This is a genomic window from Anaerocolumna aminovalerica, from assembly GCF_900115365.1.
In the GTDB taxonomy this organism is placed as follows: domain Bacteria; phylum Bacillota; class Clostridia; order Lachnospirales; family Lachnospiraceae; genus Anaerocolumna; species Anaerocolumna aminovalerica.
The window spans coordinates 1-57,671 of the sequence record NZ_FOWD01000012.1; the positions used below are offsets into that span (position 1 = coordinate 1).

The window sequence follows — 57,671 nt, forward strand, 5'->3', positions numbered from 1 at the left end:
TGTACATGTTACCGCAGGAAGGGCAGAAACGGCTTTTGCAAGTATAAGGAACAAACCTAAGTTTACCACACTCAGGGCAGCCCCAAAAAGCACCGCCGTGAGCAGAATCACCACAGTTAAGCATACGATTAATGTTATCAATGACTGTATCACGAGGGTGTAAAATATATAGCGTTTCTTCATAATGGTCTCTCAAAATATCTTTTAATATACTCATAAGACTATTATGAAGCAAAGTAACAAAAAAGAAAACCCCTTCCCCTCATGAATGAGGGGTCAGGGGAGTTGAGAGTGTCGAAGACACTTTGTTCTATGTCATTCAATGTGAATTTAAGGATATTAAAATTACAAGTTTTTATTGAAATAAAATTACATGTGTGAAAAAATAAAAGGAAATAAAATTACAATTTCTCTTGACATTGTATTGTATGTTGGATAAAATAAATTTAAAGATATTAGAATATATTACTAAAACATGCATTACATGGAAGGCTGATTTACAAATAATTTAATGTAATGTCATTTGGAAATGTGGGATTATTATGAATGAGTATTTATCAAACCTAATAACTGAAAAGGTAAATCAAAATACAAAGAATATTGATGAATGCAGCACCCGTGAAATTTTGGAATTGATTAATGAGGAAGATTGCGGTGTTCCTTATGCTGTAAAAGAGGAGATACCCAACATCATCAAGGCCGTGGATATTCTTTATGAATCACTAAAGAATGGAGGAAAGATGGTTTATATGGGAGCTGGTACTTCCGGAAGATTAGGGGTATTAGATGCATCAGAATGTCCTCCCACTTTTGGTACAGACCCTGAATTGGTGCAGGGATACATTGCTGGAGGGGATGTGGCTTTAAGAACAGCCGTTGAAGGTTGTGAAGATAATGAAGACCTGGGAAGGCAACAGATAATTGAGTGTAATATTAAAGAGGGTGATGTGGTAATTGGTATCACAGCCAGCGGAAGTGCCCCTTATGTAATTGGCGGTATGAAGCAAGGGAAAGAATCAGGGGCAAAAACTATCGCAGTTGTGAACAATAAAGATAGTAAATTGAAACCAATATGTGACATATGTATCGCTCCCGTTGTGGGACCGGAAGTTATAATCGGATCCACAAGAATGAAAGCAGGTACGGCTCAAAAACTTGTACTGAACATGTTGACCACCTCTACCATGATTAAACTTGGAAAAGTATACGGCAATATGATGGTTGATTTAAAAGCAACCAATAATAAACTTAATGAAAGGGCATTAAGAATTATTAAAACCACCACCGGAGTAGATGATGAGACAGCCAAAGAATATTTGGTTAAGGCCAATAAGAATACAAAAACTGCAATATTAATGATTTTATCCGGTTATTCATTAGAAGAAGCTGAACAATTATTGCAGGAGAACGAAGGATATTTAAAAAGGGCACTAATGCAATTAGATATTAAAATAGAAGATGATTTTTAGAAGGTACATATAGAAAGATAAATTTTAAGACTGGTTTTCATTTGATTAAAGATATAGGGATTCACTAAAAGCAGCAAAAACAGGTATTATTATTTTAGTTCTACATTATGATTAATAACTGCGTATAATTCCGGTTAGCCAAAAGAAAGACCAATAATAAATGAATTCTTAAGCCGGAAAGAAAGAGGTATTTATGTTGGAGCATATCAGGTCAAAAAAAACAAGAAGAGTGGTAGGGCTTATGTCAGGCACCTCTGTGGATGGAATTGACAGTGCGCTGGTTGAAATTACCGGAGATCCCATGGATGGGAATGTAAAGTTAATTGCTTTTGAAAACAATCCTTTTCCGGAAGAGGTTAAGGATATGATAATCTCTTTGTTTGATACCAAACATGCTAATGTGGAGCAATTGGGATATATGAATGTACTTTTGGGAGAACTTTATGCTAAGGCAGTGTTCTCAGTAGTACATAAAGCTGGACTTATGATAGGGGATGTGGACTTCGTAGGTTCTCACGGTCAAACAGTCTATCATCATCCGGAAATTTGTACCTTTCCTTTAGAGTTAAAAGAGTACCCGTCCGATTCTCAGAGAGACTCCTATTCTTTTGGCTACACCATGCAGATTGGAGAAGGTGCAGTCATTGCTGCAAGAACCGGTATTCCATGTGTTTCTGACTTTAGGGTTGCTGATATGGCAGTAGGGGGACAAGGGGCTCCTTTAGTGCCATTTACCGAATATCTGTTATACAGAAAAAAAGATAAAACGGTTCTGCTACAGAATATTGGAGGTATTGGTAATATTACGGTTCTACCAAAGAGTTGCTCTCAGGAAGAAGTATATGCTTTTGATACGGGACCTGGTAATATGATCATGGATGGTTTAATTCATCTATTTACCAATGGAGAGAAAAGTTATGATATAGGCGGAGAGGTGGCAGCCAGGGGACAGGTGAACAAAGGGTTATTGGATACTATGTGCAGGAACATCTATTTTGCAATGAAACCCCCTAAATCAACAGGAAGAGAATTGTTTGGGAAAGAGTATTATACAAATTTGTTCCATAAGATGCGGGAACAAAACATTAGTATGGAGGATGCTCTAGCTACAGCAACAGAATTTACCGCCTGGTCCATAGAAGATTCTTATAGACAATTTATCATGGAGAAAGAGATTAAAAGGAGTAGTGCTTCTCAGCTTATTATTGGGGGTGGAGGCAGCTACAATCACACCTTAATAGGGAAAATAAAACTGCGTATGGAACCATTTGGTATAGAGGTTCTTACACAGGAAGATGTTGGATTTAACAGTGATGCAAAAGAAGCAGTAGCCTTTGCTATGTTAGCGGATTGCGCCATTGCCGGTAAATATAATAATATGCAGTTGGTTACCGGTGCCTGTAAGCCAGTAGTCATGGGCAAAATATCTTTGTAGAGCCTATCAGAAACAACTGTTTGAACTGCAGTAAGGAGGAAGCACTGTGTCGGAATATATAATAGGAATGGATGGCGGAGGAACAAAGACAAAAGTATTAATTGCAGATAGGAACCAAACTATTCTGGAAGAACTTACAGCAGGTGCCATTAACTATAATGGTGCAAAGAAGGAGGAAGTTGATCAGAATATTCAAGGTATCTTTCATACTCTGGAGGATAAGGGATATAAAAAAGACCATTGCAGGGGAATATGTATTGGTACCGCCGGAATCAGCAATCCACTTGTAACTGAATATATGAAAGAAAATATTAACCATTTTGGATACACATGTTCCGCAGACATTGTTGGTGATCATGAAACTGCACTGGCAGGTGCTCTTATGCAAACAGAAGGTATAATAGTAATTGCCGGCACCGGTTCTATTTGCTATGGTAAAGACCAGTGTGGAAATACCTATCGTACCGGAGGCTTTGGTCATCTTATTGATGACGAAGGAAGTGGCTATGCCATAGGAAGAGATATACTTTCTGCGGTAGTCAGGGCACATGATAAAAGAGCAGAAGATACGGTTCTTACAAAATTGGTATTTGAATATTTGCATATACGATCCATAGAAGAATTAATCCGTTATGTTTATAATCCAAAGCATAGTAAAAAAGAGATAGCAAAGCTTTCCATCCTTATAGATGAAGCATACCGATTACAGGACACAGTTTCTGTTGCTATTATGGACAAATGTGTAAGAGGATTGGTGGATTTAACCAGACCGATCCTTAACCATATGAATGAAAATTGTCTTGTTGCGGCAGCAGGAAGTGTTCTATTAAATAATGAAAATATACTGGAAAAATTCACTGCCGGAATGAAAAGGGAATATCCTGATATATCTATAATAAAGCCCAAGAAAGATGCTGCTTATGGTGCAGTTATTTTAGCAGCCAAGTTGTTAGGAGAGGATTGAATAGCAATAAAAAGAGGCTAAAACGCCGGAATCGAGGTTAGTATGAAACTGGGAATAGACCAAATTGATAAATATATGTACTTATTTGAAGGAAAAAAGGTTGGACTGATTACTAATCCAACGGGAGTCAATAGTGAATTAGAAAGTACCATTGATATTTTACATAAAAAAGTGAATTTAGTACGGTTATTTTCTCCCGAGCATGGAGTAAGAGGGGATATACAAGCTGGAGAGGCTGTGGAGAATTATGTGGATGAAAGTACTTCTTTACCTGTTATTACCTTATATGGCAAGAATAAAAGACCATCTAAGGAGATGCTTGAAGATATAGATATATTAGCAATGGATATTCAGGATGTAGGTTCCAGGCTATATACCTATCTATATACTATGTCTTATTGTATGCAGGGCTGTGCCCAGTTTGGAAAAACCTTTGTTCTTTTTGACCGGCCCAATCCTATTGGGGGAGAGAGTGTGGAAGGCAATATCATTCAGGAAGGTTTTACTTCCTTTGTGGGATTACACCCCATTACTTATCGATATGGATTAACCATAGGTGAAATGGCAGAGTTCTTTAATAAGGAATTTCATATTCAATGTGATTTAAAGGTAATTCCCATGGAAGGGTGGACCAGAAGTATGTTCTATGAAGATACTAATTTGGCTTGGATTCTGCCTTCTCCTAATATGCCTACGGTAGATACTGCATTTGTCTACAACGCTGCTTGTATTTTTGAAGGAACGAATATCTCAGAGGGCAGAGGCACAACAAAACCTTTTGAGTTCGTAGGTGCTCCCTGGCTTAATGCTGGTAAATTAGCCGATATTATGAATGGTTTGAAGCTGGAGGGAGTTGTATTTCGACCTGTATATTTTACTCCAACCTTTTCAAAACATGCCAATGAACTATGCAAAGGAGTACAGCTTCATGTAACTAATCGAAGCACTTTCTGTGCAGTAAAAACCGGATTGCATTTGCTGGAAGTAGTCAAAAGGATGTCAAAAGAAAAGTTTCAGTACTTACCGGCCTTTTCTGAAAGAGGAAAGCCTATGATTGATTACAATACAGGAAGTGATTACATTAGAACCCACGATTTTTCTGCAAAAGAGGTATACCAAATGTGGAAGAAAGATGAAGAAGAGTTTAAACAAAAAAAAGAAAAATATCATATTTACAAATAATAACGTCTAATTCAAACATTAGAAGATTGAGATTTGCAAATGAAAACGCGGAGTATACTGATTTTTAACCGGTATATTCTGCGTTTATGCTTATATATGGAATTATCTGTCATCACAAAAGTTTTATTAACATCATTCAGCAAACTGCTCACTTGTTGTGTTTTCCAATGGGGATTTTTGTTAAAAAGTAAAACAGATAGGGGCCAAGCATTGCTGGAATTACATACAGCCAACTAATGCGTCCAGATTCATAAATATTACTAATAGTGATGTAATAACTGTAAACATAGATACAGGCAGATATAGAAATAGGTTTACTATGCTAATGAACCAAAATACTGCATTATCTGTTCTAACGCTAAGACAATAACAGATAGACCACCAGTAGTGTGGCGGATTTAAATCCTCCTGTACTTAATACGGAATGAATTTTTATTGTATGCTGGGTATTAAATAATATTGTGATTATAAAGCATCTAAAATCCATATCACATAATTTTAATCCGTTAAACGGTGGGAACTGCAAGACTCATAACTGACTTCCAGCAATTCCTCAACATTCTCATAATCTCTATTAGCAATTGCGGTAAACAATATATCATTCAAAATCAATTGGGCAATACGGGAACTCATAGCACCGCTTCTTTTGTAGATTTCCGGTGAACTGGTATATAGGACTAAATCCGAATTCATTGCTAAATGACTTTTTCCAAACTTAGTGATAGCTAATGTAGTGGCCTTATTTTTTTGTGCAATTTCCAATATTTCGATAATTTCCTTCGTTTCCCCGGAGTTAGAGAATAAGATGGCAATATCTTCTTCTGTAAGTGTGGAGGCATAGGTTAAACTAACGTGAGTATCCTGACAAAAAGTCACATTATAGCCAATGCGGAGTAACTTATGAAATAAATCACTGGCTACTAATCCTGACGCACCTACACCGAATAAACGTATTGTCCTGGCATGAATAATATGTAGGAATTTTATTTACAGTTTTTTTCAACATTTCTTCGTCGAATAATTTGAGAGTAGCTTCAATTGCTTGAATACTGCTATAACAAACATTCTCAGCCATAGAGCTAAATGTAGAATGTTCTTTAATATCTGTAAATTGTAGCAGAGGAGCAGATGTACCACTTTCCGTAATGGTATCATTCATTTCTACAAAAAGGGACTTTTTTAAATCCTTCATACCATCAAAACCGATGGATTTACAAAAACGAACCCAAGCTCCCTGACTGGTACCGGATTGTTCTGCAAGTTTAGCAAGTGGATAACGAAAGATGTTTTCTCTATTTTTTAAAATGTAATCTGCCACTAATTTCTCTGAATTACTCAATTGGGAATACATTGTTTGTGTACGAATTTCAACAGTAGTCATTTAGCTCACCTCGTATTTTCATAATACTACCATTATATAACAAAAATTTGATATAGGCAATATGAAGAAGTTGTAAATAGAACTAAATTCTATGATTTTACTTATGGCTTGATATAAAATGACAGAATCTGTGGAAAACTATGTTCCCTGAAAAAAGGTAATATTCTCGTGAACACTACCAGTGAGCTGAACGGACTACTTTTCCAGATGCCCGGTATCATTAAAACTCATAATTACCGGATAAGGACTGTCTTTAAAGACTAAATGAGTAACAGCCGTATTGTTTAAATTTAAACTTTGGTACATATTCATTCTCCAATTGAAAAGACCAATTAAACCAGCTTTTATAATCCCTCCGTGGGCAACAACAACAATTTTACTTCCTTGATATTTATCCACCAGGTCATAAATAGCATTCTTTGCCCGGATGGAGGCGTTTCTTGTACTTAATTCACCGCCGGTAAAAGGACCGTTTATTTCATCGGTTCTCCAGGCATGAAGATCTTCCGGATATGTTTCTTTAATATCTTTCAAAGTCAATCCTTCCCATGCCCCAAAATTAATTTCAGCAATTTCATCAACTATAACAGGCTTCATATCAATATCTTCACAAATTATAGATGCAGTATGAAAGGCTCTTTTTAAAGGGCTGGAGAAAATATAATCAAAGTCACCTTGAAACCGATCTTTTAAACATTGTGCCTGCCGGATACCTTCTTCTGATAATTCTAAATCTGTACTGCCTTGGAATTTACCAAGCTTATTCCATTCCGTTTCTCCGTGTCTTACTAAATATACTTCTGTTTTCATTTGACTTTCCAGCAGACTTATATTTCTGCCGTTCCTTTCGCTATTATATGATATGCTTATTATAGCATTTGAAAATGATAAATCAATGTATATGAATGAATATAGAATTTTGAAATTTATCCTAAGAAGTGTAAAAGTAATTTTTTATTTTGCATTCTAGACCTCCACATTAATAATTTCAGGATATAAACTTATAGATATTATACATCAAATGCTATAAAGTATCTAACAATTTCTATTTTTCACTGAAAACTGTGCTTGGGTTATGGGAATTTTAACATATAATAATTTATTATTGATACTCAAATTCCCACTCTAATAGTGTCATTAGGTGTTTAATTTTAATTTGCCTCATATAATTTATTAATATATTTCATTATGAGGTTACACATATTGAAGTTATTGGTTGTTAATAAGAAAAAAGTTTATATTTACCTTATAACTTTTTTAATAATTTTAGCAGTATTAAAGGTTTTCTATGAATTTCTCCATATTGATACTGCTGAAATGGTAATGGGGGGTAAGCTGTTTATTCAAACCTTTGAAGTTGAGGAAAATATGGACCCAGATCAGAATGAAGATGTTGAAAAATATTTTAGACCGTCTAAGCTACCTGTACTCAATGATAGAAATTTTAATGGGAGGTTTTTTGATCCTTACTTTCAGAAAGATGTATCTGAAATAATTTTACCGGAATATTTGACAAAGTCACCGGAGGATACCATCATTAATTATTTTAGTATTTTACGGGAGGCGGCTAATGTTCAGAAAGGTAAGTTTGCGGGTTGTGGCACTTTAGGGAACCAATTATTGCCTTATCCTATAGCATATCAATTTTTGTCATCCGCTTATAAAAAAAATACATCCTATAAAGAATATCTTAAAACTTTTTTAAATATCTTACATATCAATTTAATTAAATATAGGCAGGTACCTGTATATAATAATACCAATGATATAATAAGATATTTTGTAGAGATTGAGACTATTGAAGGTTCTGAGAAAAATGCGGCAAATTTTGCTTACTACTATGGTTTCGTTGATATTGTAAAAGAGAAGAATAATTATAAAATATCGAATTTAGAATTCCATAGAGAAGATTATCTTTGTGCACCATATCATGGTTGGTCTCATGCTGCTGAAGCTGTTGTTGATATAAAATATGGCGGATGGTGTAAACTGGTGAAGGAAAGATATCCAACTAAACAGGAAGGTTATATAAAGAAGATTCCCTTTAAAGGGACTGATGGAAATGATTATCTTATAGAATTCTATCAGTTAACAAATGATACCGATATAGAGATAGCACAATATATAAAAGACAAATCCGGCAACTGGAGACTTATAAAACTTGAGCCTGAAAAATGTTTAGAAGATAAATAAGGGGGGTTACAAAAGAGGAATGGTAATATCAGAGAATAGGTGGAATAACAATTCTATTCTTAATTTCTGGAAATATCATCTATTTTGCAAATCCCTATTTAACATTACTTTACCTATTAACACTTGATATGTGCTAAATTACTCCCAAGGTTAATAGGTAAAGTATACTTATGTTAATTATATATTGTATAATTACTCAGCTGCAATACGGTAAATTTCTTCCGCATCTTTACTGGTAAGTTTTACAAAGTTACCAGTAGTACCATTTTCCCCAAGTCCAAGTTTATCAACTAAAACTGTAATATCCTTTGCATCGGCTCCCAGTTCTTTAAAGTTAACCGGCAATCCTATAGATGAGAGGAAATTCTTAAAGCGTTCTATACCTTCTGCAGCAGTTACCTCAGGATGGGCAAAGTCCATATTACAACCCCATACTCTGACAGATGCCTGAGCGAAACGGTTGATGTCCTGGTGCATAACATATTTCATCCAGGCAGGGAAGATTACAGCTAATCCGGCTCCGTGGGCACAGTCATATACTGCAGACAATTCATGTTCTATACTATGGCTTGCCCAATCCTGTTCACGTCCCACCCCTACAATATTATTATGGGCAACCATTCCTGCCCACATAATGTTGGCTCTTGCTTGGTAATCATCTGGATTTTTTATGGCTTTTGGAACTTCCTTTATCATAGTTAACAGGATAGCTTCACACAAACGGTCAGTTACCTCAACATCCTGTGTATTGGTAAAATATCGCTCAAATACATGAGCCATTATGTCAGCAGCACCGCATGCAGTTTGATATGCAGGAAGAGTTTGGGTTAATTCCGGATTAAGAATGGAGAATACCGGGCGATAATATTCACTGCTGGCACCTCTTTTTATCATACCTTCTTCTTTAGTAATAACAGAATCTCCGGAACCTTCACTGCCGGCAGCGGCAATCGTAAGTATAGTTCCAACTTTTAAAGCATCCTTAATTGGGGTATCAACGTAAAAATCCCAGAAGTCCCCCTCATATTTTGCTCCTGCGGCAATGGCTTTTGCAGAATCAATGGCACTTCCGCCTCCGATAGCAAGTATAAAGTCAACATTATTTTTCTTGCAAAGTTCAATTCCTTCATATACCAGCCCACTTCTTGGATTTGGTTTTACTCCTCCTAATTCCAAAAAGGAAAGGCCTTCTTTTTCCAGGGATTTCTTTACTCTGTCCAGTAATCCCGAACGGATTACTGAACCGCTCCCATAATGAAGCAATACTTTAGTACCTCCAAAGCGTTTTACATAATGGCCGGCATCATCTTCTTTTCCTTTGCCAAATACAAAATAAGTTGGACTATAAAATGTGAAATTGTTCATATACTGCACCTCCTGAGCTTTTATCATTTTATTATAAAATGAGACTTCATGCATATTTTATATATTTGTACAGCTAAAATATTCTTTATTAAAAATGGAAAATGAATCAATATTTTGGCATGAATTTTCTCATAATATATTATAACATATTTTGAAAATTATTGAAATAGCAAACATACTTGTATATATCTATAGGTACAATATATTGTGAAAATGCAAAAATTATTACTATATGTAGTAGACATTTCCTGAAAATATGATATAATACAAACGGAGTGAAAGGTTTGCAAGCTTGCTTGCAAACCTAGAGCGTAGTGCCAAGATCATGAACACGCTTTACGTTCATGATATAATACAAACGGAGTGAAAGATTTGCAAGCCTGCTTGCAAACCTAGAGCGTAGTGCCAAGATCATGAACACGTTTATGTGCAAACCTTGGCGCAGTGATCATGAACTGCTTTTGTGTTTATGATATTACGCAAATGGATTAAGGAATATGCAAGCTTGCTTACATATGGTTAAAATCCGCTTGGGAATAAGGATTACCTTAAGAATTTTATAGAGAAAGGCAAGGGGTAGATGAATGAAGAAAGAGATCATCAAAAGAAACGGAAAGAAGACAACCTTTGATAGAAGCAGAATTGCCAACGCAATAATGAAAGCAATGATTTCAGTGGGTCTTGAAAATAAAGAAATTGCAGAAAAAATTGCAGCTAAAATTGAAGAAAACCATGTAGATGGCATGCGTGTAGAAGATGTTGAACGACAAGTGGTAAAAGAACTGTTTCTAGAAGATATGGATGAAGTTGCTGATTCCTATGCAGAATACAAAGCGCAGCGTAAACTGTTTAGAAGCCGTGAAAATAAAGAGACCGGTAAATTCTTATCCAGTGAATTTATTGCAAAATATAAGCATAAGCCAGATCCTTTCCCAACAGAACTTGGAAAATTTGTGTATTACCGTACATATAGCAGACCGATTCCAGAGGAGAGACGCAGAGAATATTGGTGGGAAACCTGTTACAGGGTTGTGGAATTCAATGTGGGCTTACAATTGGATGCTATGAGAAGACAAGGTATCTATGTGACGGAAAAGCTAATGCATAGTCTCACAAAAGAAGCAGAGGAAATTTATGATTTAATGTATCATTTAAAACTATTCCCATCCGGAAGGTCTCTTTGGGTAGCAGGTAGCAAAGCTTCCTATTTGTATCCTTTAAGTAACTTTAACTGCAGCTTTGTTACAATAGACAGCCTGAAGAAATTCTCAGAAATCTTTTTCGTATTGATGCTTGGAACCGGAGTTGGCTTATCCGTACAAAGAGAATATGTATCAAAACTGCCTAAGATAAACAGTAAAATTGAGATTATTCATAAATCCTACGATGCAGTGCCAGTAAAACAGCGCAAAGAGTATACAGAATTAAAATTAATCAATAACAATGCCATTGAACTTGAAATCGGCGACAGCAAGTTTGGATGGTCCAGTGCCATTGACATGTTCTTTGACATATTATCCTCAAAACAATATGTTGGAGTAGAATATATTTTTATAAATTACAATAATGTAAGACCTGAAGGGGAAAGATTGAAAACATTTGGCGGATATGCATCCGGTCACAATAATATTAAACAAATGTTTATTAAGATAGATCGTTTATTTAAAGAAAAGAGAAAGTCAAATCAACAGCAATGGCAGTCAATTAAACCTATTGATTGTCTGGATATAGCAACCATTATTGCTGAAAATGTTGTATCCGGCGGTGTCAGACGTAGTGCAGAAATCATTCTTTGTGACCATGACGAGGAAGAAGTATTAAATGCAAAGGCCAATCTTTACTATCAGGATGATAATGGTAACTGGATTGAAAATAAGCAGATTCTAAATCGGTCTCTTTCCAATAATACCGTTATTTATAACAAAAAACCAACAAGGGAAGAACTGCATCAGCATTTTAATAAACTAAAAATCTCCGGTGAACCTGCTTTTGCAAACTTTGAAGAAATGAGGAGGAGACGTCCGGATGTGCAAGGCGGAAATCCATGCTTTGAAATCCTGTTAAGAGACAGAGGAGTGTGTAATTTAACAGAAGTTAACCTGATGGGATTTGTTAATCCGGATGGGACTTATGATAAGCAGGGCTTATTAAAAGCACAAAGATATTCTGCCCATATTGGATACCGCATGGCAAGCATTGAACTTGAACTTCATGAGTGGAACCTTGTAAATGAAGAAGATAGATTAACAGGCTGCTCCATTACCGGTGTTATGGATTTTAGAAATGCCACTAATATGTCAGACGAAGAGTTTGTAGACTTATTAAAAGAATTAAGACGAACTGCCAGAGAATCCGCATTCGAATTAGCAGATTTCCTGATGATGAACCGTCCAAAATTAGTAACTACCGTTAAACCTTCCGGTACCATCAGTCAGCTGCCAACAGTATCAAGCGGTGTACATTTTTCCCATGCTCCATATTATATCAGACGTGTGAGAGTAAATGCGAAGGATCCTCTGGCTCAGGCACTTGCGGAAGCAGGATTTCCATGGAATCCTGAAGTGGGACAGACAGTAGAGGAGCATAAGACAAAGGTATTTGAATTCCCTGTAAAGTCTCCTGAGGGAAGAACGAAATACGATGTATCTGCAATTGAACAATTAGAATTGTACAAAATGATTATGAAGAATTATGTAGACCATAATGCTTCTAATACCATTCATGTAAGACCAAAAGAATGGGAAGAAGTAGAACAATGGGTATATGATAACTGGGATGACATAGTAGGTGTTACGTTCCTTTCCTTAGATGAAAGCTTCTATCAATTGTTACCATACGAAGCAGTGGATAAAGAAACATATCAGGAATTATATGCAAAACAACCTAAATTTAACCCATCCATTCTAAATCAATATGAAACCTTTGAAGAAGAATTTGATATATTAGATGCCGATTGCGATAGTGGTCACTGTCCGGTTCGTTAAACGGTTGATGAAAATATTAAACTCAATTAAATATATCTAAAAAATGTTTCTAAATAAATAAGTGGAGAGTATCATAATAATGATTTCATCCATCAATTAAAACGAACCCCTTTCATTGAATAGTAGATTACATATTCAAGAATGGGGTTCATTTGAATTAATGGGGAGATCAATGAGGTCATTCTCAATAGTAATCTCTTTTTAGGATAGTAATATGGCAGAAAACTTTAAGATAATACTAGATTTTTTGGAATATAAAGGTATAATGGGGATATAACTATATCATTATAGAATGTACGTGTGAAAATAGATTAAAAAGAGAAAAGGAGAAGCATATGTCAATAGAATTAAATAATAATATTAATAATAAAGGAAAAAGAACCTTAGTAAAATGTGATGTGTGCGGAGAAATATTTGATTCATCCCTTGAAAAATGCCCTGTATGTGGAGTGGGCAAAGAACATTTCATGCCATATGAAGAAATACAGTCAGAATACCGGAAGGCCACAGAAGAAGTATACATAATACTTGGAAATGGTGCAGCCGGTGTTAATGCGGCAGAAGCCATTCGGGGACGAAATGAAAATTGTGAGATTATTATAATTTCCAACGAACCTGTTTTAGGCTATAACAGACCTATGTTAACGAAAGCCTTAAGTAAAAAGATGGATCCTGCAAAAATTGCCATATACAAAGAAGATTGGTATACAAAAAATAGAATCACCAATAAGCTTGGTGTTACCGCCCAAAAGATAAACCCGGAAGAAAAAACAGTCCTATTATCCGATGGAGAATCCATAAAATATGATAAGTGCATTTATGCCTTAGGCGGGGAATGTTTTATACCGCCAATTGCCGGCAGTAATAAACCGGAAGTAATAGCAATCCGCCGTATCTCTGATGTTGAAAAAATCCATGAACTCCTTCCAAAAGTTAAGAATGTAGTAGTTATCGGAGGGGGAGTTTTAGGTCTAGAAGCCGCCTGGGAAATGAAGAAAACCGGATGCCATGTAACTGTATTAGAGATTGCAGATAAATTAATGGTTCGTCAACTGGATACAGAAGCAGGAGAGCTGTTAGGTGAAATTATAAAAGAAGCAGATATTGAATTCCAGTTGAATGCACATATCAGTGAAATTACAGGTGATACTTCCGTAACCGGTGTTAAACTGGAGGATGGCAAAGTTTACCCGGCAGAACTGGTGATTGTATCCAGCGGTGTTCGCCCTAATGTATCCATTGCACAGGAAGCAGGAATGGCAGTGGACCGCTTTATCGTGGTGAATGAAAAGATGGAAACCAACATTCCGGATATATATGCCTGTGGAGATTGTGCTGCTTATAAAGGAGTAAACTTCAGCTTATGGGCAGAAGCATCAAAAATGGGTAAAGTAGCGGGAGCTAACGCAGCAGGGGATGCCCTGACTTACCAAATCCAACCTACAGGATTAACTTTCTATGGAATTAATACATCATTATTTGCCATAGGTGACAATGGTAAGAATGATTCATTAACCTACGAAACAAAAGAAATCAGAGACAGAGAGAAAAAGATTTATAAGAAATATTATTTTGTAGATAAAAGATTAGTTGGTGTTATCCTAATTGGTGATACTTCAACCTTATCCGATATGAGGAAAGCCATTGATGAACAAAGAGCATATTCTGATATGTTTAATGATTAGTTTATTTAGGATAAGCAAAATAAAAAATTAATTTAGAAGCCGCTAAGAATGTAATTAGTAAATAAAACATTTTTAGCGGCTTTTTTAATTAATAGGAAATTCCTCAAATCGTAAAAATAGTTATAATAGAATAGAAATAAAAATGGCATTACAAAAGAGCGAAGGGGGTTACTTCGGGATGACTTTGTTTTATGAAGTTTTTTTGTTCGAATTGCACTATCTGACATTTGAGGAAGAATCATGGAAAGTGGATTTATCCATAACCCATAGACTTTCGATATTGTTCAAATAGTGCAGTTTTTTTATTGAGTTAGAAGAAAATAAACCTTATAACTGAAAAACTTCTTATACTAACCCCAATTATAAAACCTACATAAATCTTGCGGAATAGGAAGGTGTATTTGCACCTCTTTGAATAAGAATATAGTTTATAACAGCTTTTTCTGGCAGAAAAAGTGCATTAACATTAGCTGATAAAACAGTTATATTGACAATTTGGTATATTAATAATTTTATTTAACAAGTTAAACTATATAAAAAATATATAAAATATTTATTATTATTGACATATATTACAAATATGTTATAATCTAATTGTTAAACAATTAGATTATATAAACAACAATGGAGGTTACTTCATGAAAAACATAAAAATACTTGCACCATGCGGTATTCTTGGCTATGGATATCCAAAATCCTCTTTTTTAAATGGTATGGCATTAAAACCGGATGCCATTGTAGTTGATGCCGGAAGTACCGATGCAGGACCACACAAATTAGGTGCGGGTGTTGCAATAGTTAGCCAACGTTCCTATAAAAAAGATTTAGAAATTATGATGGTAGAAGGAGCTAAGGCAGGGATTCCTATAATTATTGGATCTGCAGGGGGCAGTGGGGGAAAGGTTCATGTTGAATGGTCTTTAAAAATTATAAAAGAGATTATTCATGAGCAATCTCTTCATCATTTAAAGATAGCAGTGATCTGGGCAGATATACCAAAGAACATCATCCAGGACAGGTTACATAGTAATAAAGTAAATCCGCTAGGATTAACAGTAAAAGAACTGACAAAAAATCGATTGGAGGAAACGTCCTCAGTTGTAGCCCAGATGGGGCATGAACCAATAGTCAAGGCACTGGAAGAAGGAGCTGACTTAATTATCTGCGGCAGAGCCTACGATCCCTCCCCTTTTGCAGCAGTTGCGGCATATCATGGTCTTCCGCTTTCTTATGGCTATCATGCAGGAAAAATATTAGAATGTGCGGCATTATGTGCAGTTCCCGGAACCACGAAAGACTGTATGCTTGGAATTATTACTCAGGAGGGATTTACCATAACACCTTTATCCGATGATAGAGTGTGTACTCCATTATCAGTTGCAGCTCACACCTTCTATGAAAAGGATCACCCTTATCTTCTTCATGGTCCGGGTTATGTCTTGAATTTAGAGGACTGTAAATTTACCCAGTTGGATGAAAAGAGTGTATATGTAACAGGAAGTAAAATAGAGAAAACAGATCCATACACCATTAAGTTAGAAGGAGCTATTAAAGTAGGTTATAGAACTTTTGTAGTAGCCGGTGTAAGAGATGCTATTATGATATCGAAACTGGAAGAAATAGAACAGCTTGCTAAAGAGCAGGTTAAAAATTACTATTCAGACATTCCCTGTGAAGATTATCAGATTCACTTTATGAACTACGGATTGAATGCGGTTATAGGGGAACTTGAAACCAACAAAGGCTTACCTCACGAAGTGGGGATTGTTTTTGAGGTCCTTGCAAAAACACAAGAACTTGCCAATACGGTATGTGGTACTCTTCGCTCCACCTTATTGCATTATGGCTATGATGGACGAAAATCAACTGCCGGCAACCTTGCCTTTCCTTTTTCTCCAAGTGACATACCTTTTGGGCCGGTTTATGAGTTCTCCGTATATCATCTTATGGAAGTAAAAGATGGTTATGAGATGTTTCCTATAGAATATTTAACATTGTAACTATAGACGGAAGCAAAAGTGATTAGATAACAGTTTGATTTGAAGGTAATATATTACAGAGAGTTATAACAGGCAAATCAAACTGCATTATATAGGGAAAGGAAGGTTATGATGACTCAATATAAATTATACGATCTGGCCAAAGTAATCCGGTCAAAAAACAGCGGCCCCTTTGCTATTACATTAGATGTATTATTTGATAACCCTGATATTTACTACAAAATAAAGAATAATGGTTTGATAGATAAGAAATTAATCTCCAGGCTGTATCACATTCCTCAGGAAATGATTTCGCAAATTGTTTTTTATGATCCTGCATTGGGCTTTAAAATAACATTTGCCAGAAAAATATCTTCAGGAACCAGCTTTGATACAGATGTTTATGGTGCTCAGCAGCATGCGCCTTTAGGTGAATTGGTGATAGAGATATAGGGAAGGAGTGAGAGAATTGGCCAATGGACAGAGTAAGACTGTAAGAAGTACATTAAAGAGAATAAAACGTGACAGAACCTTGTATTTAATATTATTGCCCACCTTAATCTACTTTGTTATCTTTCATGTGATACCTATTATGGGAATGAAGTTAGCTTTTTATGATTATCGAATTATGGGAGACAGTATATTTATAGGTTTTAAAAATTTTCAAAAGCTATTTTCCACACCTAATTTTACAAGAATATTGGAGAATACTTTAATCATTAGTGCAATGAAGATATTTTTGTTTTTTCCATTGCCGGTTATATTTGCCCTTATGTTAAATGAATTTAAGCCCGGTCCTTTTCGAAAAACCATACAAGTTATATCATATCTGCCCCATTTTCTCTCATGGGTAGTTATTGCCGGAATCTGGTTTGAATTCCTATCCCCTTCCTCCGGTGTGTTTAATATGATTCTGAATTCGTTAGGGTTTGACAGTGTGGATCTACTTACCAGTAAAGGTGCTATCCGGTGGATATTACTAGCTTCTGAGTCATGGCGTTCCATTGGATGGGATTCCATCGTGTTTTTCTCAGCAATTATGGGAATTGACACTACCCTTTATGAAGCTGCAAAAATCGACGGAGCAGGACGGTTACAGATTATAGGATACATTATAATACCTGCCTTATTACCCACTATGATTACAGTACTGATTTTAAATATCGGATTCTTTATGAATGCAGGTCTTGATCAGATACTTAATTTCACTAATATTGCGGTGAATTCAAAGATAGACATTATTGATACATATGTTTACCGTATTGGTTTACAAAATTCTCAATATTCCTTTGCAACTGCTGCCAATCTGTTTAAAGGTGTGGTAGGAACTGTTTTAATCGTTTCCACTCATCTGTTTTCCAAAAAGCTAACAGGTAAAGGTGCATGGTGAGAGGAGGAACAGTATGAAAAGAGTAAAGAAAATATCCCTGGGTACAACAATATGCGCTGTAATCATGATACTTATTGCGTTGGTTATGATTGTTCCTTTATTGAATATATTGGCTAAGTCAATATCCCATCCTGATATGGTTTCCAAATTAAAAGGCTATAATATATTACCAAAGGGATTCTCCATGGTAAACTATCAGGTAATTATGAATAATCCCATAGTTCTTCGAAGTATTTTTAACTCTTTGGTGGTTACTGTTGGGGGAGTGGCTATTAACATTATTCTTACCGCAAGTGCAGCTTATGTTCTGACCCGCCCTAATTTAGTAGGAAAGAAATTATTCATGTATTTTTTCATAATCATGATGATATTCGAACCGGGACTTGTTCAGGAATACCTATTGATGAAAGACATTCATTTGCTGGATAATCTATTATCCATGGTTTTATATAAAAGCGTGAATGTGTACTACTTAATTATACTTATGAGGTTTATGGAGGAGGTACCCATCTCTTTAGTAGAAGCAGCCGGAATCGATGGGGCAGGACATGTAAAAATACTCTTTAAGATAATTATTCCTTTATGTAAGGTTCCTTTATTAACGGTAGGTATGTTTTATGCTGTATTCCGCTGGAATGAATTTTTTAAGTCCAGCATATTCCTGACCAGTAAAAACAATACCGTATTACAGGTACTATTACGGCAATTTGTTGTAAATTCTGATTCGGAAGTAATTGTCGGTGCTGCCAATATACTAGCCAATAATCATATTGCTCAATTAGATAATGGCTCATTAAAAGCGGCAACTATCGTAGTGGCAGTAATACCGATTTTATTATTATATCCTATCATTTTAAAATACTATACCAGTGGTGTGTTGTCAGGAGGTGTGAAAGAGTAGACTTACCATAGCATTACGAATCCGGTGCATAAGTATGCCAGAGGGGATTAGTATAAGTAGTAGTTTAAACAAACTAATATAATGAAAATGGAGGTATGTTATGAAAAAAATAATTCAAGTTGTATTAGCCTTATGTATGGCAATGGTTCTTTTTACCGGCTGTAATTCAAAAAAAGAGGAGAAGGATACAGTTAATACCGGTAAGCAAACAGAAACTGCAGATAAGAATCAAAATGAGAAAACAGATGATAAGACATCACCGGTTATCATCAAAACGGTTATAAAAGATATGTCTTCAGATGATGAAGTATCTGTAAAATTCCTGGAAAAAGTCAGTGAAGGTGTATCAAAACAGCTTGGTAGAGAAGTTAAAATTGAACTTGCCCCTATATCAGAGGGTACTTATTCAGAAAGTTTAGGTTTATTAATCCAAAGCGGTGTGATTCCAGACTTAATGTATTTCCAGGGCGGAGATTATCAATTTGCAATTACACAAGGAATACTAGAGGATTTAAGACCTTATATTGAAGAATCTACATATGTAAAATCTTTGATTCAACCATACAACAAAGCGAGACTTGAGAATTATCCCTATCTTTTATGGCTGGCGCCGGACAGAATTAAGGTACCTGTTGTAAGACAGGACTGGTTAGATGGTTCTGAAACAGGTAAAGCATTATTAGAGAATCCTACTCCTGAAAATTACAAGGAATTCTTTAAAGAGTTAGTAAAACAACACAATCTTTTATCAGCATATACCGTTCCTGGTGATATTACGGAATTGGATACCGTATTTAATTTAGCTTTTGGTGTAACCCAAACGTGGGTAATGGAAGGAGATTCTTATGTTTATAGCAAAGTATCTCAAGCTACAAAGGATAAATTGGGATTCTACGCAGAATTATATAAAGAAGGCTTATTAGATAAAGAATGGATTTCAAAGAAATGGGATACCAAAGAGAGTGCTTTCTACAATGGTGAAGTTGGGGTAGTAGCCGGTACACAAGGCAGTGTAGTTAATGTATATAACAACAAGATGACAGGCCAAAACGGAGAAAGTGCCAAACTTGCAGTTCTTCCTCCTGCAAAAGGGGTAGCACAAGGTTATACTCCTAGTGATGTAAGTAAAGAATCACGTGGTTGGGCTATTAACGCCTATTCAGAGAATAAAGATGTGGCATTTGCAATACTGGAATATATGGCAAGTCCGGAAGGACAGGTACTGGATAAACTTGGATATGAAGATGAACATTATACAAAAGAGGGAGAGCAATACAAATTAACAGATAAGATTGGTGAGTGGTGGCCACGTTTTCACGAATCCATTTATCAATTTGAAGCTAATTTTGCGCCTGAAACACCTTATTATAGTCAAGCAGCTGAAAAGGCTTTAGATATGGTAGTTCAATATTCTTCTTTTGATAACAGTTTTGTTATACCAGATGATTATGCAACCAATTGGGATGCACAGGAAGCATTATATGCTGAATTTGCAGCAGAGGTCATTAATGGTAACCGTTCTATAGATGAATTTGATACTTATGTAAAAGAATGGTATGCACTTGGAGGAACTGAGATTACTGAGTATGCAAATGAAGTTTTAAACAAATAGCTTAGAAAGGACAGATTATGCTAACTAGAGACTATCTCATACAAAACAAAGAAATTGCATCAGATAAAGCAAAGGGATCCTTATGCGGGCTGGCTATCGGAGATTCTTTTGGAGATGCTGCAAGAGGACAGGATAACCAGAGAGATTTTGGGATTACTACAGATTTTAACAGAGGCTCTACATGGAGTACCGATGATACAGAATTCGCTCTTTTAACGGCTGAAAATCTAATTCTCACTAATGGAGAATTTACTTCTGAGGATGTGGTAAACATGTGGTTAAACCATGTTGCTACTGAAGATGAATTAAAACGGGGAGGAGTAAGCGAAGTAGAAGCCTGCAACAATTTACGCAGAGGCCTTCGCCCTCCTGAAACCGGAATGTATAATGCATACTATATGAGTGACGGAGCGGCTATGAGAAGTGGCCCAATTGGTATAGTATGTGCAGGAGATCCGAAAAGGGCAGCAGAACTTGCTGAGGTAGATGCCTCCATCAGTCATTACCGGGATGGTATATGGGGAGCACAGGCAGTAGCAGTGGCTGTCAGTCTGGCTATGGTGGATGCCACTATGGAGGAAATATTTGATGGAGTATTAGAAGTAGCTCCTAAAGATTCTTGGTTTCGTCATAATTTATTACGGGCATATGAGATTGTAAAAGATGCAAACTGGGATATAGCAGATGCTTGGATGCCTCTTCATTATGAATTGTTTTCAACTCATCGTTCAACAGTAGCTGAAGCACTGCCGGAAGTATTCGGATCACTCTTGTTAGAACATAGCAGTTTTAAATCCGGGTTGATTCTTGCAGGAAACTTTGGAAGAGATGCAGATACTATTGGTGCTGTGGCAGGGGCTATTTTAGGCGCGAAATACGGAGCAAAGAATATTCCTGAATCCTGGCTGCAAAAAACCAGGTACCCTTCCGGAACTTGTTTGAGATTTACAAAAGGAATAGATATATTTGAGAAGGCAGAAAGACTTGCAGCATTAATAAAGTAAGAGAAATCTATTGCCTATAAAAGCTTAGCAATTGATCTTCAAAACTTATTTTGTATGTTAGTAATAATAGCCTCCAGTAAGAAGTCTAACCGAAGAAACTTCGAAAAATGCCTTACATGAAAGCCTTTTCCGAAGTTTTTTCGAAGACTTCTAAATGGAAATTAGCAGAAGAATAATCTATGAGGAACTGAAAAATCTCTAATCTTATGGGATTCTTCTCATTGAAAACTCTGAAAGCAACTAATCCCAATGATGACAGTAGAACGAGGAGGTAGTATATGATACCGGAACAATACTTAGAAAAAGTCTATGCCGGTTTTTTAGGTATGAACATAGGAATCCGTTTAGGAGCTCCTGTTGAACCAACATTATGGACCTATGACAGAATAAGAAATACCTATGGGGAAATTACCGGATATATAAAAGAATATAAAAATTTTGGTGCCGATGATGATGTAAATGGACCGGTTTATTTTTTACGTGCTTTGTATGATGATGCAAAAAATGGTCTGCTAAAACCCCAGGACGTAGCCCGAGCCTGGCTAAATTATGCAAGAGAAGGTATAGGTATGTTTTGGTGGGGAGGATATGGAATTAGTACAGAACATACTGCATATCTGAATTTAAAACATGGAATATCTGCTCCTCAATCAGGTTCCATGTTACAAAATGGTCAAATATTAGCCGAACAGATTGGAGGACAAATCTTTATTGATACATGGGGACTTGTGAATCCTTGTAATCCAACAAAGGCAGCAGACTTTGGAGAGGCAGCGGCAAGTGTTTCCCATGATGGTGAAGGATTATATGGTGCAAGATTCTTTTGCGCCTGTATAGCAAAGGCTTTTGCATGCAATGATATAATGGAAATCATTCAAACCGGACTATCGGAAATACCGGAAGCTTCCACCTATGCTAAGGTAGTTCATGCTGTTCTAGAATTTCATAAAGAACACGAAAATTGGCGTGATTGCTATGATATGCTGGTTCGCGACTGGGGTTATGATAAATATGGTGGGGTATGCCATATAATACCCAATGCAGGAGTATGTGCTTTAGCTATGATCTATGGTAATGGTGATTTTGCAAGAACCATAGAGATTGCAACTATGTGCGGCTGGGATACGGATTGTAATGCCGGTAATGTAGGTACCATACTTGGTGTGATGTGCGGTATAGAGGCTTTACCGAAGCATTATAGGGAACCCATTAATGATGGAATAATCTTGTCCGGAATATCCGGTTATTTAAATATATTAGATGTACCAACCTATGCAAAGGAAATAGCGTTACTGGGTTATCAACTAGTAGGTGAGGAACCACCTTCTGAAGTAGTAAGTTCCTATAAACCCGGAGAGGTGTACTTTGATTTTGAACTCCCTGGCTCTACTCATAATATGCGTTTATCAGATTCCTTTTTCTGCACTGCAAGTTATACAACAGAGAGAGCTTATGAAGGAAAGGGATCCTTAAAAATATTGGTAGACAGAATGACACGTGGAAATCAATGTAAGTTATACTATAAACCATTTTATAGAAGAGATGAATTCTCTGATGAACGTTATATGCCGGTACTTACGCCTACCGTTTATTCCGGACAAAAGGTTTCCATGAAGCTCTTTTTAGAACAATGGAATGGTTGGGAAACACTTGGAATAGCACCTTATATTAGGACTATGAGTGATAAAAAGGAGCATTTGCAAGGGTATATAAAACTGGTAGAGGATCAATGGATTGATGTCGATTTTACAATCCCTGATACGGATGGAGATTTGATTGATGAGGTTGGCATAGTGATGGAAGGATATTCCATTGCAAAGGCAAAGACCTTAGGATTTATATATCTGGATCAGTTTATAATCTCCGGTAAAAGTAAATATTCCATAGCAATTGAGAAGCAACGGAAAGAGTTTGGTACCATTACTCCTTTTTCCGTGGATCATGGTGCATGGGCAAAAGAAGGAGGTCAATTAAGCCTAATGAGATGTGAGCCTGCCTTTGCATATGCAGGAAACTATCATAGTAAAAATTATAAAATAAAGACTTTTGTAACTCCTGTTCACGGAGAAAGTCACATGCTAATGATTAGGGCTCAGGGAGCTATGCGAGGTTACATTGCCGGATTTGATAAGGAAAATAAAATAGCAATTTATAAAAATAATTTTGGGTATAAAAAAATGGCGGAAATTGGTTATATATGGTCTTTCGGTACAACTTATGAGTTGACTTTAGAGGCAGTAGATAGTAACATTACACTATATATAGATAGGAAAAAGGTTTTAGAAATATCAGATAATGATTTTGTTTATGGAATGTATGGCTGTGGTTCCTTACAAATGGGAAGAACATTATTTGGTGATTTTATAATTGAAGAGTATTAATTTATGAATCAGGTAGATTCAATTTCATATAAGGAGCGAAGTTTATGAGATTTTCCCCTATTACCAATGAAAAATTGTCCGATAAGATTGTAAGAACAATCATGGATAAAATAAAAGACGGTACCCTAAAGCCAGGAGAAAAGTTGCCAAATGAGATAGAATTGGCAGAAGAATTCTCTGTCAGTAGGGGGATATTAAGAGAAGCCCTCATAATATTGCAAGCCAGAAATTACATTTATCGAAAGCCAAAAGAGGGAACCTTTGTTAATCCTGAAGTTATGACGCTTTTAAACAATTCCAAGGGAATTAGCTTAAAAAAAGCTACTTATGAAGATTTAATAGAAATGCGTGAATGTATTGAACAAAAAGTAGTAGAAAAGATTATAGATACTGCTTCTGATGAAGAGATTGCCGAATTGTACGATTTATTATCTATAACGGATGAGAAGGCAGGACAACGTTCGATTGATTATTATTTTCATTATAGACTTGCGGAATTATCTCGTAATGTAATGTTTGTTAATTTTATTAATACCTATTATGATGTAATTGATGAATTAACTTCACAAACAACGAAAAAAGGAAGCAGAAGAGAAGAAATATATCGAGAGCATTTAGCTATTGTTGCAGCTTTGGTTAAAAGAGATAAAAAAAGAGCAAAAGAGGCTATTGTTAATCACCTTAATATAGTTTTACAAAATGCCAAGTCATTTTATGAAGGGTAAAAAAGTAGTAATATTCAGGCAAAGAAAGCTGGAACTTGGCTTACTCCTTTTGGAAGAAACTATTAAAAATAGTAGAAAAATTTGTTCTTGTCAATTGTGATTTGGTACTGGACAAGAATAAGTAAAACACCGGAAACTTGCACAAACATTTACGTTTTTTGCAGGTTTTCGGCATTTCTTTTGATACTGTAAGGGAAAATTACTGCAATTTGGCCCATGATGGTTGCTAATTTTTTATCCTTCTCGATAATCACTTATTTTTGGAAAAATCAATGAGAAGGCTGTACCTTTGTCATAGCCTAAATTATGAGATTGAACATGAACTCTAATATTCAAATCATCAGCCATTTTCTGAACCAGGTACAATCCCATTCCCGTAGATCGGCTCAAATAACTTCCTGTATCGCCTGTAAATCCTTTATCAAAAATAAACGGTAAATCAGATGGCGGTATACCTAAACCATTGTCATTAATAGACAAAATAATTTTTTGTGTATCTGTATTTTCTTTCACTTCAAAACGAAGTAATGGAGTGGTTTTTTCATCTGAATATTTCACACTATTACTAATAATCTGTCCCAAAATAAACATAAGCCCTTTTTGATCGGATACAACAAAATAATCTTCATCTGAATATTCAATCTGAAAGCCGGCCTCATCTAAAAGTGTAGAATTATCTGTAACAGCTTCTTTGCAGATGTTGTTAATTGACAGTGGCTCCCAGTAATAATCTTTATGCACAGCACCAAGACGAGAAAAATAAAGAATTTGCTCTACGTCTTGTTTGATGTGGTCACGAGCATATAACATTCTTGTGTGAACACGAGGGGAGATTTCATCTTTTCTGTTATCCAATAACAATGTCATTAGCGATAATGGCTTTTTGATTTCATGTACCCAGTTTTCGATATAATACTCGTAATCTGTAACCTGTATATTTCGCGCCTCTATTTCTGCTTGTTTTTCTCTTAAACACTGCCCAAGTTCATGAACATATGGGCGTAATGATGGAGATACAAATTCACTTAGCAAATACTCATTTGTTTCATCCGGTTCTAACAAAAAGCTCTGAAATGCAATGTTCTCTTGCTTGTGTTTTCTAATGATAAGTGTAAGGGGGATGATAAACGCAGATAGAATAACAAAAAGCATAAGCCCTGCAAGTTTAAGTAAGTCCCCCGGGTACGCTACCCATGCAAAAAACAAAAATAAAACATCAACACAGATCATTGAAATCAACCAAATCTTACAGGAAGAAATATAGGTGAAAACAGTATGCATTTTTTTCACAAATTCACCCACTCTCTCAATCGGTAGCCTTGTCCCCGCACCGTTTCAATGGGGTCATCAATACCAAAATTACGTAAAGTTTTACGCAATCGAGTAAAATTTACTTGTAGTGCATTTTCATCTATAAATTCATTTGTGTTCCAAATGGCGTGACACAATTCAGATTTCGTGACGACATTAGGGCTATTTTTCAGTAAGGTAAGCAATAGTTTCCCCTCATTCGGAGGTAAGATATAAGAAGTTTTGTCAATATAGATTGTAAAAGTATTAGGATCGATCCTAAAATTTCCACCATCCAATAAACCTTGATGTTCATTTTCTGAGGTTCTACGCAACAGATTTTTGATACGAGCCAACAAGCGTTCCATGTTACACGGTTTTGTTAAATAATCATCTGCACCTAAACCCAAAGCGTGTAATTCATCTTGCAATTTATCTCTTGCGGTCAACATCAATATGTTACCCACGCCTTTAGCCTTTAGAGATTTGCAGATTTCAAAACCTGATTGATAGGGTAAATTTATATCCAGTAATATTAAATCAGGAGCAAGTTCCAGTATATGAGAAACTGGATTTTCAAAATTGGATATTGATAATGCCTCATATCCAGATTTATTCAAAAGGTCAATCAATTCTTCTCTCATGTATATATCATCTTCAACCACAATAATCCGTGCCAATAGAACCGCCTCCTTTCTTAATCACGATAATAGCATACGCACTATTTAGGAATTTATTTTCCATTTTAGTTTTCCTATTTCACGGTTTGCTGTCTGTGCAACTGCGACTGCATAAATTACCAATACAACAATAACGCTACCTGCCATTATAAACATAAGTGGATAGGATTGTACAATCGCTGCCTGAGAAGAATGAAGATGCTTTTGCATAGCAAACAATCCGACAGAACCACTTATGCACGCCAGTAAAAGCGGAAGCAGAAAGTACCATAGCACTTGCTTGTTAATGGATTTTTTCATTTGCTTATGATTTGCACCTAACATTGATAATGTTAAATATCTTTCTTTGGTTGCTTGCATTTGCGTTAAAAATTGTAAAGAAAGAAGTGCACAGGCGATGATTAAAAACATAAATCCCATATATAAAGAGGTATAACTTCCCGCAATCACATAAAATAGCTGACGCCCAAAATTGTTTAGGTAGCTTTCATAAACAAAACCGGATGGTTTCAATAAATGGTTTGCGTCCATAATGGATTTCATTAAGCCCTTTTCATTAGCCGTTTCTCCTGGAATACAAAAGTGCCAATAGACCATGCAAGTATCTTGGTCTACATACTTTTCAAATACTTCATCTGAAACAATCAATGCAGAAGTAACACGAATATTTTTATCAGCAGTCAGACCTTTCATAGTCACAGATGAAGTAAAAAAGAATGGTTTACCGTCAATCGAAAGAAGTGGTGTATTTGTCGATTTTGCCTTTGAAAAAATCTCGTCTAGCATGGAACTTTCATCCTCCTGTGCAGAACCTATAAAATCAGGATTTATATAAAATACAGCTTCGTCCTCACCGAGTATCAAAGGAGTTTCTCCTGACGCTTCTAATAGCCGACTATATGTCGATGCCGGAACTAGGTATGGTGTGTAGCTGCCAGTATCTATAATGCCTAAGATATTCAATGCAGGGGGATTGTCGGGAGCCATTGTATAACTTCCTGTATCCTGTGTAGCAGGATCAACTACATCTGATGGTAAATGCTGTACAATTTCTGCTCTGAATTTTGACCAATCCACAAAAGAATTTATACTACCTGCTTCTGGCTTTTTTATCTTTCCGGTTTCCATACGGTTCAAATGTGCGACATAAGGTTTCATTTTTTCTGAAGAAAGATATTGTTCCACCATCATATCGTCACCCATCACAGTAAAATCATAAACAGAAGAACCTCTGCTCAAATTTTTTCTGTATGTCATAATGCTTGATGAACCATCCGCAATCAACATAATTGTAAACATCATTAAAAGAGATGCGACACTAATTGAAACATATTTGCATACAACATTCTCCTGTAATTGTCGCAATGTAAAAGTATAAAGTCCCTTTGTTGATTTGTTTTTTATAGAACCAGCAAACAAACTTAATAATCTCGCCAGTCCACGAATGAACAGAAGTGTTCCTGCAATGCCGAATAACACGGCAACAAAAAGCATTGCTCCTCCAGCAGCAAAAAAATGTTTCAAAGCAACCCAATATGCCACGGCTAATAATATAACACCAACAAGTAGTGTAAAAAGGCCGCCACTGGCTGTCCCTGTGTTTTGTTTTTTCACCATTTCTCCATAAAGTAGCTGATGAACTTCTCGTTTGAAGGTTTTTCCACCTAATATAAACAAACTTAATGCTTGAATAAGTAAAAGTCCAATGGTCGTCCAGATAACTGCACCAATAGAAAAACTGGATTGGTGTGTAATGATTCCTTGACCAACCAAACGTGCAGTGGCAAGGCTAATGATTTCTGATAAAAAGCTACCACAAATAATTCCGCCGAAAAGGGCTAAAAGAGATGTAATAAACCCCTCCATCATAAGTTGGAAGAAGAGACGTTTTTTTTTCATGCCAAACATCAGGTAAAGTCCCAATTCTCTGCTGCGACATTCCAGTTGATATTTATTTGCAAACACAACAAGGAAAAATATAAACAATAACGCACACAGATAAACCATTGGCATTACTGTTGTAAGCAATTTTTCTACCGCAGAACTTTCAAGCTCTCTTAAAAATCTTATAACGTCTTGTTGTCCTAAAGAAAGAATGATATAAAATGAAGCCACTGCCGTTACCATCGTAAGAAAATAAATCAGATTTTCATTTCGACTTCTTTTAGCATTACGCCACGCAAGATTAAAGAACATTCGCACTGCCTCCTCCCATTTGAGCCATTACACGTAAAATACGGTCATAAAATTCATCCCTTGTTTCTGACGGAATTTGTCGGCGCAGCTCATGAAAAATCTTACCATCTTGTATAAATAGTATTCTGGAACAAAAACTTGCAGCATTCGGGTCGTGTGTTACCATCATAATTGTTCTATTCTTTGCTCGATTGATTTCCTGTAATTTTTCCATGAGAAGCCTTGCCGCTTTTGTATCTAATGCCCCAGTAGGTTCATCTGCCAGAATAATATCCGGATCAGAGATTAGACAACGAGCTGCTGCAACACGCTGTTTTTGTCCACCAGACATTTGGGATGGAAATTTTGAAAGTACGTCAGTGATTTTTAGAAACTCTGCTATACTGTTTAATTTTTTTTCTGATAAGCGTACGTCTGCGTCATGTATAGATAAAGGGAGTAGTATATTTTCTCTCCCGGTTAAGTTATCTAACAATGCAAAATCTTGAAATAGATAACCAATTTTACTTCCTCGATACATAGCCAATTCATCACTTCCAAAAGCACTGATATTTGTCCCGGAAAGTAAAATCTGACCGGATGTTGGCTTGATAATCGTAGCAATACAATTTAATAATGTTGTCTTTCCTGAACCACTGGCCCCCATAATCCCTAAAAATTCTCCGGGAAGAACATCAAAAGTAATACCATTTAACGCTTTCGTAGGAATACCGCCTTTTGCATAAGACTTATGCAAATCTCTGACTTCTAATAATTTATCTGTATAATTCATAAATAGACACCCCTCACTTCACTTTCCTAATTCTTGGTTTATAAGTTCATTTTACATTATAGTGAGACAATATTCCACTTACATTAGCTGTAAGGTTTAGGTTTTCAGCCAAGCTATTAAAACTGTATGAAAAAGCGGCGCTCCTATGTTCCCGTGTGGGAATTAGTAAACGCCGGCTGAGTGCTTCTTGTGAAGCGGAGCAATCTGAACACATTAAGATAAAGATAAGTAAAAGGTAGATGAGATGCCACAGGCTGAACTGTAATTAAATTTCTTAAATAACTAGTCCTGACACATAGACAGCAATAATAGCACCAACAGCTACAATTACTAAGCTTTTCTCACGAAATGCAAGGAATAAAGCTACAATAGTTCCTATAATAGCAGTCATGTAATCACCGGTCGAATCAAAAATATCAGGAAAAGTAAGTGCACCTAATACCGCATAGGGAACATATTTTAAGAAAGACATTATAAAAGTTGACTTTATTTCTTTACGAAATAAAACTAAAGGTAATACTCTTGGAAGATAGGTAACAAGAGCCATTAACAGAACGGCAATAAAAGGCTTTAACATGTTTTTACCTCCTCCTCATTGTCTTTTGATTCTTCTTTTACAGGGAAGATAGCTGCTCCAACACATGCACTGAGAACAGTGGCAATTATGATACGAAATCCGCCGGATATAAAAGAAAAAACAGGAATGTATTTTAACCCTATGGTAATTAAAACGGATAATAGAACTATGATTAATATAGGTCTGGATTTCTTGGACGGAGGTACTATAATAGCAATGAACATTGCATATAAGGCGATTCCCATAGCATTACTTATGGATAAAGGCAATGATTCCGATATAAGAGCGCCCATTGCTGTTCCTAAAGTCCAGCCTGCAATAGGACCGGTAATCAACCCCAGCATAAAAGCATAGGTTAGTTTACCCTGTTCTAAGGAAGCTATAGTGAAGGTTTCATCTGTTATGCCAAATCCAAATAGTAATCTTTGCTTTACCGTAATCTTTGATTCAATTTTTTGAGACAGAGAAAAGGACATAAGCATATATCTAATATTTATAATAAACGTAGTAAGAGTAATCTCAAGGAGTCCGGCTCCGGCAAGAATTAATTCAGTTCCGGCAAATTGCCCGGCAGAAGTTAAATTAGAGAGGGAAGTAAAGATTGCCAGCCATAGGGGTAATCCTCCTCCGGTAGCCATAAGACCAAAGGTGAAAGATACTGGTATATAGCCAAAAGCAATGGGTAATCCTTTGCGAAAACCATATGTAAATTGTTTTTGATTTATCATTTGCAATTCCTCACTTTATCATTCATAAACAATAAGTCACATTATAGCATCTAGATTGTAAGTAATTCAAGTAAGAAACAAAATAAACTAAGGGAATTGATATTAGTATTATTTATAGTACTTAGAAGAAAGCATATTTAAAAAGAATTGAAAAAGATAAATATGGAAGGAATCTGATTAAAAGAATATAGTATTGAAAAAGATAAATGTGGAATAAATCTGAGTTAAGAATATAGTACTGAAAAAGATAAACGTGGAATGAATCTGAGTAAAGAAATTATTGAAAAAGATTAATATGAAATAAATCTAATAATAAAAATCTAACTGATACTAAGATTCTTAAATTAAAGGAATCCATACTACAGATAGATATAATAACAAAAAAAATTTCTATAATTCTTTCAAATAAATTTCCCAAAATGCCGGGCCTACGATTTTGAATCCTAGCATGAGCTAGGTGGGTAACCGCACCTGATTTTCTGTCTTCCGCTGCATAATGGCGGCCTGACATCCAAGCAGGAATATAGGAATCCCTTATTGTGTTTGTAGGTTCAAAATAGTAGGGAATCGAACATCCCAGGTCATTTATTGTTAAGTTTATTATAATGAATTTGTAAGCAGAGTTCAACAAGTAAATTATAGAAGTACTTGTAAGCAACCTCCAGGTTTAATGGCAGATGCGATTGATATCCTCTTGATTTAAAGATTCCTTTTCAAGTAATTCTTCTGCAATATTTTTTAACAGTTCTAGGTTTTCTTCCATTAATTTTTTGGTGTCTTTATAGAAGGTGTTCATTTGTGTTCTGCATTTATTAACCAGATCCAAATCGTGGCCTTCCTCCAGAACTTCCATACTAAAAAGTCCCATATCGGAATCCATACCATATTTATTCATATAGTTAAGGATTAAGGAAGAAGCTTTTTGAATGTCGTTACTTGCACCGGTTGTAATTTCATCTTCACCAAATATGAGCTCTTCCGCGACTCTACCTGCAAGAAGTACTTTAATATTTGCTTCAATCTGTTTCTTTGTTTGGAAAAGGGTATCCTTAGGAATGCTTAAGTTAAAGCCCCCTGCACCTTTTACTGATGGGATAATGGTTACTTTTGAAAGATAATGTTCCGGCAGTAAAAGAGTAGTAGTTAAAGCGTGGCCTGCCTCATGATATGCGGTAATCTTACGGTCCTGATCTGAAATAAAACTTCGGTCAATTTTAGGAGAACCGGCGATAACAGTATAAAAGGCAGTATCAATATTACTTTTACCAATAACAGATTTACCATCATTGGCGGCATGAATGGCAGCTTCGTTTAATAGGTTTTCAAGCATGGCACCGCTAAAATAAACGGTGGATTTTGCAAGATCTTCTAAATCCACATCATCTGCCAAAGGTTTTGATTTGGCATAGAGGGATAAGATTTTTTTTCTTGCATTTATATCCGGCAAACCAATTTCTATCTGGCGGTCAAATCTGCCGGGTCTTAATAAAGCTTCATCCAAGGTGTCCAGTCTGTTTGTGGCACCTATAACAATAATTCCGGAATTTTCATGAAATCCGGACATTTCCGTTAAAAGTGCGTTTAAAGTTTGATCACGTTCATCGTTGCTGGCAGAAAGACTGCGGGCTCTCTTTTTACCAATGGCATCAATTTCGTCAATAAAAATAACTGCTTTTTCACTTTTCTTTGCTTTCTTAAAAAGGTTACGAATACGGCTGGCACCAACACCAACATACATCTGAACGAAATCAGAACCGCTCATAGCATAAAAAGGAACATTTGCTTCCCCAGCAATTGCTTTAGCCATTAAAGTTTTACCGGTTCCCGGCGGACCATAGAATAAGAGGCCCTTTGGCATTTTAGCTCCCACAGAAGTATATTTTTCCGGGTTCTTTATAAAGCCAATAACATCTTCAACCATTAATTTAGCTTCTGCATTACCGGCAACCTGATCAAGGGTAACCGTTGAACTCTTTTGTTTTTTCTTATTGGAATCTTCAGCTAAATTGGAGGACGTACTTCCTCTTTTGGCTAACCAAATGACGCTTCCAATAACAAGGAAGGTAAAAGTGACTTGAATAAATCGGGTAAAACCATCAGTACCATAACTGATATTGATTCCTTTTAATAACAAGTACTCAGTAAAATTCTCTGTTTTAGGATTAGGTACAAGGTATTCCACATTTTCTTCTGTATTTAAATTTACTTTGAATAAATTCTTGTTTTCTATAAATGTAACTTTTTCTACTTCCTTCTTTTCAACTGCTTCTAAAAAGGAGGGGTAGGACATATCCTGCTGCTTTGTATCCAGAAAATGATATCCTATTAATCCTGCAGTGATTATCAGGAATAAAACCGATAGGATAATCAGATATTTTCTTTTCATTAAAAATTCCTCCCAATAAATTGATCGGTTAGATAGCTTCTCTGTATATTATAGAGGAATTTTGTCAAATTTTCTATATTTAATTAATGGAAAGTAGGTCATAAGTCCTAGTTTACAAAACGAGCAATTTCCTCCAGCTTTGGATATACCTGATATAAGAAGTCCTGATAGGGACAATAATTATCTTCTTCTGCATAAAAAGAGCGATAGCGCTTGCAACCCCCTCCGCACATAGGATATACCTGACAGGTTTTACAAAGGGGATTCTTAGGTGTCTCAAATTTAAGAAATTTTTGGGCAGCAGAAGATTGAATCATGGTTTCAAAAGAATTCTCTTTTAGATTGCCAAGTTTAAAATCATCCAAAACATAAAAGTCACATGGATATACACTGCCATCTGCTTCTATAACACATTGCACTGAGCAATGTCCCAGTATTCCACATTGCTCTGCAGGCCGGCCTTTTAACATATATACTAAATTGTCGAACTGACGGATGCTGATATACTGATTATTCTTAAAAGCTACGTACCATTGCTGAAAGAAATCTATTAAAAACCAAGCATACTCATGTGGTGTCAGGTCGTACTTGTTTAAAGGATCATTTGGTGAAAAATCAAGGGACTTTAAGCAAGGTATCAGTTGAACGTACTGAAATTTTCTTCTTTCATAATAGCGAAATAGTGTTTGGGGTTTTTTAGCCATTTGTTTTGTTATAACTGATAATATATTGTATTCCACATGAAACTGATCCATGAGCTTAATGGCACGATTGGTATGCTCAAAGGTTCCTTTTTTATCAGCACCAAGACGGTTTACATCATGGAACTCTTTTGGACCGTCCTGTGATAATCCTACTAAAAAATTATATTTTCGAAATAACTTGCAAAACTTTTCATCCATTAACTGACCGTTTGTCTGTATGGAATACTGAATTTTATTCTGACCCTTATTCACTTCTTCCACCCGTCTGGTAAAATACTCAAAATAATCATATCCTGCTACGGTAGGTTCTCCCCCTTGAAAGGCAAAAGTAATAATACAAGGTTTTTTAACATATTCAAAGGTTCTATCTATAAGAAAATCAGTAGTTTCCTGATTCATAATACCATTGGACTTTACTTCCCGGTGTTCTGACACATCACTATAAAAACAGTATTTACACCGCATGTTACAAAGAGATGAAGCTGGCTTGATCAGCATAGAAAATTGATTCATGGAATTCCGCCTCCTATCATTAAAAAATGTATCACTGCAATATTACTATAAAAAGAATAAAAAGACAAATCCTTAAACTTGCTAAAATGGCAGAATAAGAGTGTGAAATAAGGAATGGCATGAAATGAACTTACCCAATAATAGTTAAAGTGTAAGATATATTGAAACAAAACAGATAGGTGCTAAGTGGTAAATATTAACCAAAAACCTGGATTGGAATTAATTAAAATATACATATTGACATATTAGGAATCATATATTATAGTAAACATGAGACGTGAATCATGTTTCATATAATTCCGGACAATGAAATAATTAACTCCGGACAATGAGATAATTAGCAAAGAAAGCATTTTAAAAAACTAAGACATTTCACTGTTTAAATTTATTTTAAATATATATGTGGTTCCAAGTTTATATTAACATACAAAATTAAAGCAATGCCGAAAAGGTATGAGAGGAGGAATAACATGGATCTTACGTTAAGTAAAGAACATGAAATGGCAAGAACTCTATTTAGAGACTTTGCTTTGCAGCAGGTAAAACCCCTGGCAAGAGAGGTTGATGAAACTGAAGTTTTTCCAAAAGGAACTGTTGAAAAGATGCAAAAACTTGGGTTTCTGGGAATTCCTATATCTAAGGAATACGGTGGACAAGGCTGCGATACTTTAACTTATATACTATGTATTGAAGAGTTATCAAAGGTATGCGGTACTACCGGAGTTATTGTATCGGCACATACATCATTGTGCTGTGATCCAATTAAGAATTTGGGTACGCCGGAGCAGAAAGAAAAGTATCTGAGACCGTTGGTAACCGGTAAAAAATTAGGTGCATTTGGTCTAACAGAACCAAATGCCGGTACCGATGCTTCAGGCCAACAAACTAAGGCGGTATTAGATGGTGATGAATATATTTTAAATGGAAGTAAAATATTTATTACAAATGGCAAAGAAGCTGATATCTACATTATTTTTGCAATGACTGACAAATCCAAAGGAACAAAAGGAATTTCAGCATTTATCGTCGAAAAAGGTACTCCCGGATTTACTTTTGGTACAAAGGAAAAGAAGATGGGAATCCGTGGATCCGCTACATATGAATTAATCTTCACCGATTGCAGAATTCCAAAGGAGAATCTCCTAGGTCAGGAAGGAAAAGGTTTTAGTTATGCTATGCAGACCCTTGACGGCGGGAGAATCGGCATTGCCGCTCAGGCTCTTGGGCTTGCAGCAGGTGCATTAGAAACTACCATAGCTTATGTAAAAGAAAGAAAACAATTTGGTAAACCTCTTTCTAAGTTCCAAAATACCCAATTCCAAATTGCCAGTATGGCTACTAAGGTGGAAGCAGCCAGATTATTAGTATATAAAGCAGCAATCGCTAAGGATACGCAGAAGAAATATTCCACTGAAGCAGCAATGGCCAAATTATATGCTTCTGAAACAGCAAGTGAAGTCACCAGTATGGCTGTTCAGCTTCATGGCGGATACGGATATACAAGAGAATATGATGTGGAACGAATGATGCGGGATGCAAAGATTACTGAAATATATGAGGGTACTTCTGAAGTGCAACGCATGGTTATTTCGGGAAGTTTGTTATAAATTTAACTAATTCAAAGGAGTGATAAGATTGAAAATCATAGTTTGTATAAAGCAGGTTCCAGATACCAATGAAGTAAAACTTGATCCGGTTACAGGTACTCTGATTAGAGATGGGGTACCAAGTATTATAAATCCCGATGATAAAGCTGGTTTAGAAGCAGCCTTAAGGTTGAAAGATGAATTGGGAGCTGAAGTATCTGTAATATCCATGGGACCTCCTCAAGCAGAAGCAGTAATTCGGGAAGCATTTGCAATGGGTGCAGATAAAGGATATCTAGTAACAGACAGAGCTTTTGGGGGAGCGGATACCTGGGCTACCTCATCTACCCTTGCAGCAGCTATTCATAACTTGGAATATGATGTAGTTATAACAGGACGTCAGGCAATTGACGGCGATACCGCCCAAGTTGGTCCCCAGATAGCGGAACATCTTGATATTCCTAATATAAGCTATGCAGAAGAAATTAAAGTTGATGGAGACTATATAATCGTAAAACGGCAATATGAAGACAGATACCATATTGTAAAAGCCAAGATGCCATGTTTGATCACTGCACTTGCTGAACTGAATGAACCCAGATATATGACACCCGGCGGAATCTTTGATGCATACAGAGAAAAGAAAATCACAGTATGGGACCGGAATGATATTACCATTGATGATAGTAATATTGGTTTAAAAGGTTCACCTACAAAAGTAGCCCAATCCTTCCCCAAGAGTGTAAAGGCAAGGGGTCAGGTAGTAACTTTGGATCCGGAAGAATCAGCTGATTTTATACTGGAGAAATTAAAAGAAAAGTTCATATTTTAGAATTTTCTTTTCTTAGCTTATGATAGGAATTTAATAAATAAAAAAGACTATTAAAATAATTAGAAAGCGGTGAGCATAAATGGGTTTTGAAAACAATAAAGGTATCTTTATCTTCATTCAACAAGTTGATAATAAGATAACCAATGTATCTTTTGAATTAATTGGCAAGGGAAAAGAACTGGCAGCAGATTTAGGTGCAGAAGTTACAGCAGTATTGCTAGGCTACAAGGTAAAATCATTAGCAGATGAACTGGCAGCTTACGGTGCCGATAAAGTAATTCTTGTAGATGATCCCGCCCTTGAAATTTATACTACGGAAGCTTATACCCATGGAATGTATTCTGTTATAGAAAGGTACAACCCTGAAATTGTATTATATGGTGCAACTGCAATTGGACGTGATCTGGCACCGAGAGTTTCAGCAAGAGTACATACCGGATTAACTGCGGACTGTACCAAATTAGAAGTTGATCCGGAAACAAAATATTTAAGAATGACAAGACCAGCATTTGGAGGAAATATTATGGCAACCATTCTATGCCCTAATTTCCGTCCCCAGATGGCAACCGTTCGTCCCGGAGTGATGCAAAAACTGAAAAAAATAGAAGGGGCGAAAGCAAATATTAAGGAATTTAATCCTGGGTTTGAGAAAAATCATAAATATGTTGAAGTGCTTGATGTAATTAAAAAACCTTCTTCTAAGATTGATATTCAGGAAGCTAATATTCTGGTTTCAGGAGGACGTGGAGTTGGAAGCAAAGAAAACTTCAAGTTATTAGAGGAATTAGCTGATACCATCGGTGGTACCATCAGTTCTTCCAGAGCCTCTGTAGATGCCGGGTGGCAGGATAAAGAAGTACAAGTAGGCCAGACTGGTAAAACGGTGCGTCCACATGTGTATTTTGCTATTGGTATATCTGGCGCAATCCAGCATCTTGCAGGCATGGAAGAATCCGATGTTATTATTGCTATCAACAAAGATCCCTACGCACCAATTTTTGATGTAGCTGATTATGGCGTTGTTGGTGATTTGAACCAAATTGTTCCTATCTTAACAGAAAAAATCAAGGCTGAAATGATTTCAAAAGATAACTGGTAAGAAGTACGACAGATGGAACTGCAAAGGCAGCCACGCAGCAAAGAGGGATGATGCCGTCAAGGAGCTGCTTAAGGTATTAAAATAATTTAAATAAGAAAGGATGCAAGTGTTATTATGAATTACGAAGACATTAAAATAGGTGATAAAGCAGCCATTGAAAAAACATTTACATCAGAAGATGTTTTTACTTTTTCAGAAGTATCTGCTGATATAAATCCACTTCATTTGGATGAAGAATATGCTAAAAATAGTTTATTTGGAAAAAGAATTGTTCATGGAATGCTTACTGCCTCCCTGATATCTGCAGTATTGGGCACAAAGTTGCCTGGTGAGAATACGCTATATCTCTCTCAATCTTTAAAATTTACCCACCCTGTTTATATAGGAGACCATTGTGTAGCAGAAGTGGAAGTTATAAGTAAAAGAGAGGATAAAAAAATACTGACACTAAAGACAACCGTTACCACTAATAACGGTGACACTGAAGTAGTAGTAGGAGAAGCAATTGTAAAGAAAATGTAATTCTTATATATATAAACATGTCTGCTGTAACAGCTAACTTATTCTCATAATTATCTGTTAGCTGCTGCAGTTTTGACATTTGCCGATGTTCGAATTAAGATAATATGCAATTATACTCTTCCTTAATTGCCAGAAGGTAAGATGCTTTTCTAATTTTTTCATGTTTTCCAATTACTAATTGTTGAAATTATATAAAAGTTATAATTATTTTAGTAAAAACAATAAAATTTAGGCGATAGTTTCAAATTGAGAGTCTTATGTGGCTCTTTTTTTATTTCTTGTATCTATGGGCCGCCTTGTCACCTATGTTCTATGCTTTCAGCAGTACTACTATGGCCTATGCCTTTTTGTCCAAATTATATTTAATAGAAAATTGATAGGATTTCTAAATGATTTTAATTAAAGGAATATAGGCACAATGCACAAAAAAATATAAAATATTTCACTATAATGCTCATTGACACACTAGTATACAAGTGATAAACTTAGTGCTGTAGTTTTCAGTGGAATTTTGCACAAACATATCAATGAATTAAGCTTATGAATTTGAGCTGCATAATGAAGTTGGTTTTGATGTTATGCTGATAGGGATTTGATTGTCTCTGGCAAACAGTTCATATGCCACATATATTATGACTTATCTGAAAGTATTTTTATTCTAAAGAAAGAGGTGAAATTATGTCAGAGGAACTATTCCGAATGGAAGGAATTTGCAAAACTTTCCCCGGTGTAAAAGCGTTGGACAATGTTTCATTTTCAGTTGACAAAGGAGAGGTACACGGCCTTGTCGGAGAAAATGGCGCTGGAAAATCAACATTAATGAAGATTATGTCCGGAGTATATCATGCAGATGCAGGTAGAATCTTCATAGAGGGAAAAGAAGTAAATATCAACTCTGTCAGCAAAGCCCAGGAATTGGGCGTCAGTATCATATTTCAGGAGTTAAACCTTTGTCCTCATTTATCAGTGGCTGATAACATATATATTGGCCGTCCGCCTAAAAAAGGTTTACTGATCAGTGATAAAGAAATGCACAAAAATGCACAGAAGGTGTTAGATGATTTAGGTATCAAAATTGACTCCCACGCAGTTGTACGAGATTTGAGCGTAGCACAGCAGCAAATGGTCGAAATTGCAAAGGCGATTTCTCGTAATGCGCGTATCTTAGTACTGGATGAACCTACAGCAGCTCTTACTGATAAGGAAATAGCTCAATTATTTGAAATTATCCGTAACCTTCAGAAAAAACAAGTTGGTATGGTTTATATTTCCCACCGTATGGAAGAATTGGAACAAATCTGTAAAAGGGTGTCCATATTACGTGACGGTCAATATATTGGTACACGTAATTATGCAGATATTACAGTAGATGAACTTGTTAATATGATCGTTGGACGAACTTTAGAAGACAAGTATCCGAAATATGATAGAAAAATCGGTGACGTACTTTTCGAAGCCAGAAATATTCGTCGTGGTGATGTTGTAAACGTTGATAAAATACAGGTTCGTAAAGGAGAAATTCTGGGAATTGCGGGCTTAATGGGAGCAGGACGTACTGAAATTGCCCGTTGTATTTTTGGTGCTGACGCAGCAGACTCTATGGAATTATATATGAATGGTAAGCCAATTAAGGTTAAGAATGTTGGACAAGCAATTGCAAATGGAATTGGTTATGCAACAGAAGACCGTAAGTTTGATGGCCTTGCACTTAATTTGGATGTTCAATACAACACAAACATGGCTCATTTAAAACAATTATCACGCTTTGGTATTATAGACGATAAAGAAGGAAAGAGAAATGCGAAACATTATAAAGATCTTCTTCGCACAAAAACTCCAAGTTTACGTCAAAGAGTTGGTAATTTAAGTGGTGGTAATCAGCAAAAAATCGTTTTATCAAAATGGTTATGTAATGATGTTAAGTTATTAATCGTAGATGAACCTACAAGGGGTATAGACGTAGGTGCAAAATATGAGGTATATGAATTATTCAATCGACTAAGTGATCAAGGCGTTGCTATTATTATGATATCATCTGACTTACCAGAAGTTCTTGGTATGAGTGACCGTGTGTTAGTCGTTCATGAAGGAACAATTAATGGTGAATTAGAAACGAAAAAGACAACACAAGAGGAAATCTTATATTTGGCAGCAGGTTACAACAAGTTAGAAAAGAAAGCAAAGTAATCCTGCATACAATTTATTCTTTATAATATATATTTTAGGAGGTCATTATGAAACAATCTGCTCAAACAGTGGAATCAAAAGAGTCTTTCATATATAAATTTTCACCGGCAACAAGAAAGGCTATGTTCTCAGGAATTATCCTTATTTTAATGTTTTTAGCATTTGCTATATTAAAACCAAGTTTATTTCTTTCTTCCGGTAACTTAATAAATATTGCACAACAAGTTGTTACTTATTCCATCATTGGTTATGGTTTAACTTTCTGTTTAGTATGCGGTGGTACTGATTTAAGTGCTGGTGCATCTATGGCATTGTCCGGTATCATTGTAACAACCTTACTTATTCATGGTGTACCACTTACATTAAGTATTCTTATTGCGTTAGTATTCGGTATTGGAATGGGTATTTTAAATGGTTTCTCTATCGAAGTACTTGGAGTTGTTCCTTTTATCGCAACACTTGGTACACAATGGGTATTCCGTGGACTTGCTAACGTTTTAGTAGATGGTAAACCAATCTATACCAATACAATTCCAAGTCAGGATGTACAACAAGCTTTCTATATCCTTGGTGGTGGACGTATGCCAGGTGGATTACCTTACAGTGTTTTAATTGCAGCAGGATATGGTATTATTTTATACTTCGTTCTTTCAAAAACACGTATTGGTCGCCAGATTTATGCATGCGGTAGTAACCTTGAAGCAGCTAAACTTTCCGGTATTAATGCAGTTGGTACTCGTATGTTTGTTTACTGTGTCAGTGGTTTCTCAGCAGCTATTTGTGGTATTTTAGTTACTTCCCGTATATCTTCCGCACAACCTATGGCTGGACAAGGATACGAGTTGGAAGCAATCGCAGCTGCCGTTCTTGGTGGTGTTAACAACAATGGTGGTGAAGGTACTATCATCAACACAATCATTGGTGCCCTTATGATGGGTGTGTTAAGAAATGGTTTAAACTTAATGGGTGTAAGCTCTTTCTGGCAGCAAATCGTTATCGGTATCATTCTTGTAGCTGCTTGTGCTATGGATGTTCGCCGTCAAAAGAAAAATAAATAATAGGTGATATTTCTTAGTAAGTTATATTATAAATAATGAAATGGAGCAAATGCAAAGACTAATTTAGTTGACGCAATGCTCCTTTTCTTTATTCTTAGTTGTTCCATTAATAGAAATGTATTATAATATCTGTAGATGTGTATGATATAATACAAACGGAATGAGGTATTTGCAAGCTTGCTTGCAAAAACCGATTGGAGTGCCAAGATCATGAACTGCTTTATGTTCATGATATAATACAAAACGGAATGAAGTATTTGCAAGCTTGCTTGCAAAAACCGATTGGAGTGCCAAGATCATTAACAGCTTTATGTTCATGATATAATACAAACGGAATGATGATAGTGCGAGATACTTCACTCGCACAGCAAGCTCTAAAATATAGAAGGTACAGGAATCCTTAAGATAAAAATTACATGGAGGTGATAGTATGGCGGGTATATTCGGTAAAATGTTTGATATGCGCAGTAAAGATGAAAAACAACGGGACTTTGAGGCTTATTCAAAGAGAATTTTTCCTTATGGAGATTCACATAAAGAAAAAGTTTCAGAGATTCTTACAGCACTTTATCCTAAAACAAACATAAAATATCTAAGAATGTATTATATTTTATTAAAGGATGAAATGACCGGTGAAGATGCTGTTGATTTTGAAGCTGCCGCAAAAAAATTAATAAAGAAAAGTATGATTAAAGTTACTCCGGAACTTAATGCGGATCTACATGCTTTATTGCTGGCTGATTTTGAAATAGATGAGAATCTGAACTTTCCATCCATAGAAGAAATACACGAAATGTCAAAGAACTTAGTAAATAAGGAATAGATAATTGCTTATGGGTTATGCTCTTTTTGTGTCAGCTGGTTTGATGATAAAATTGGCTGACACAAAAAGAGCATTCATTTATTCATTATGATTTCTTTTTAATTTCTTTACAATAAAATGCTGTGCCACGGCACCCTTGCCGCGTCTCTTAATGTAGAAGTATCCTATAATGGAGAATACGGATGCACCAATGAAATTAACGAATAGATCTTTCATAGTATCAATCAGTCCAATATCCAGATAACCTCCAAGGCCCAATTCCTCTCCGTTAATGACTACGCTATAAATGTCTTTGATTATTACAGGGTTGTTACCGCCTGTGGGATCTAATTTAACGGTAGAGATGGTATTGATAATGGTATCTTTTTGCATGTCGAATTGAAAGAAGGTATCCATCCCGAATTCAAAGAATTCCCAAATCACCCCTATAGTCATGGAAAAACAAAAGGCTACCATTGCCATGAAGAAGGGAGACAGGTGAAAGGATATTCGTTCTGTCCGGTTTAATATATCCACTAATGAAAATCCAATGGCTGCCGCTAAAAATCCGTTTAATGTATGTAGCATGGTATCCCAAAATGGAAATATAATATAATATTCCTGTATTTCACCTAAAATCTCTGCTGCAAAAATAAACAGCATTATGATAATTTCAAAGGTATTAGGCAGGTCTATTCGGAAATTCATTTCAATAACGCTGGGAATTATTAAAAGAATCAATGTTAAAACACAAAGAAATACATTTTCGTAATTTTTATTAAAGAATTGAGCAACCATAACTAATATAACTAATGCTCTAAGAACCAGATATATATAGAATGTACTTTTTTCTTTCTTTATATGTTCTAAAAAAGCGCGGTGATTATCTCTGATCGGATGCTTTTTCATAGACATTCCTCCTCTTAAGTTGTATTAGACCAAGCTGTTTTTTGGCATATAGAAAACCATAGCATATGAGCCCTTCATTTGTCAACTTACTTGATTAATAATTAAGGCAGAAAACTAGCATGATTGCTTTGAAAATGATATTATAGAATTTACTGAAATACTATGGCATAAAGAAACCTATTCTTGACATAGTGAATACAGGCAAATAAAATCATAGTATAAAACAATTACTATTGTTAAAGGTTATAATGTGCAATATAATATAGGCATACATATAACAGAAAACATGCATATATCATATTACTTTATAGTGAGAACCAATCCCGGACCTGTATTCTTAAGTAAAAGGAGTATAGATATAAATAAGATGAATCATGCATATATAATAAATATTATGAGAATCAGTATAACTTAGTTAAGGAAAGAGAGAAGTGTGAAGACATTTTCACACTTGGAAGAATTTTATTCTTTCAATGACTTTGAAAGGAGTTAATTATATATATGAAATTTAGCAGAATAGATAAAGATACCGTTCGTTGTATTATTACAGAAGAAGATATGAAAGAATATGGGCTTAATTTTGAGGATTTTTTTAATGATAAAGGAAAATCCCGTGAATTTCTTGAAAGCATTGTAGAACAGGCAGAGAAAGAAGTTGGTTACCGGGTACGGAACGGAGTACTGGCTATACAGATTATGCCCTTGCCTCAGAATAGTTTAGCAATTACATTTTCTGAAAATGGCAGTAAAAATTTTATGGATATATTTGAACATATAAAAGATATAGGAGAAATTAGCGGAGAATATAAGAGCATTGATATTAATGAGCCGGTTAAAGCACAAGGTAAATCAAAATCAAAAGGAAAGTCAAAAAATCAGCCTATTCTAAATATATATAAATTTGAAACGCTAAAAGATGTGGAACAATATTGTTGCTCTATTACCCTTGATAAAATGTTTACCAGCAAGCTTTATAAGGATGAAAAAAATAATACCTATTATCTTATTATTAATAAGGGAAGACTGTCAGCAGAGGTCTACGACAACATTTGTGACCTGGCCTTGGAATTTGCTGTATATGTATCTGACAGTTCCATATATCTAGCCTATTGTGAAGAACATTATACATGTCTGATAAAAAAGAAGGCAATTAACGTAATGAGAAATATCGGATTGGGTCAATGATAAAAGAACCTGTTTAAAATATGGAGGTACACATGAAATTTGTAATTCAAAGAGTCACTCAGGCATCTGTGACCGTTGATGATAAAATAGTAGGAAAGATTAATAAGGGCTTTCTGGTTTTAATCGGAGTAGGTCAGGAGGATACGAAGGAAGAAGCGGATAAGTTAATTAAGAAAATGATTCAACTTCGTATATTCGAGGATGAGAAGGGTAAAACCAATTTGTCCTTAAAAGACGTAAATGGCGGGCTTCTTTTGGTTTCCCAGTTTACTTTATACGCTGACTGCAAAAAAGGTAATCGTCCTTCTTTTATTAATGCTGCAAAGCCGGAGTTGGCAGAAGAATTATATGAATATATTATTGAAGAATGTAAAAAGCTAATACCCGTTGTTGAAAAAGGAATATTTGGAGCTAATATGAACGTAGAATTATCCAATGATGGACCATTTACTATTATATTAGAATAAGATGTAATAAGAAAATGTATGATATTAATATATAGGGTTACCAGACCTTTCGGAGTATGAATAACAACTCATATCCTATAAGGTCTTTTTTGTTCATTGTGGTGGACAGTGAATTCAATACAGAGTATAATAATGGGAAATACTAGTGATTAAGAAAATCAGCATATTAGAGGTGGCTATGAATAGAATTAAAACATCAAAAGATAAAAGAAAAATGAAACGAATCCTGCTGTCTATCCTGGCTTTAGGTGCAGTAGGTGCTTTGACTGTTCTATTTATTAATATATACATGATGGGAAAATACAAGGAAAAAATCTTAAGTCAGAAAGATATGGCTGGCAAAAAGTTTGACTGTATTCTGGTTCTTGGTGCAAAGGTGTGGGATGATGGCCGGCCAAGCTATATGCTGGAAGATAGATTAAATCAAGCTATAGAATTGTATAATGCAGGATATTCCGACCGCATATTAATGAGCGGAGATCATGGAAGAAAAGAATATGATGAAGTCAATGCTATGAAGCAGTATGCCATGGATAAAGGGGTTAAAGGAGAACATATATTTATGGATCATGCCGGATTCTCTACTTATGAATCCATGTATAGAGCCAGAGATGTTTTTCAAGTGGAAAGTGCTATTATTGTTACGCAAAGATACCACTTATACCGTGGATTGTATATTGCCAATGAATTAGGATTGGATGCTTACGGTGTCCCTTCGGATTCAAGGCAATATGCAGGACAGACTATGCGTGATATTCGAGAGGCGGCAGCAAGAGTAAAGGATTTCTTTGGAGTAATATTCCGGGTTAAGCCAACTTATCTTGGAGAGGCTATACCCATTACAGGCAGCGGAAACCTGACCGATGATATAATTAATGATGAGGCTGTTGAATCAGTTGAAGCCCATAATCAGCAAGGGAATAGGAAAGAAGAGACAGCAGGAGAAAACTTACAGGGAAACAATATTTCCGGTAATGAGAACAATGAGAGTTATGAATATATAAATCCCCAAGGAAATACTTTAGAATCAAGGATTCTGCCCCCGGAAGGCTATGTTCGGGCAGAAGCAAAGGAAGACAGCTTTGTTACATTTTTAAGAAAACAGGAATTAAAGCCACATGGAAGTCCTGTGCTTTTATATAACGGAAGGGAAAAAGGGAACCAGACTGCACAAGCGGCAGTATTTGCTATGGATGTTGGGAACTCAGATTTACAGCAATGTGCTGACAGTATTATCCGTGTATATGGTGAGTATTACTGGTCAATTGGAGCATATGATAAGATTGGATTTCATTTGACTAATGGCTTTTATATGGATTATCTAAAATGGAGAAATGGCAGCAGAATTCATGTAGAGGGTAATCAGGTAAGTTGGGTTAAGTCAAAAAGCTATGATGATTCCTATGAAAGTTTTCGTCAATACCTGAAGAATGTTATGGTTTACGCTGGAACTTTATCCTTGGAAGGAGAAAGTACCGGTATTGAAGTTAAGGAGTTACAAGTTGGGGATATGCTGATAAGGGGCGGATCTCCGGGACATTGTGTTCTGGTTGTAGATATTGCAGAAAATGAAACCGGTGAAAGATGCTATCTGTTAGCACAAGGGTATATGCCTGCACAGGAATTTCATATATTGAATAATCCTTCTTCAGAGGATAATCCATGGTATTATGGGGAAGATTTCAAAGAAACCATTCGTACACCGGAGTATACTTTTTATGAGGAAAATATAAAACGTTGGGGAGAAGGATTTTAATAAGCCTTCTTCTACATAGCATAGGAGGACAAGTATAGAATGAATATAATAGTCAGTGGCTGTTTGTTGGGAATATGCTGCCGTTACAACGGTACAGGGAAACTTTCAGAAGAATTGGCAGAACGAATGAAAGAGTATCATTTTATCCCGGTATGTCCCGAACAGCTTGGGGGATTAACCACACCAAGGCTGCCAGCAGAAAAAATCGGAGACAAAGTAATACTTAAGGATGGCAGGGATGTAACAGAAGAATTTATACAAGGGGCGAAAGAAACTTTAAAATTGGCTCAAATGTATGATTGTAAATTGGCTATATTAAAGGAAAGAAGTCCTTCTTGCGGTTACGGAAAGATATACGATGGTTCCTTTACGGGACAGATTATAGACGGTAATGGTGTAACTGCAGAAATTCTTTCAGAAAATGGGATAATGGTAATTGGAGAATCTAAGATTAATAAGTTAGAAGATATTGTAAATAATATGAACAATCATTAATATACCAATAAATAATCATTGATACAACAAGTGAAATTGTTAATATACCAATAAATAATCACTGATACAACAAGTGAAATTATTAATATAACATATAAAATAATTATTAATATAACAAGAGAACGTATTAATATAACATATAATCAAAGGAGACTTCCATTATGAATCTGCAAAATGAACTTATCAAAAAACAACTGGAGCACAGAACTATACGTGAATTTAAGGAGCAAAGCATTCCTTCAGATATTTTTGAACAGTTAATGGAGGTAGGAAGAAGAACTGCTACTTCAAACGGAATGCAGGGATGTTCGGTTATCCGTGTTACTGATGGGGTACTTCGAAAAGAAATTGCTGAAATCTGCAAACAGGAGTATGTTGCCAGAGCACCTGAACTTCTGATATTTGTGGTTGACCAGAATAGAAACTGGCAAATTGCAAAAGAAAAGAACTGCCTGGAAGAAAGTGCAAAAGACATGGATCGATTCTTTCAAGGATTTACCGATGCTTGCATAACTGCACAAAATATAGTAAATGCTGCGGAAGCTCTGGATTTGGGAACGGTTTATTTGGGAAGTATCCTAAATGATTCCGAAAAGATTTGTGAACTGCTGAAATTACCCAAACTGACTTTCCCGGTGGTAGGATTGGGAATAGGTTATCCAAATCAAAACCCTCAATTAAAGCCAAGAATGGATATGAAACTGCGGGTGTTTGAAAACAGTTATAAAATTTTTGATAATTACTTGGAAGAAATAAAAGATTATGATGAGGAAATGCAGACTTATTATGATCTTAGAGATGCCAATAAACGAGTGGATTGTTTTAGCGATCAGGTAGTAACCAGATTAAAGAATACAGTGCCAAAGAGGCAGGAGCTGCTGCAAGTAATTCGTGACCAGGGGTTTGACCTGAAATTAAAGTATTAGTTATAAATCAGGTGAAGATATAAAACAATTAAAAGAAATTCAAATTAGAATCTCTTCATACTTATAACCAATAGGATATATGTGAATAAAATATACCTTTATAAGGATACTAATAATTGCTAAAACTGAAAGAAGGAGCATATAAACCAGCTCCTTCTTTTATTAGAATAATATGCTAAATTTTTTTGTATAAAGCTAAAAAAAATTAATAATATCTTATAATATTAATTGTTTTTGTGGATTTTATATGTTAAAATATATATGAAACGAGGATTATCCATAGGATTTTTTTATATTATTAGGGGAATAAAAAATCTATGTTATAGTATCAGATGTCTTTAGGGAGCCTTTAAACAAATTCACGATAGAGCCTTTTAATAAAGAGTTACAAAGGTACAATGTTTTATGGCTGACATATGATATTTTATAAGTACTTTAAGTTATATAAGTAATAGGAGGAATTACATCAAAATTAATATTTAATAAGCTATAAGGAGAGAGAGGTATTTATATGTTTATAGTGAATGTTAATGGTAAGGATTATCAATCCGAAACAGATATGACATTAATGGATTTTCTTCGAGACAAGCTAAGAATTACTTCCGTTAAAAATGGGTGTAAAGAAGGTGCCTGTGGAACCTGTACTGTAATTGTTGACGGTAAAACAGTTCGTGCTTGTGTACAAAGATTATCAAAACTGGAAGGTAAAAAGATACAAACAATAGAAGGATTTACAGAAAGAGAAAAAGAAGTCTTCGCTTATGCATTTGCAGCAGCAGGAGCAGTACAATGTGGTTTCTGTATCCCTGGTATGGTTATCTGCGGTAAATGTCTGATTGATCAAAACCCGGATCCAACAAAAGATGATGTAAAGCAGGCAATTCGTACTAACATTTGCCGTTGTACAGGCTATGATAAAATTGAGGAAGGTATCCTTTTGGCTGCTAAAATGCTAAGAGAAAACCTAGTAGTACCTGAAATAGAACCAACTGCTAATATTGGAGAAAGAACCTGCCGTGTTGACGCGGTTCCTAAAACCCTTGGTACAGCAATGTATGCAGACGATTATTATTTTGAAGGAATGCTTTATGGGAAGAACGTATTTAGTAAATACGCTCATGCAAAAGTGCTTTCTATTAATATAGATAATGCTCTCAAGATGCCAGGAGTTGTTGCAGTATATACTGCAAAAGACATTCCAGGCAATAGATATATTGGACATCTTGCAAAAGACTGGCCGGGAATGATTGCAATAGGAGAAGAAACCAAATGTATTGGAGACACTCTTGCAATGGTAGTTGCCGAAACGAAAGAACAAGCAGAGGCAGCTGTAAAAGCGGTGGAAGTAGAATATGAAGTATTAGAGCCCATTCGTAATCCCAAGGAAGCAGCAGCTCCCGGAGCTCATGCAATTCATGGTGAAGGTTTTATGCAATTTGGAAAATTTAGAATTCCAGAGAACAATCTCTTTGACCATGAAGAAGTAAAGAGAGGAGATGCAGAAGCTGCATTGGCTGGCTCAAAATATGTTGCTGAAGGAACTTTTACAGTACCACCGACAGAACACGCATTTATGGAGCCGGAAACTGCAATTGGTGTTCCTGATGAGGATGGAATTAAAGTTATTACCGGTGGACAAGGTATCTATGATGAATATCATGAAATCAGTGAATACCTGGGACTTCCACTTGAAAAAGTAAGAATTCAAAGTGCTGTTGTAGGCGGCGGATTCGGCGGTAAAGAAGATATGAGTGTTCAGCATCAGGCTGCATTGTGTGCATATCTTACTAAGAGACCGGTAAAGGTATCTTTTAGCCGTCAGGAAAGTATTAATTATCATCCTAAGCGTCATGCTATGGAATTATATTTTAAAATTGGTTGTGATGAAAATGGTATATTGCAAGGTATGAAAGCGCGAATTACCTCAGATACCGGTGCCTATGCATCATTAGGTGGACCTGTTCTTCAAAGGGCCTGTACTCATGCAGGGGGACCTTACAACTATCAAAATGTGGATATAGAAGGTAATGCTTATTATACAAACAATCCTCCTGCTGGAGCATTCCGCGGTTTCGGTGTTACCCAGTCCTGTGCAGCTGTGGAATGTCTTATTAATGAACTTGCTGAAAAAACAGGTCTGTCCGGATGGGAAATTCGTTATCGTAATGCCATCAGACCGGGACAATCTTTACCTAATGGACAGATTGCCGATGAAGGAACCGGTATGGCAGAAACCTTAGAGGCAGTGAAAGAAGATTTTGAAAAATATGAAGCAGATCCAAATTACTATGTTGGTATCGCCTCCGCAATGAAGAATGCCGGATTAGGTGTAGGCGTACCTGATACGGGACGTTGTAATTTAAAGATTAAAGATGGAAAAGTTTATGTAAGATCATCTGCCGGAGCAATTGGACAGGGAATTCAGACCGTTTTATTCCAAATGGTTTGTGGAACTACCGGATTAAATCAGAATTTAGTTATAGTAGAGCACCCGGATACAAAATATACTCCGGATTCCGGTACTACAACAGCTTCCCGTCAAACGGTATTTGCAGGTGAAGCAGCCCGTCTGTCTTCCTTACAATTAAAGGCTGATCTTGACAAAGGGCTTACTTTGGCAGATTTAGAAGGTAAGGAGTATGTGGGAGAATTCGATTTCAAATCAGATCCCATCGGTTCAACAAAGCCAAATCCGGTCAGCCACATTGCTTATGGCTATGCCACACAACTTTATATACTTGATAAAGAAGGAAAAGTTGTTAAGATCGTTGCTGCTCATGATGTTGGCAGACTTATCAACCCACTTTCCGCAATCGGGCAGGTAGAAGGCGGAGCAGCTATGGCTCTTGGATATGGATTAACAGAAGACTTTCCGCTGAAAGACGGTGTACCACAGGTTAAATTAGGTACATTAGGATTATTTAAATCCACTCAGATGCCACCTGTTGAAGCTCATTTTATTGAGAAAAATCCATCTGAAGTAGCTTATGGTGCTAAAGGACTTGGTGAAATCGTTTGTGTTATGGGCGCTCCTGCTCTACAAAACGCTTATTATAAAAAAGATGGTGAATTCAGATACAAGTTTCCTTTAGAAAACACCTATTATCGTAAACCAAAGGCTGTAAAATAGCTGACAAAGCATTTTAAAACTCATATATATTTAAAATTAAAAGGACTAAGTAATCCCTTATACAGGGATTACTTAGTCCTTTCTACTTAACTTTCATACCAAAATAACTTTGCTTCTTTTTTTGAAATTTCTTTCTCATGGCTAAAATAATCAAAGATGACCTTTTTCAAATCTTCCTGAATGTTAGTATCTAAGAAGTAATTTCTTGTTACCGGATCGAAATAATAAATCTCAAAATTTGTAATGTATACTGTGGGATAAGCAATATTCATAGGGATTTCTATAATCACACCCCGATTATAAAAACCTTCATTTATTTCAGCAGTATTATCATTTAAAAATTCATAAGCTTTATTATAATCATCAAAATAAGCAGATTCATTACAAGAAAAATAGTAGTAATCACTTATTTTGTAGTTTAATTTTTTCCACATATCTATGGTAAAGTCGGTATCATATTTTATTGAAAGAATTTTACATTCTTTATTAATATCATTGAGGCTTTTTGGTATTAAATTAAAAACGGTTACAACATATAGTTTTTTCAAATGAAAACCTCCCTTTAAATATTAATAATGATAATCATTATCTTATAATAATCATAAAACAATTATAGTAGTAACGTCAAGCAAAATAATTTTTTATTTTTGTCTTAAAGTTAGAATATAAATAAGTATCCATTAAATGTTTGGGTAAAGGTAGTATGCTTGCTTATTTGGCATAATAAATTTATTACAATAATGGCTGGTAATAGGTATAGTGGAATGATTTGGATATTTAAAAAGTTGCTAGGGTTTAGATAAAAAGGAGGAATATATTAGTATAATAAGAAGGGGTTCGAAGTGTGTAGGGGAGGGTTTATATGAATACATTTTACTCTAAAAAAAAGGAATTTACTGCCATTGCTAAAAAGAGGTCACTGTATAGGTGGAACAGATGCGGACAAGGGGATGTTAGATAGATTGAACAGCAAATATAATAATACTGAAGCCATAAGGGCTGTAAAAGAATAACTGTAACTCTCACCTAAATCCAGTTAAGCTGAATTTAGGTGAGAATGACAGGATTGCAATACTTCCATTGAGAACATTCTTATGTTAGTTTATATACAAGTAATTTGTGAATTATGCTAATTTATAATCTAAGCCTTTAAAATGAATCATTTGAGCAGCATTCAGACCGCACTGTACAATTCCTTTTTTATCAGTCATGGATACTCCGGTATATTTGAATAAAGTGGAATCTTCATCACGAAATGCTGCTTCCTGGTTTACTTTTATTGAAGGGTCATTTAATATCCGAATAAAATCATATGTCTGAGTACCTTTTTGACTACTGAATTTATAACCGATATTCTTGTAGCTGCTGCTTTTAATTACAACACCATTTTCATCGATTATATGGATTTCAGTTAATCCGGTTTCTTTGGTCAGTTGAATCAAATCTTCATTAGAAAGGTTTTTCTTCTCCAACAACCTGGCAATTTGCATATTTACCTCAAGCATTTGTTCTCCGATGGCGGTATCAAATTTCTTCATAATGTCTTTTAGATTATGAGCTACTTCCAATAATTTTTCTGTTCTTTCCGTGTTCAGAACATTATTTTTTAACTGCACATCCATAATTTCTGCCATTTCTTCTGCAGATTCTTTACCGGATATACTTTTTTGTGCTACATCATCGGCACTTTGTGAGATAAGATCTGTACCCTGAGTATGGTTGGCTACATCCTTAGATATATCTTCAATCAGAAGAACAGCACCTTGAACTGTATTCATAATATCCTCTAAATTCTTTTTCGCTTTTTCTGTTACATTGACTCCATTATTTACGTCATCTATGACCTGTTTCATGGAATCCACTGCACGAACAACTTCAGATTGCACATTACATATTAAAATATTAATTTTTTCTGCTGCATCCCGGGTTTCTTCAGATAATTTTCTGACTTCATCTGCTACAACGGAAAAGCCCTTTCCATGTTCACCGGCTCTGGCAGACTCTATAGCTGCATTTAGCGCTAACATATTGGTTTGTTCTGATATAGTTTTGATAGTAGCTGTAATAGTTCCAATCTCGGAAGAGGATTGCTCTAAATTTTCGATAATATTATAGGTAGACATAATATTATTCTTTACTTCTGTCATAGTTTCAGATACCTCTGAGATTGCAGTTCCACCAAGGGAGGCAGTGTCATTGGCATATTGTACACGTGTAACGGCGGACTCACTATTTCCTGCTATACTTTTTTCGTTTACAACTAATTGAGTAGTGGATGAGGCTACTTCCATAATCATATTTGTTGTTTCTTCAAATAACTGATTAATATAAATTAATTGTTTGTTTAAGTCGGTCATTCCATCTGTGGTCTTATCCGTTGTGTCTTTAATTCTATCTGCGGAAATCTCAATAGAGACAGCAGAGTGTAAAAGCTCATAGATCCAATTGTTAATAATAATTCGCAGATTCTCAAACTGTTCAATAATCTCCCTTAAATCCCGTTGTTTGGAACGAAACTTAATTTGGGAGTTAAAATTACCTTCATTAAATTGATTTAAATTTCGTTTGATTTCATTTAATAAAAGGTATACTTCTCTGTTGCAAATAGTTACGATGAAGCTGGTAATTAATAATGATATACATAAAAACAAGAAAACAGTCACTAAAAAACTTAGTCCCTTTTTTTCAGCGACTGCGGCTACTGCTGCATAGATGATTGTATTTAATGCAGTCAGTAACATAATGTGCTTTAAATTCAATTTCGTCTTCAAGTATCTACCTCCATCATTTGTAAATAACTATGATATTGTAATAAGTGATCTTATTTACAATGGCACCGTGGTACAGTCATGGTGAAAATTACTAAATAATATGACGTGTATTATGTTAATTTTATCACAAATGTTGTATAAAGACTAGTATACAATTTAAATTTTTATAGGTAATAGTGCTTATATATTAATTTCAATTTGACAAACCACTCATAAAGTGGTAGATTGAATCTGTTTTAAGTATCATCTAAGGAGGACACGAACGAAAATGAAATGGGGAATTATTTCAACCGGTACAATTGCTCATAATTTTGCTAAAACCGTCGGGGCAATGGGAGGAGAAACAGAAGTTTATGCTGTTGCTTCACGTAGCCAGGAAAGTGCCCAGGCTTTTGCAGACCAGTATGGGATTAAAAAAGCATATGCCACTTATAAAGAGTTGGTTGAGGATGATAACGTAGATATAATTTATGTTGCCACACCTCATAATTTACATTATGAAAACATGATGTTGTGTTTGGAACATGGTAAGAATATACTTTGTGAGAAATCATTTACGGTTACTGCTGAGCAGGCACAAAAGATATATGATTTAGCAAAAGAAAAAAATCTGTTTGTTATGGAAGGTTTTTGGACAAAATATCTGCCTATATACCGGGAAGTTGAAAAATTAATAGAAGAAGGTGTAATAGGAGATATTCATATGGTTACGGCACAGTATGGATACTGTACCGCAGGAGCCCGTACCCTTCGCAAATTTGATCCGGCATTAGCAGGAGGAACACTTTTAGATATCGGTGTTTATGCCATAGGTTTTGCTGCCATGATGTTAGGATATCAGCCAAAGTCTATTCAGTCCCTGGTAAAATTAAATGATGTGGGCACAGATGAATTTAGTACCATTGTTATGCAATATGAAAATGGGGCAATCGCACAGCTTACCACTGCAATTCAGACAACAATTCCTGTTTTGGGCTGTGTATATGGTTCGAAGGGATATATTAATATTCCGGAATTTAAAAATCCTGATAAAATTCAGGTAGTATTAAATGATGGAACCGGTTATACGATTGAAAAAGAAGTAGAGATAAACGGATATGAGTATGAAATCAGAGAAGCAGAACAATGCTTATCAGAGAAACGCCAATATAGTGAGATTTTAACTCCTGATCAATCTATAGCTGTTATGAGTATGATGGATGAGGTAAGAAGTATTTGGAACATGAAGTTTCCTTTTGAAAAATAAACACATTTAATAAATGAGCCAAAAATAAAGAACCGGATATTCACAGGTTTATGTAAATATAGGACTAATTCAAAATCTCTATTAAGGGAATTTGAGTTAGTCCTGTTTTTGTATGAATAATTGGCGAAAAATGTAGATGTAAATTTCTTGCAATATTATTTTCGATGTGATAACGTAAAATTATAAACATATCGTAGAAATATATAAATTACTGTCATATTAATAGAGGGGGATTAATTATGATAACAGCAATATGTGACGATGAAGGAATCTACCGTACCCATGTAAAAAGGCTCTGCCAGGACTATTTTATTGAAAGAAATATTTCAAGTGAAATTATTGAGTTTTCTTCAGGTGAAGAATTTCTATCATCTGTGGAGGAAATTAATATTGTATTATTGGATATTGAAATGAACGGAATAAATGGAATTACTGTAAAAGAGCAGCTCGAAAAGTTAAATAGAGATATTAGGATAGTTTATATAACAAGTCATATTCAATTTATGGAGAATGCTTTTGGAAAGAATGTTTATAGTTTTCTAACCAAACCTGTTATGAAAGACAAATTTAATAAAGTAATGGATTTAATTATGAGAGATATGGAAGAAGATTTTATCGTAAAAATAGATAACAAAGATAATCCATATATTAATTGCAAAACAATTATATACATAAAGGCCCAAGACAAATATACCACGGTAAAAACACGAGAAGGAGAATATCTGGTTCGTCGCAGCATGAACGACTGGGAAAACATACTGGCAAACAGATTCTTTTATCGTATTCATAAATCTTACATTATAAATCTGGCTTATGTAAAGAGAATAGATAGCTTGGTTCTGATGGATAATGGCGAAAAGGTAACTATAAGTAAGAAATATATACATTCTTTTAAAGAAAGTTATTACAATTACATAAAGAGAAAGGTAAGATGATCAGCTATGGTTACTTTCAGAAATATTGTATATGTATTAGCTATGGAAATACCGGAATTAATCAGTTCTTTTCTTATTTTATGGGGAATCTTACAATGTAAATTGAAAAAAAGATTTTTACCTTATGGGGAAGCTTATGTTTGCCTGCTTCTTGTATTAGTTTTTACGGTATTAACTGGAAATGTGAATAATTTACCCCCTATTTGTGTAATCTTGGAATTCCTTATTGTTTTTTTATGCTTTGAAGAACGATTTACAAAAAAAATAGTGCTTTATTTTACTGCCTATATTAGTAGTTATATCATTAATACGATAATCAGAATTCTATTCTCTATTATATTTTATAAAAAAGATATTTCTTTGACAGAGTTATCTTATGAGGAATTGATACGGTTTCGTTTTATTATGTTAACGCTCAATATAGGTATTCTTTTAATTATAATCTTTTCTATAAGAAAATGGAAAAAGCAAATAGCTAATTGGTTAAATAATATTTCCCTGAGTTATGTAGCCATAGCACTACCTGGATTACTTTGTTGTGCTGTAGTTCTGGCTTTTGTACAAATTAGCAGAAACTATTCTCTTAATATGATTTGGGATAAAGTTGCCGGAATATGTGTAACTATTGTGTGTATATTTTTTATGGCTGGAACCGTTGCATTTATTTTTATTAATGACTCCCGAAAACATTACCAAATGGAAAATCAATTAAAAGAACGGTTTTTACATATGCAAAATAGTTATTATAAAAATATTTTAGAAAGTGATAAGGAAATTCGAAAATTCCGCCATGATATAAGAGGGCATATGGGTTGTATGCGTATATTAGCGGAAGAAGGAAAATATCAGGAATTATCCGGCTACATCGGGGAAGTATTTTATGAAGTGGACAACCTTCTAAATAGAAATTATGCCAGTGGCAATGATTTTGTGGATGCAACCTTAAATTATCTGGGAACAGAGGCTAAAAAAGATGGAATTGCCATAGCTTTGGAGGGGGTATTGCCGATCTTAAAAATTGCAGGCTCGGATTTATGTACCATATTTTTTAATACAGTCTCTAATGGTATAGAAGCATGCAGGTTTGTTAGGGAAAAAGAGAAAAGAAATATATCCATATCTATTTTATGTAATCAGAATATTCTGATCATTGCCATTGAGAACCCAGTTATAGAACCGGTTGACATGAATATTTTGGGAAGGGGAACAACAAAGCCGGATAAAATACATCATGGATATGGAATTCAAAGCATTAAAGATACTGTAAAA

General features: G+C 35.4%; 46 protein-coding genes, 1 other RNA gene and 2 pseudogenes (1 of these 49 running past the window's edge). 32 read left to right on the forward strand and 17 right to left on the reverse strand.

Features of this window, described 5'->3' with window-relative positions; all coding sequences use genetic code 11:
- Window positions 1-217, reverse strand: a 217-nt coding sequence (locus tag BM183_RS08365; protein ID WP_170847898.1) for a transposase zinc-binding domain-containing protein, incomplete at its 3' end; no start/stop codon positions are given.
- A gap of 325 nt (window positions 218-542) precedes the next feature.
- Between BM183_RS08365 and murQ the strand changes: the two genes are divergently transcribed.
- The 4 genes from murQ to BM183_RS08385 all read left to right on the forward strand — a co-directional run bounded on the left by murQ (window position 543) and on the right by BM183_RS08385 (window position 5,050).
- The gene (gene murQ, locus BM183_RS08370; RefSeq protein WP_091686068.1) at window positions 543-1,469 is read left to right on the forward strand and encodes an N-acetylmuramic acid 6-phosphate etherase; all 927 of its coding nucleotides are present in this window, start codon (window positions 543-545) and stop codon (window positions 1,467-1,469) included.
- A 193-nt stretch (window positions 1,470-1,662) separates the two neighbouring features.
- A complete protein-coding gene (locus tag BM183_RS08375; protein WP_091686069.1) occupies window positions 1,663-2,904 on the forward strand; it encodes an anhydro-N-acetylmuramic acid kinase in 1,242 nt (413 codons plus the stop codon).
- 46 nt (window positions 2,905-2,950) lie between these two features.
- Window positions 2,951-3,868 (forward strand): BadF/BadG/BcrA/BcrD ATPase family protein, encoded by a 918-nt coding sequence (locus BM183_RS08380; protein ID WP_091686071.1) that lies wholly within the window; start codon window positions 2,951-2,953, stop codon window positions 3,866-3,868.
- A gap of 42 nt (window positions 3,869-3,910) precedes the next feature.
- Entirely contained in the window at window positions 3,911-5,050 is a 1,140-nt protein-coding gene (locus tag BM183_RS08385; RefSeq protein WP_091686073.1) for an exo-beta-N-acetylmuramidase NamZ family protein, read from the forward strand.
- Between the two features lie 498 nt (window positions 5,051-5,548).
- Here BM183_RS08385 and BM183_RS20975 read toward each other — a convergent pair whose 3' ends face one another.
- The 3 genes from BM183_RS20975 to BM183_RS08395 all read right to left on the reverse strand — a co-directional run bounded on the left by BM183_RS20975 (window position 5,549) and on the right by BM183_RS08395 (window position 7,241).
- A complete protein-coding gene (locus tag BM183_RS20975; protein ID WP_330392377.1) occupies window positions 5,549-6,037 on the reverse strand; it encodes a MurR/RpiR family transcriptional regulator in 489 nt (162 codons plus the stop codon).
- The gene (locus tag BM183_RS20980) at window positions 5,961-6,431 is read right to left on the reverse strand and encodes a MurR/RpiR family transcriptional regulator (protein ID WP_242960926.1); all 471 of its coding nucleotides are present in this window, start codon (window positions 6,429-6,431) and stop codon (window positions 5,961-5,963) included. The genes BM183_RS20975 and BM183_RS20980 overlap by 77 nt, the downstream gene beginning before the upstream one ends.
- 195 nt (window positions 6,432-6,626) lie before the next feature.
- Window positions 6,627-7,241: a histidine phosphatase family protein gene (locus BM183_RS08395; protein WP_091686075.1), complete on the reverse strand. Its 615-nt coding sequence runs from the start codon at window positions 7,239-7,241 to the stop codon at window positions 6,627-6,629.
- A gap of 393 nt (window positions 7,242-7,634) precedes the next feature.
- On the opposite strand from BM183_RS08395, the gene BM183_RS08400 reads away from it, so the two are divergent.
- A complete protein-coding gene (locus BM183_RS08400) occupies window positions 7,635-8,624 on the forward strand; it encodes a hypothetical protein (protein WP_207650139.1) in 990 nt (329 codons plus the stop codon).
- Between the two features lie 192 nt (window positions 8,625-8,816).
- Here the strand turns inward: BM183_RS08400 and BM183_RS08405 are convergent, their stop codons facing one another.
- Window positions 8,817-9,989, reverse strand: a complete 1,173-nt coding sequence (locus tag BM183_RS08405; RefSeq protein WP_091686077.1) for an iron-containing alcohol dehydrogenase — start codon at window positions 9,987-9,989, stop codon at window positions 8,817-8,819.
- Between the two features lie 584 nt (window positions 9,990-10,573).
- Here BM183_RS08405 and nrdJ point away from each other — a divergent pair.
- From nrdJ to BM183_RS08455, 10 genes are all read left to right on the forward strand, one after another.
- Window positions 10,574-12,973 carry a ribonucleoside-triphosphate reductase, adenosylcobalamin-dependent gene (nrdJ, locus tag BM183_RS08410; RefSeq protein ID WP_091686078.1) on the forward strand — a complete coding sequence of 800 codons (2,400 nt, stop codon included), beginning with the start codon at window positions 10,574-10,576 and terminating at the stop codon, window positions 12,971-12,973.
- Between the two features lie 335 nt (window positions 12,974-13,308).
- On the forward strand, window positions 13,309-14,658 hold the full coding sequence (locus tag BM183_RS08415; RefSeq protein ID WP_091686080.1) for an FAD-dependent oxidoreductase: 1,350 nt from the start codon (window positions 13,309-13,311) through the stop codon (window positions 14,656-14,658).
- A gap of 638 nt (window positions 14,659-15,296) precedes the next feature.
- Entirely contained in the window at window positions 15,297-16,658 is a 1,362-nt protein-coding gene (locus tag BM183_RS08420; protein ID WP_091686081.1) for an acyclic terpene utilization AtuA family protein, read from the forward strand.
- Window positions 16,659-16,766: 108 nt separating this feature from the next.
- Window positions 16,767-17,090: a DUF4387 domain-containing protein gene (locus BM183_RS08425; protein ID WP_242960928.1), complete on the forward strand. Its 324-nt coding sequence runs from the start codon at window positions 16,767-16,769 to the stop codon at window positions 17,088-17,090.
- A gap of 16 nt (window positions 17,091-17,106) precedes the next feature.
- The gene (locus BM183_RS08430) at window positions 17,107-18,027 is read left to right on the forward strand and encodes an ABC transporter permease (protein ID WP_242960929.1); all 921 of its coding nucleotides are present in this window, start codon (window positions 17,107-17,109) and stop codon (window positions 18,025-18,027) included.
- A 13-nt stretch (window positions 18,028-18,040) separates the two neighbouring features.
- On the forward strand, window positions 18,041-18,928 hold the full coding sequence (locus BM183_RS08435; RefSeq protein ID WP_091686085.1) for a carbohydrate ABC transporter permease: 888 nt from the start codon (window positions 18,041-18,043) through the stop codon (window positions 18,926-18,928).
- Window positions 18,929-19,028: 100 nt separating this feature from the next.
- Window positions 19,029-20,540: an extracellular solute-binding protein gene (locus BM183_RS08440; RefSeq protein ID WP_091686086.1), complete on the forward strand. Its 1,512-nt coding sequence runs from the start codon at window positions 19,029-19,031 to the stop codon at window positions 20,538-20,540.
- Between the two features lie 17 nt (window positions 20,541-20,557).
- Window positions 20,558-21,544 carry an ADP-ribosylglycohydrolase family protein gene (locus tag BM183_RS08445; protein WP_091686088.1) on the forward strand — a complete coding sequence of 329 codons (987 nt, stop codon included), beginning with the start codon at window positions 20,558-20,560 and terminating at the stop codon, window positions 21,542-21,544.
- A 278-nt stretch (window positions 21,545-21,822) separates the two neighbouring features.
- Window positions 21,823-23,925, forward strand: a complete 2,103-nt coding sequence (locus tag BM183_RS08450) for an ADP-ribosylglycohydrolase family protein (protein WP_242960931.1) — start codon at window positions 21,823-21,825, stop codon at window positions 23,923-23,925.
- A 44-nt stretch (window positions 23,926-23,969) separates the two neighbouring features.
- Window positions 23,970-24,650, forward strand: coding sequence for a FadR/GntR family transcriptional regulator (locus BM183_RS08455; protein WP_091686090.1), 681 nt, complete (start codon window positions 23,970-23,972; stop codon window positions 24,648-24,650).
- A gap of 234 nt (window positions 24,651-24,884) precedes the next feature.
- Here BM183_RS08455 and BM183_RS08460 read toward each other — a convergent pair whose 3' ends face one another.
- The 9 genes from BM183_RS08460 to BM183_RS08500 all read right to left on the reverse strand — a co-directional run bounded on the left by BM183_RS08460 (window position 24,885) and on the right by BM183_RS08500 (window position 34,496).
- Window positions 24,885-25,931 (reverse strand): sensor histidine kinase, encoded by a 1,047-nt coding sequence (locus tag BM183_RS08460; protein WP_330392378.1) that lies wholly within the window; start codon window positions 25,929-25,931, stop codon window positions 24,885-24,887.
- A gap of 5 nt (window positions 25,932-25,936) precedes the next feature.
- Entirely contained in the window at window positions 25,937-26,620 is a 684-nt protein-coding gene (locus BM183_RS08465; RefSeq protein WP_091686094.1) for a response regulator transcription factor, read from the reverse strand.
- A 45-nt stretch (window positions 26,621-26,665) separates the two neighbouring features.
- On the reverse strand, window positions 26,666-28,816 hold the full coding sequence (locus tag BM183_RS08470) for an FtsX-like permease family protein (RefSeq protein WP_091686095.1): 2,151 nt from the start codon (window positions 28,814-28,816) through the stop codon (window positions 26,666-26,668).
- Complete coding sequence (locus BM183_RS08475; protein ID WP_091686097.1) at window positions 28,806-29,588, reverse strand: ABC transporter ATP-binding protein; 783 nt, start codon at window positions 29,586-29,588, stop codon at window positions 28,806-28,808. Before BM183_RS08475 ends, BM183_RS08470 begins: the two co-directional genes overlap by 11 nt.
- Before the next feature lie 274 nt (window positions 29,589-29,862).
- Window positions 29,863-30,165 (reverse strand): AzlD domain-containing protein, encoded by a 303-nt coding sequence (locus tag BM183_RS08480; RefSeq protein WP_091686098.1) that lies wholly within the window; start codon window positions 30,163-30,165, stop codon window positions 29,863-29,865.
- On the reverse strand, window positions 30,159-30,893 hold the full coding sequence (locus BM183_RS08485) for an AzlC family ABC transporter permease (RefSeq protein WP_091686100.1): 735 nt from the start codon (window positions 30,891-30,893) through the stop codon (window positions 30,159-30,161). Before BM183_RS08485 ends, BM183_RS08480 begins: the two co-directional genes overlap by 7 nt.
- Before the next feature lie 407 nt (window positions 30,894-31,300).
- Window positions 31,301-31,479, reverse strand: a non-coding RNA gene (gene ssrS / locus BM183_RS08490) — 6S RNA.
- Between the two features lie 81 nt (window positions 31,480-31,560).
- The gene (locus tag BM183_RS08495; RefSeq protein ID WP_091686101.1) at window positions 31,561-33,279 is read right to left on the reverse strand and encodes an ATP-dependent metallopeptidase FtsH/Yme1/Tma family protein; all 1,719 of its coding nucleotides are present in this window, start codon (window positions 33,277-33,279) and stop codon (window positions 31,561-31,563) included.
- A gap of 107 nt (window positions 33,280-33,386) precedes the next feature.
- Window positions 33,387-34,496: a radical SAM/SPASM domain-containing protein gene (locus BM183_RS08500; RefSeq protein ID WP_091686103.1), complete on the reverse strand. Its 1,110-nt coding sequence runs from the start codon at window positions 34,494-34,496 to the stop codon at window positions 33,387-33,389.
- 470 nt (window positions 34,497-34,966) lie between these two features.
- On the opposite strand from BM183_RS08500, the gene BM183_RS08505 reads away from it, so the two are divergent.
- The 7 genes from BM183_RS08505 to BM183_RS08535 all read left to right on the forward strand — a co-directional run bounded on the left by BM183_RS08505 (window position 34,967) and on the right by BM183_RS08535 (window position 42,603).
- Complete coding sequence (locus BM183_RS08505; RefSeq protein ID WP_091686105.1) at window positions 34,967-36,103, forward strand: acyl-CoA dehydrogenase; 1,137 nt, start codon at window positions 34,967-34,969, stop codon at window positions 36,101-36,103.
- Between the two features lie 28 nt (window positions 36,104-36,131).
- Complete coding sequence (locus tag BM183_RS08510; protein ID WP_091686107.1) at window positions 36,132-36,914, forward strand: electron transfer flavoprotein subunit beta/FixA family protein; 783 nt, start codon at window positions 36,132-36,134, stop codon at window positions 36,912-36,914.
- Window positions 36,915-36,993: 79 nt separating this feature from the next.
- The gene (locus BM183_RS08515) at window positions 36,994-38,013 is read left to right on the forward strand and encodes an electron transfer flavoprotein subunit alpha/FixB family protein (protein WP_091686108.1); all 1,020 of its coding nucleotides are present in this window, start codon (window positions 36,994-36,996) and stop codon (window positions 38,011-38,013) included.
- Window positions 38,014-38,127: 114 nt separating this feature from the next.
- A complete protein-coding gene (locus BM183_RS08520; protein WP_091686110.1) occupies window positions 38,128-38,535 on the forward strand; it encodes a MaoC family dehydratase in 408 nt (135 codons plus the stop codon).
- A 678-nt stretch (window positions 38,536-39,213) separates the two neighbouring features.
- Window positions 39,214-40,722: a sugar ABC transporter ATP-binding protein gene (locus tag BM183_RS08525; protein WP_091686111.1), complete on the forward strand. Its 1,509-nt coding sequence runs from the start codon at window positions 39,214-39,216 to the stop codon at window positions 40,720-40,722.
- Between the two features lie 47 nt (window positions 40,723-40,769).
- On the forward strand, window positions 40,770-41,780 hold the full coding sequence (locus BM183_RS08530; protein WP_091686113.1) for an ABC transporter permease: 1,011 nt from the start codon (window positions 40,770-40,772) through the stop codon (window positions 41,778-41,780).
- Between the two features lie 430 nt (window positions 41,781-42,210).
- On the forward strand, window positions 42,211-42,603 hold the full coding sequence (locus BM183_RS08535) for a hypothetical protein (protein WP_091686114.1): 393 nt from the start codon (window positions 42,211-42,213) through the stop codon (window positions 42,601-42,603).
- Between the two features lie 78 nt (window positions 42,604-42,681).
- Here the strand turns inward: BM183_RS08535 and BM183_RS08540 are convergent, their stop codons facing one another.
- Entirely contained in the window at window positions 42,682-43,497 is an 816-nt protein-coding gene (locus BM183_RS08540) for a DUF2238 domain-containing protein (RefSeq protein ID WP_170847936.1), read from the reverse strand.
- A 495-nt stretch (window positions 43,498-43,992) separates the two neighbouring features.
- Between BM183_RS08540 and BM183_RS08545 the strand changes: the two genes are divergently transcribed.
- From BM183_RS08545 to xdh, 7 genes and pseudogenes are all read left to right on the forward strand, one after another.
- Window positions 43,993-44,676, forward strand: coding sequence for an adaptor protein MecA (locus tag BM183_RS08545; protein WP_091686117.1), 684 nt, complete (start codon window positions 43,993-43,995; stop codon window positions 44,674-44,676).
- A 32-nt stretch (window positions 44,677-44,708) separates the two neighbouring features.
- Complete coding sequence (gene dtd / locus BM183_RS08550; protein ID WP_091686119.1) at window positions 44,709-45,143, forward strand: D-aminoacyl-tRNA deacylase; 435 nt, start codon at window positions 44,709-44,711, stop codon at window positions 45,141-45,143.
- Window positions 45,144-45,321: 178 nt separating this feature from the next.
- Window positions 45,322-46,011 (forward strand): annotated as a pseudogene (locus BM183_RS21645) (SanA/YdcF family protein); the annotation flags it as partial.
- 165 nt (window positions 46,012-46,176) lie between these two features.
- Window positions 46,177-46,899 (forward strand): annotated as a pseudogene (locus tag BM183_RS21650) (DUF4846 domain-containing protein); the annotation flags it as partial.
- Window positions 46,900-46,938: 39 nt separating this feature from the next.
- Window positions 46,939-47,394 (forward strand): 2-thiouracil desulfurase family protein, encoded by a 456-nt coding sequence (locus BM183_RS08560; protein ID WP_091686120.1) that lies wholly within the window; start codon window positions 46,939-46,941, stop codon window positions 47,392-47,394.
- Window positions 47,395-47,555: 161 nt separating this feature from the next.
- The gene (locus BM183_RS08565) at window positions 47,556-48,320 is read left to right on the forward strand and encodes an NADPH-dependent oxidoreductase (RefSeq protein ID WP_091686122.1); all 765 of its coding nucleotides are present in this window, start codon (window positions 47,556-47,558) and stop codon (window positions 48,318-48,320) included.
- A 511-nt stretch (window positions 48,321-48,831) separates the two neighbouring features.
- Window positions 48,832-51,450, forward strand: coding sequence for a selenium-dependent xanthine dehydrogenase (gene xdh / locus BM183_RS08570; RefSeq protein ID WP_091686123.1), 2,619 nt, complete (start codon window positions 48,832-48,834; stop codon window positions 51,448-51,450).
- A gap of 86 nt (window positions 51,451-51,536) precedes the next feature.
- Here the strand turns inward: xdh and BM183_RS08575 are convergent, their stop codons facing one another.
- Both BM183_RS08575 and BM183_RS08580 read right to left on the reverse strand, forming a co-directional pair.
- The gene (locus BM183_RS08575) at window positions 51,537-51,998 is read right to left on the reverse strand and encodes a hypothetical protein (RefSeq protein WP_091686125.1); all 462 of its coding nucleotides are present in this window, start codon (window positions 51,996-51,998) and stop codon (window positions 51,537-51,539) included.
- Window positions 51,999-52,574: 576 nt separating this feature from the next.
- Complete coding sequence (locus BM183_RS08580; protein ID WP_091686127.1) at window positions 52,575-54,221, reverse strand: methyl-accepting chemotaxis protein; 1,647 nt, start codon at window positions 54,219-54,221, stop codon at window positions 52,575-52,577.
- A gap of 268 nt (window positions 54,222-54,489) precedes the next feature.
- Between BM183_RS08580 and BM183_RS08585 the strand changes: the two genes are divergently transcribed.
- The 3 genes from BM183_RS08585 to BM183_RS08595 form a co-directional block, all read left to right on the forward strand.
- Window positions 54,490-55,467, forward strand: coding sequence for a Gfo/Idh/MocA family protein (locus tag BM183_RS08585; protein WP_091686129.1), 978 nt, complete (start codon window positions 54,490-54,492; stop codon window positions 55,465-55,467).
- Between the two features lie 239 nt (window positions 55,468-55,706).
- Window positions 55,707-56,402 carry a LytR/AlgR family response regulator transcription factor gene (locus BM183_RS08590; RefSeq protein WP_091686130.1) on the forward strand — a complete coding sequence of 232 codons (696 nt, stop codon included), beginning with the start codon at window positions 55,707-55,709 and terminating at the stop codon, window positions 56,400-56,402.
- Window positions 56,403-56,408: 6 nt separating this feature from the next.
- Window positions 56,409-57,671 carry the 5' portion of a sensor histidine kinase gene (locus tag BM183_RS08595; protein ID WP_091686132.1) on the forward strand. The gene runs 78 nt beyond the window's last position, so the window shows 1,263 of its 1,341 coding nt (coding positions 1-1,263); it begins with the start codon at window positions 56,409-56,411; its stop codon lies beyond the right edge, outside the window.

What these genes read in the sequence shown, in the direction of transcription:
- BM183_RS08500 (WP_091686103.1), bottom strand. Translation starts at nt 34,496, where the DNA reads ATGAATCAATTTTCTATGCTGATCAAGCCAGCTTCATCTCTTTGTAAC.
- BM183_RS08475 (WP_091686097.1), bottom strand. Translation starts at nt 29,588, where the DNA reads ATGAATTATACAGATAAATTATTAGAAGTCAGAGATTTGCATAAGTCT.
- BM183_RS08375 (WP_091686069.1), top strand. Translation starts at nt 1,663, where the DNA reads ATGTTGGAGCATATCAGGTCAAAAAAAACAAGAAGAGTGGTAGGGCTT.
- BM183_RS08415 (WP_091686080.1), top strand. Translation starts at nt 13,309, where the DNA reads ATGTCAATAGAATTAAATAATAATATTAATAATAAAGGAAAAAGAACC.
- BM183_RS08395 (WP_091686075.1), bottom strand. Translation starts at nt 7,241, where the DNA reads ATGAAAACAGAAGTATATTTAGTAAGACACGGAGAAACGGAATGGAAT.
- BM183_RS08435 (WP_091686085.1), top strand. Translation starts at nt 18,041, where the DNA reads ATGAAAAGAGTAAAGAAAATATCCCTGGGTACAACAATATGCGCTGTA.
- BM183_RS08545 (WP_091686117.1), top strand. Translation starts at nt 43,993, where the DNA reads ATGAAATTTAGCAGAATAGATAAAGATACCGTTCGTTGTATTATTACA.
- BM183_RS08565 (WP_091686122.1), top strand. Translation starts at nt 47,556, where the DNA reads ATGAATCTGCAAAATGAACTTATCAAAAAACAACTGGAGCACAGAACT.
- BM183_RS08455 (WP_091686090.1), top strand. Translation starts at nt 23,970, where the DNA reads ATGAGATTTTCCCCTATTACCAATGAAAAATTGTCCGATAAGATTGTA.
- BM183_RS08470 (WP_091686095.1), bottom strand. Translation starts at nt 28,816, where the DNA reads ATGTTCTTTAATCTTGCGTGGCGTAATGCTAAAAGAAGTCGAAATGAA.
- BM183_RS08450 (WP_242960931.1), top strand. Translation starts at nt 21,823, where the DNA reads ATGATACCGGAACAATACTTAGAAAAAGTCTATGCCGGTTTTTTAGGT.
- BM183_RS08505 (WP_091686105.1), top strand. Translation starts at nt 34,967, where the DNA reads ATGGATCTTACGTTAAGTAAAGAACATGAAATGGCAAGAACTCTATTT.
- BM183_RS08445 (WP_091686088.1), top strand. Translation starts at nt 20,558, where the DNA reads ATGCTAACTAGAGACTATCTCATACAAAACAAAGAAATTGCATCAGAT.
- BM183_RS08425 (WP_242960928.1), top strand. Translation starts at nt 16,767, where the DNA reads ATGATGACTCAATATAAATTATACGATCTGGCCAAAGTAATCCGGTCA.
- BM183_RS08460 (WP_330392378.1), bottom strand. Translation starts at nt 25,931, where the DNA reads ATGCATACTGTTTTCACCTATATTTCTTCCTGTAAGATTTGGTTGATT.
- BM183_RS08515 (WP_091686108.1), top strand. Translation starts at nt 36,994, where the DNA reads ATGGGTTTTGAAAACAATAAAGGTATCTTTATCTTCATTCAACAAGTT.
- nrdJ (WP_091686078.1), top strand. Translation starts at nt 10,574, where the DNA reads ATGAAGAAAGAGATCATCAAAAGAAACGGAAAGAAGACAACCTTTGAT.
- BM183_RS08560 (WP_091686120.1), top strand. Translation starts at nt 46,939, where the DNA reads ATGAATATAATAGTCAGTGGCTGTTTGTTGGGAATATGCTGCCGTTAC.
- BM183_RS08535 (WP_091686114.1), top strand. Translation starts at nt 42,211, where the DNA reads ATGGCGGGTATATTCGGTAAAATGTTTGATATGCGCAGTAAAGATGAA.
- BM183_RS08585 (WP_091686129.1), top strand. Translation starts at nt 54,490, where the DNA reads ATGAAATGGGGAATTATTTCAACCGGTACAATTGCTCATAATTTTGCT.
- BM183_RS08495 (WP_091686101.1), bottom strand. Translation starts at nt 33,279, where the DNA reads ATGAAAAGAAAATATCTGATTATCCTATCGGTTTTATTCCTGATAATC.
- BM183_RS08530 (WP_091686113.1), top strand. Translation starts at nt 40,770, where the DNA reads ATGAAACAATCTGCTCAAACAGTGGAATCAAAAGAGTCTTTCATATAT.
- BM183_RS08485 (WP_091686100.1), bottom strand. Translation starts at nt 30,893, where the DNA reads ATGATAAATCAAAAACAATTTACATATGGTTTTCGCAAAGGATTACCC.
- BM183_RS20980 (WP_242960926.1), bottom strand. Translation starts at nt 6,431, where the DNA reads ATGACTACTGTTGAAATTCGTACACAAACAATGTATTCCCAATTGAGT.
- BM183_RS08405 (WP_091686077.1), bottom strand. Translation starts at nt 9,989, where the DNA reads ATGAACAATTTCACATTTTATAGTCCAACTTATTTTGTATTTGGCAAA.
- BM183_RS08480 (WP_091686098.1), bottom strand. Translation starts at nt 30,165, where the DNA reads ATGTTAAAGCCTTTTATTGCCGTTCTGTTAATGGCTCTTGTTACCTAT.
- BM183_RS08385 (WP_091686073.1), top strand. Translation starts at nt 3,911, where the DNA reads ATGAAACTGGGAATAGACCAAATTGATAAATATATGTACTTATTTGAA.
- dtd (WP_091686119.1), top strand. Translation starts at nt 44,709, where the DNA reads ATGAAATTTGTAATTCAAAGAGTCACTCAGGCATCTGTGACCGTTGAT.
- BM183_RS08440 (WP_091686086.1), top strand. Translation starts at nt 19,029, where the DNA reads ATGAAAAAAATAATTCAAGTTGTATTAGCCTTATGTATGGCAATGGTT.
- BM183_RS08420 (WP_091686081.1), top strand. Translation starts at nt 15,297, where the DNA reads ATGAAAAACATAAAAATACTTGCACCATGCGGTATTCTTGGCTATGGA.
- BM183_RS08520 (WP_091686110.1), top strand. Translation starts at nt 38,128, where the DNA reads ATGAATTACGAAGACATTAAAATAGGTGATAAAGCAGCCATTGAAAAA.
- murQ (WP_091686068.1), top strand. Translation starts at nt 543, where the DNA reads ATGAATGAGTATTTATCAAACCTAATAACTGAAAAGGTAAATCAAAAT.
- BM183_RS08540 (WP_170847936.1), bottom strand. Translation starts at nt 43,497, where the DNA reads ATGTCTATGAAAAAGCATCCGATCAGAGATAATCACCGCGCTTTTTTA.
- BM183_RS08525 (WP_091686111.1), top strand. Translation starts at nt 39,214, where the DNA reads ATGTCAGAGGAACTATTCCGAATGGAAGGAATTTGCAAAACTTTCCCC.
- BM183_RS08590 (WP_091686130.1), top strand. Translation starts at nt 55,707, where the DNA reads ATGATAACAGCAATATGTGACGATGAAGGAATCTACCGTACCCATGTA.
- xdh (WP_091686123.1), top strand. Translation starts at nt 48,832, where the DNA reads ATGTTTATAGTGAATGTTAATGGTAAGGATTATCAATCCGAAACAGAT.